This window comes from Mycolicibacterium komossense, assembly GCF_025822605.1.
GTDB classification, from domain to species: Bacteria; Actinomycetota; Actinomycetes; order Mycobacteriales; family Mycobacteriaceae; genus Mycobacterium; species Mycobacterium komossense.
This window is the reverse complement of the sequence record NZ_JACKTY010000033.1, coordinates 226,417-283,556: the sequence shown is the minus strand read 5'-3', so window position 1 is coordinate 283,556 and position 57,140 is coordinate 226,417. Positions and strand designations below refer to the sequence as shown.

At 65.6% G+C, this 57,140-nt stretch carries 56 protein-coding genes, 2 tRNA genes and 1 pseudogene (2 of these 59 only partly in view); 32 read left to right on the top strand and 27 right to left on the bottom strand.

All coding sequences use genetic code 11. From position 1 onward, the window contains the following. Positions 1-369, bottom strand: the 5' portion of a protein-coding gene (locus tag H7J73_RS21925) for a TetR/AcrR family transcriptional regulator (protein WP_264069781.1). It extends 240 nt beyond the left edge of the window; only the first 369 of its 609 coding nucleotides appear in the window; it begins with the start codon at positions 367-369; the stop codon falls past the left edge of the window. A 192-nt stretch (positions 370-561) separates the two neighbouring features. On the opposite strand from H7J73_RS21925, the gene H7J73_RS21920 reads away from it, so the two are divergent. From H7J73_RS21920 to mutT1, 5 genes are all read left to right on the top strand, one after another. Further along, positions 562-1,518 carry an alpha/beta fold hydrolase gene (locus H7J73_RS21920; RefSeq protein WP_264069780.1) on the top strand — a complete coding sequence of 319 codons (957 nt, stop codon included), beginning with the start codon at positions 562-564 and terminating at the stop codon, positions 1,516-1,518. A gap of 70 nt (positions 1,519-1,588) precedes the next feature. Next, positions 1,589-2,749 (top strand): serine hydrolase domain-containing protein, encoded by a 1,161-nt coding sequence (locus tag H7J73_RS21915; protein ID WP_264069779.1) that lies wholly within the window; start codon positions 1,589-1,591, stop codon positions 2,747-2,749. A 54-nt stretch (positions 2,750-2,803) separates the two neighbouring features. Continuing rightward, positions 2,804-3,298, top strand: a complete 495-nt coding sequence (locus tag H7J73_RS21910) for a GNAT family N-acetyltransferase (RefSeq protein ID WP_264069778.1) — start codon at positions 2,804-2,806, stop codon at positions 3,296-3,298. A gap of 129 nt (positions 3,299-3,427) precedes the next feature. Beyond that, a complete protein-coding gene (locus H7J73_RS21905) occupies positions 3,428-5,626 on the top strand; it encodes an RNA degradosome polyphosphate kinase (RefSeq protein ID WP_264069777.1) in 2,199 nt (732 codons plus the stop codon). A 53-nt stretch (positions 5,627-5,679) separates the two neighbouring features. After that, positions 5,680-6,597, top strand: coding sequence for an 8-oxo-(d)GTP phosphatase MutT1 (mutT1, locus tag H7J73_RS21900; RefSeq protein WP_264069776.1), 918 nt, complete (start codon positions 5,680-5,682; stop codon positions 6,595-6,597). Positions 6,598-6,659: 62 nt separating this feature from the next. On the opposite strand, the gene H7J73_RS21895 is transcribed toward mutT1, so the two are convergent. The 3 genes from H7J73_RS21895 to leuC all read right to left on the bottom strand — a co-directional run bounded on the left by H7J73_RS21895 (position 6,660) and on the right by leuC (position 9,637). Then, entirely contained in the window at positions 6,660-7,397 is a 738-nt protein-coding gene (locus H7J73_RS21895) for an HU family DNA-binding protein (RefSeq protein ID WP_264069774.1), read from the bottom strand. A 210-nt stretch (positions 7,398-7,607) separates the two neighbouring features. After that, positions 7,608-8,204 (bottom strand): 3-isopropylmalate dehydratase small subunit, encoded by a 597-nt coding sequence (leuD, locus tag H7J73_RS21890; RefSeq protein WP_264069773.1) that lies wholly within the window; start codon positions 8,202-8,204, stop codon positions 7,608-7,610. A gap of 11 nt (positions 8,205-8,215) precedes the next feature. Further along, on the bottom strand, positions 8,216-9,637 hold the full coding sequence (leuC, locus tag H7J73_RS21885; RefSeq protein ID WP_264069772.1) for a 3-isopropylmalate dehydratase large subunit: 1,422 nt from the start codon (positions 9,635-9,637) through the stop codon (positions 8,216-8,218). Between the two features lie 92 nt (positions 9,638-9,729). Here leuC and H7J73_RS21880 point away from each other — a divergent pair, with 92 nt between their 5' ends. Both H7J73_RS21880 and H7J73_RS21875 read left to right on the top strand, forming a co-directional pair. Continuing rightward, positions 9,730-10,431, top strand: a complete 702-nt coding sequence (locus H7J73_RS21880) for an IclR family transcriptional regulator (protein WP_264069771.1) — start codon at positions 9,730-9,732, stop codon at positions 10,429-10,431. A gap of 126 nt (positions 10,432-10,557) precedes the next feature. After that, positions 10,558-12,048 (top strand): APC family permease, encoded by a 1,491-nt coding sequence (locus tag H7J73_RS21875; RefSeq protein ID WP_264069770.1) that lies wholly within the window; start codon positions 10,558-10,560, stop codon positions 12,046-12,048. Positions 12,049-12,056: 8 nt separating this feature from the next. On the opposite strand, the gene H7J73_RS21870 is transcribed toward H7J73_RS21875, so the two are convergent. Next, positions 12,057-12,776: a FadR/GntR family transcriptional regulator gene (locus H7J73_RS21870; protein WP_264069769.1), complete on the bottom strand. Its 720-nt coding sequence runs from the start codon at positions 12,774-12,776 to the stop codon at positions 12,057-12,059. 65 nt (positions 12,777-12,841) lie between these two features. Here H7J73_RS21870 and H7J73_RS21865 point away from each other — a divergent pair, with 65 nt between their 5' ends. The 6 genes from H7J73_RS21865 to H7J73_RS21840 all read left to right on the top strand — a co-directional run bounded on the left by H7J73_RS21865 (position 12,842) and on the right by H7J73_RS21840 (position 18,269). Then, on the top strand, positions 12,842-13,627 hold the full coding sequence (locus H7J73_RS21865; protein ID WP_264069768.1) for a gamma-glutamyl-gamma-aminobutyrate hydrolase family protein: 786 nt from the start codon (positions 12,842-12,844) through the stop codon (positions 13,625-13,627). Further along, the gene (locus tag H7J73_RS21860) at positions 13,611-14,381 is read left to right on the top strand and encodes an SDR family NAD(P)-dependent oxidoreductase (protein ID WP_264069767.1); all 771 of its coding nucleotides are present in this window, start codon (positions 13,611-13,613) and stop codon (positions 14,379-14,381) included. The genes H7J73_RS21865 and H7J73_RS21860 overlap by 17 nt, the downstream gene beginning before the upstream one ends. Beyond that, complete coding sequence (locus H7J73_RS21855) at positions 14,378-15,733, top strand: glutamine synthetase family protein (protein ID WP_435405555.1); 1,356 nt, start codon at positions 14,378-14,380, stop codon at positions 15,731-15,733. The genes H7J73_RS21860 and H7J73_RS21855 overlap by 4 nt, the downstream gene beginning before the upstream one ends. 85 nt (positions 15,734-15,818) lie before the next feature. Then, a complete protein-coding gene (locus H7J73_RS21850; protein WP_264069765.1) occupies positions 15,819-17,300 on the top strand; it encodes an aldehyde dehydrogenase family protein in 1,482 nt (493 codons plus the stop codon). Positions 17,301-17,308: 8 nt separating this feature from the next. Then, complete coding sequence (locus H7J73_RS21845; protein WP_264069763.1) at positions 17,309-17,707, top strand: ACT domain-containing protein; 399 nt, start codon at positions 17,309-17,311, stop codon at positions 17,705-17,707. Between the two features lie 64 nt (positions 17,708-17,771). Continuing rightward, a complete protein-coding gene (locus H7J73_RS21840) occupies positions 17,772-18,269 on the top strand; it encodes a PPOX class F420-dependent oxidoreductase (protein WP_264069761.1) in 498 nt (165 codons plus the stop codon). A 69-nt stretch (positions 18,270-18,338) separates the two neighbouring features. Here the strand turns inward: H7J73_RS21840 and H7J73_RS21835 are convergent. The 4 genes from H7J73_RS21835 to H7J73_RS21820 form a co-directional block, all read right to left on the bottom strand. Then, positions 18,339-18,414 (bottom strand) — tRNA-Glu (locus H7J73_RS21835). A 97-nt stretch (positions 18,415-18,511) separates the two neighbouring features. Further along, positions 18,512-18,583: transfer RNA gene (locus H7J73_RS21830), tRNA-Gln, on the bottom strand. Between the two features lie 117 nt (positions 18,584-18,700). Continuing rightward, on the bottom strand, positions 18,701-20,173 hold the full coding sequence (gene gltX / locus H7J73_RS21825) for a glutamate--tRNA ligase (RefSeq protein WP_264069760.1): 1,473 nt from the start codon (positions 20,171-20,173) through the stop codon (positions 18,701-18,703). Beyond that, on the bottom strand, positions 20,173-20,961 hold the full coding sequence (locus H7J73_RS21820) for a fumarylacetoacetate hydrolase family protein (RefSeq protein ID WP_264069759.1): 789 nt from the start codon (positions 20,959-20,961) through the stop codon (positions 20,173-20,175). The genes gltX and H7J73_RS21820 overlap by 1 nt, the downstream gene beginning before the upstream one ends. Positions 20,962-21,051: 90 nt before the next feature. Between H7J73_RS21820 and H7J73_RS33875 the strand changes: the two genes are divergently transcribed. From H7J73_RS33875 to H7J73_RS21790, 7 genes and pseudogenes are all read left to right on the top strand, one after another. Continuing rightward, the gene (locus tag H7J73_RS33875) at positions 21,052-21,213 is read left to right on the top strand and encodes an FmdB family zinc ribbon protein (protein ID WP_353962006.1); all 162 of its coding nucleotides are present in this window, start codon (positions 21,052-21,054) and stop codon (positions 21,211-21,213) included. Beyond that, positions 21,210-21,791: an acetamidase/formamidase family protein gene (locus tag H7J73_RS21815; RefSeq protein ID WP_264069758.1), complete on the top strand. Its 582-nt coding sequence runs from the start codon at positions 21,210-21,212 to the stop codon at positions 21,789-21,791. The genes H7J73_RS33875 and H7J73_RS21815 overlap by 4 nt, the downstream gene beginning before the upstream one ends. 114 nt (positions 21,792-21,905) lie before the next feature. Then, complete coding sequence (locus H7J73_RS21810; RefSeq protein WP_264069757.1) at positions 21,906-23,120, top strand: MFS transporter; 1,215 nt, start codon at positions 21,906-21,908, stop codon at positions 23,118-23,120. 364 nt (positions 23,121-23,484) lie between these two features. Further along, positions 23,485-24,921: a hypothetical protein gene (locus H7J73_RS21805; RefSeq protein WP_264069756.1), complete on the top strand. Its 1,437-nt coding sequence runs from the start codon at positions 23,485-23,487 to the stop codon at positions 24,919-24,921. 157 nt (positions 24,922-25,078) lie between these two features. Then, a complete protein-coding gene (locus H7J73_RS21800; protein ID WP_264069755.1) occupies positions 25,079-27,280 on the top strand; it encodes a sensor histidine kinase in 2,202 nt (733 codons plus the stop codon). 2 nt (positions 27,281-27,282) lie between these two features. Then, entirely contained in the window at positions 27,283-27,900 is a 618-nt protein-coding gene (locus H7J73_RS21795) for a response regulator (protein ID WP_264069754.1), read from the top strand. Positions 27,901-28,055: 155 nt separating this feature from the next. Continuing rightward, positions 28,056-28,282 (top strand): annotated as a pseudogene (locus H7J73_RS21790) (hypothetical protein); the annotation flags it as partial. 210 nt (positions 28,283-28,492) lie between these two features. On the opposite strand, the gene H7J73_RS21785 reads toward H7J73_RS21790, so the two are convergent. The 3 genes from H7J73_RS21785 to serA are packed head-to-tail and all read right to left on the bottom strand — an operon-like array spanning position 28,493 to position 31,709. Beyond that, complete coding sequence (locus H7J73_RS21785) at positions 28,493-29,056, bottom strand: hypothetical protein (protein WP_264069752.1); 564 nt, start codon at positions 29,054-29,056, stop codon at positions 28,493-28,495. Positions 29,057-29,115: 59 nt separating this feature from the next. Continuing rightward, a complete protein-coding gene (locus tag H7J73_RS21780) occupies positions 29,116-30,126 on the bottom strand; it encodes a 3-isopropylmalate dehydrogenase (protein WP_264069751.1) in 1,011 nt (336 codons plus the stop codon). After that, entirely contained in the window at positions 30,123-31,709 is a 1,587-nt protein-coding gene (serA, locus tag H7J73_RS21775; RefSeq protein ID WP_264069749.1) for a phosphoglycerate dehydrogenase, read from the bottom strand. The genes H7J73_RS21780 and serA overlap by 4 nt, the downstream gene beginning before the upstream one ends. Positions 31,710-31,739: 30 nt before the next feature. Here serA and H7J73_RS21770 point away from each other — a divergent pair, with 30 nt between their 5' ends. Then, positions 31,740-33,176, top strand: coding sequence for a phytoene desaturase family protein (locus tag H7J73_RS21770; RefSeq protein WP_264069748.1), 1,437 nt, complete (start codon positions 31,740-31,742; stop codon positions 33,174-33,176). A gap of 59 nt (positions 33,177-33,235) precedes the next feature. Here H7J73_RS21770 and ilvC read toward each other — a convergent pair whose 3' ends face one another. Genes ilvC through H7J73_RS21755 form a run of 3 tightly spaced genes read right to left on the bottom strand, consistent with a single transcriptional unit; the run spans position 33,236 to position 36,670 of the window. Next, complete coding sequence (ilvC, locus tag H7J73_RS21765; RefSeq protein WP_264069921.1) at positions 33,236-34,237, bottom strand: ketol-acid reductoisomerase; 1,002 nt, start codon at positions 34,235-34,237, stop codon at positions 33,236-33,238. Between the two features lie 52 nt (positions 34,238-34,289). Then, entirely contained in the window at positions 34,290-34,796 is a 507-nt protein-coding gene (gene ilvN / locus H7J73_RS21760) for an acetolactate synthase small subunit (RefSeq protein ID WP_264069747.1), read from the bottom strand. Then, a complete protein-coding gene (locus tag H7J73_RS21755) occupies positions 34,796-36,670 on the bottom strand; it encodes an acetolactate synthase large subunit (RefSeq protein WP_264069920.1) in 1,875 nt (624 codons plus the stop codon). Before H7J73_RS21755 ends, ilvN begins: the two co-directional genes overlap by 1 nt. A gap of 313 nt (positions 36,671-36,983) precedes the next feature. Between H7J73_RS21755 and H7J73_RS21750 the strand changes: the two genes are divergently transcribed. Further along, the gene (locus H7J73_RS21750) at positions 36,984-37,322 is read left to right on the top strand and encodes a PH domain-containing protein (RefSeq protein ID WP_264069919.1); all 339 of its coding nucleotides are present in this window, start codon (positions 36,984-36,986) and stop codon (positions 37,320-37,322) included. Here H7J73_RS21750 and H7J73_RS21745 read toward each other — a convergent pair. After that, the gene (locus tag H7J73_RS21745; RefSeq protein ID WP_264069746.1) at positions 37,319-38,167 is read right to left on the bottom strand and encodes a DoxX family protein; all 849 of its coding nucleotides are present in this window, start codon (positions 38,165-38,167) and stop codon (positions 37,319-37,321) included. The genes H7J73_RS21750 and H7J73_RS21745 overlap by 4 nt on opposite strands. A 179-nt stretch (positions 38,168-38,346) precedes the next feature. On the opposite strand from H7J73_RS21745, the gene H7J73_RS21740 reads away from it, so the two are divergent. After that, entirely contained in the window at positions 38,347-39,477 is a 1,131-nt protein-coding gene (locus H7J73_RS21740; protein WP_264069745.1) for a PQQ-dependent sugar dehydrogenase, read from the top strand. Positions 39,478-39,679: 202 nt separating this feature from the next. Next, on the top strand, positions 39,680-40,489 hold the full coding sequence (locus tag H7J73_RS21735) for a hypothetical protein (RefSeq protein WP_264069744.1): 810 nt from the start codon (positions 39,680-39,682) through the stop codon (positions 40,487-40,489). 1 nt (position 40,490) lies between these two features. On the opposite strand, the gene gatB is transcribed toward H7J73_RS21735, so the two are convergent. After that, complete coding sequence (gene gatB / locus H7J73_RS21730) at positions 40,491-42,008, bottom strand: Asp-tRNA(Asn)/Glu-tRNA(Gln) amidotransferase subunit GatB (protein ID WP_264069743.1); 1,518 nt, start codon at positions 42,006-42,008, stop codon at positions 40,491-40,493. 79 nt (positions 42,009-42,087) lie between these two features. Here gatB and dhaK point away from each other — a divergent pair, with 79 nt between their 5' ends. Genes dhaK through H7J73_RS21705 form a run of 5 tightly spaced genes read left to right on the top strand, consistent with a single transcriptional unit; the run spans position 42,088 to position 45,190 of the window. Beyond that, a complete protein-coding gene (gene dhaK, locus H7J73_RS21725; protein WP_264069918.1) occupies positions 42,088-43,092 on the top strand; it encodes a dihydroxyacetone kinase subunit DhaK in 1,005 nt (334 codons plus the stop codon). Position 43,093: 1 nt separating this feature from the next. Continuing rightward, the gene (gene dhaL, locus H7J73_RS21720) at positions 43,094-43,714 is read left to right on the top strand and encodes a dihydroxyacetone kinase subunit DhaL (RefSeq protein ID WP_264069742.1); all 621 of its coding nucleotides are present in this window, start codon (positions 43,094-43,096) and stop codon (positions 43,712-43,714) included. 13 nt (positions 43,715-43,727) lie between these two features. Further along, a complete protein-coding gene (gene dhaM, locus H7J73_RS21715) occupies positions 43,728-44,456 on the top strand; it encodes a dihydroxyacetone kinase phosphoryl donor subunit DhaM (protein ID WP_264069741.1) in 729 nt (242 codons plus the stop codon). A 51-nt stretch (positions 44,457-44,507) separates the two neighbouring features. Further along, complete coding sequence (locus tag H7J73_RS21710; protein ID WP_264069739.1) at positions 44,508-44,642, top strand: hypothetical protein; 135 nt, start codon at positions 44,508-44,510, stop codon at positions 44,640-44,642. Continuing rightward, the gene (locus H7J73_RS21705) at positions 44,639-45,190 is read left to right on the top strand and encodes a TetR/AcrR family transcriptional regulator (RefSeq protein WP_264069738.1); all 552 of its coding nucleotides are present in this window, start codon (positions 44,639-44,641) and stop codon (positions 45,188-45,190) included. Before H7J73_RS21710 ends, H7J73_RS21705 begins: the two co-directional genes overlap by 4 nt. Here H7J73_RS21705 and H7J73_RS21700 read toward each other — a convergent pair. From H7J73_RS21700 to gatC, 5 genes are all read right to left on the bottom strand, one after another. Then, positions 45,177-46,103 (bottom strand): LLM class flavin-dependent oxidoreductase, encoded by a 927-nt coding sequence (locus tag H7J73_RS21700; protein ID WP_264069737.1) that lies wholly within the window; start codon positions 46,101-46,103, stop codon positions 45,177-45,179. The genes H7J73_RS21705 and H7J73_RS21700 overlap by 14 nt on opposite strands. Positions 46,104-46,243: 140 nt before the next feature. Then, complete coding sequence (locus tag H7J73_RS21695; RefSeq protein WP_264069736.1) at positions 46,244-46,480, bottom strand: AAA family ATPase; 237 nt, start codon at positions 46,478-46,480, stop codon at positions 46,244-46,246. 62 nt (positions 46,481-46,542) lie between these two features. Continuing rightward, positions 46,543-47,574: an ATP-dependent 6-phosphofructokinase gene (locus H7J73_RS21690; RefSeq protein WP_264069735.1), complete on the bottom strand. Its 1,032-nt coding sequence runs from the start codon at positions 47,572-47,574 to the stop codon at positions 46,543-46,545. A gap of 17 nt (positions 47,575-47,591) precedes the next feature. Further along, positions 47,592-49,076 carry an Asp-tRNA(Asn)/Glu-tRNA(Gln) amidotransferase subunit GatA gene (gene gatA, locus H7J73_RS21685; protein ID WP_264069734.1) on the bottom strand — a complete coding sequence of 495 codons (1,485 nt, stop codon included), beginning with the start codon at positions 49,074-49,076 and terminating at the stop codon, positions 47,592-47,594. Next, the gene (gene gatC / locus H7J73_RS21680; protein WP_264069733.1) at positions 49,073-49,372 is read right to left on the bottom strand and encodes an Asp-tRNA(Asn)/Glu-tRNA(Gln) amidotransferase subunit GatC; all 300 of its coding nucleotides are present in this window, start codon (positions 49,370-49,372) and stop codon (positions 49,073-49,075) included. The genes gatA and gatC overlap by 4 nt, the downstream gene beginning before the upstream one ends. A gap of 79 nt (positions 49,373-49,451) precedes the next feature. Here gatC and H7J73_RS21675 point away from each other — a divergent pair, with 79 nt between their 5' ends. Beyond that, entirely contained in the window at positions 49,452-50,111 is a 660-nt protein-coding gene (locus H7J73_RS21675; RefSeq protein WP_264069732.1) for an ACT domain-containing protein, read from the top strand. 3 nt (positions 50,112-50,114) lie between these two features. On the opposite strand, the gene H7J73_RS21670 is transcribed toward H7J73_RS21675, so the two are convergent. Further along, positions 50,115-51,182 carry an Rv0361 family membrane protein gene (locus tag H7J73_RS21670; RefSeq protein WP_264069730.1) on the bottom strand — a complete coding sequence of 356 codons (1,068 nt, stop codon included), beginning with the start codon at positions 51,180-51,182 and terminating at the stop codon, positions 50,115-50,117. 201 nt (positions 51,183-51,383) lie between these two features. Beyond that, positions 51,384-53,465 (bottom strand): NAD-dependent DNA ligase LigA, encoded by a 2,082-nt coding sequence (gene ligA, locus H7J73_RS21665; protein WP_264069729.1) that lies wholly within the window; start codon positions 53,463-53,465, stop codon positions 51,384-51,386. A 75-nt stretch (positions 53,466-53,540) separates the two neighbouring features. On the opposite strand from ligA, the gene H7J73_RS21660 reads away from it, so the two are divergent. Together H7J73_RS21660 and H7J73_RS21655 are read left to right on the top strand one after the other, a co-directional pair. Then, entirely contained in the window at positions 53,541-53,957 is a 417-nt protein-coding gene (locus H7J73_RS21660) for an MmcQ/YjbR family DNA-binding protein (RefSeq protein WP_264069728.1), read from the top strand. Then, entirely contained in the window at positions 53,954-55,558 is a 1,605-nt protein-coding gene (locus H7J73_RS21655; protein WP_264069727.1) for a 4-coumarate--CoA ligase family protein, read from the top strand. Before H7J73_RS21660 ends, H7J73_RS21655 begins: the two co-directional genes overlap by 4 nt. Positions 55,559-55,577: 19 nt before the next feature. Here the strand turns inward: H7J73_RS21655 and H7J73_RS21650 are convergent, their stop codons facing one another. From H7J73_RS21650 to H7J73_RS21640, 3 genes are all read right to left on the bottom strand, one after another. Then, positions 55,578-55,811: a hypothetical protein gene (locus tag H7J73_RS21650; RefSeq protein WP_264069726.1), complete on the bottom strand. Its 234-nt coding sequence runs from the start codon at positions 55,809-55,811 to the stop codon at positions 55,578-55,580. A gap of 48 nt (positions 55,812-55,859) precedes the next feature. Then, positions 55,860-56,873, bottom strand: coding sequence for a uroporphyrinogen decarboxylase/cobalamine-independent methonine synthase family protein (locus tag H7J73_RS21645; protein ID WP_264069725.1), 1,014 nt, complete (start codon positions 56,871-56,873; stop codon positions 55,860-55,862). 261 nt (positions 56,874-57,134) lie between these two features. Continuing rightward, on the bottom strand, positions 57,135-57,140 hold the end of the coding sequence (locus H7J73_RS21640; RefSeq protein WP_264069724.1) for a hypothetical protein. The gene runs 534 nt beyond the window's last position; 6 of the gene's 540 nt are visible here — the last part of the coding sequence; the start codon falls outside the window, past its right edge; its stop codon occupies positions 57,135-57,137.

The following is a 57,140-nucleotide window of genomic DNA, read 5'->3' as shown; positions in this document are numbered from 1 at the left end:
ATAGGGGCCACGAAGTGCGCTGTCGGTCAGTGCCAGGACCCCGATCGCGATGAAGACCTCCATCTCCAACCTGCGATCGTCGTCCAGTGGAAGTAGTTGCAGCAGGCAGGCTTCGACAAAATCCGGGACAGGAAGGTTCTGATCGACAGCATTGATGCGGGCCTGCGTGCGTTCACGAACCAATTCCAGGCAATAGGCGCGTAGCGCGTCCTGGGTCGGAAAAGCTCGACGTAGCGAGGCCGTCGCCAACCCCGCTTCCTCGGCGACGTTACGCACCGAGAGCTGCCCTACACCGTCTCGCGCGACGACTTTCCATGCCGCTTCGGCAACTTCGCGTTCCCGGGCTCGGTGGTCGATACGTCTCGGCACCGTCTCAATGTACACAGTCGTGCTAGCATGTTTTTGTTAACACAGTCGTACTATTTAAGGGTGGTCATGATCTCGGAGCCGTCATCGCATGCGAAATCGGTTCCTGGAGGGCGCCCGCATCCGGTTTCTGTTGAGCGCAGTCGGCGAAAAGTGCTTGGCCGGAAAATATTTCGTGGGATCGCCGCGGTCGGAGTGCTTTTCTTGGCCCTCGGCGTCACCGGTGCCGCAGCCGAATATCTGGTCACAGCGAACAGGAAAGCGCACATCGCGATGCCCGGAGAACTCGTCGATGCCGGCGGCTTCGACCTGCACATGGTCAAGCAGGGCACGGGCGGCTCGGTGGTGGTCATGGAAGCGGGCAGCGGTGAAACGAGTCTGTCGTGGCGCAATATCCCCGCCGCACTCGCCGCGAACGCCACGGTGATCACCTACGACCGCGCCGGCTACGCATGGAGTGCGGTATCCCCGAATCCGCGCACCGGAGCACATATCGTCACCGAGCTGCGCACCGCTCTGCACGCTCGCGGACTGAAGGGGCCATACGTGCTGGTGGGGCATTCTCTCGGCGGAATGTACATGCGCGAATTCGCACAGCTTCATCCCGACGACGTCGCTGGCCTCGTCCTCATCGACGCCCGACCGGAGGACGACGACCGCAGGACACGAAAACTCCTCGAACAAGCCGGATTCGCCGGCAACCCGCCACCTCCGATCTTGACGGCACTCAAGATGTCCGGGGCCCTACGCATGTTCTCGAATGTCCTACTGGACGGACTCGTCGCGCCACCAGACCGGGAAGCCTTCCTCGATGTCATCGCCTCCCCGAGCTACTTCACCACCAAGCAACAGGAAGCTGATCTGGCCCATCTCACCGAGGACGCGATCCGAGGCCAGCACCTTGGCGCCCTTCCCGTTCGCATCATTGCCCGAGGCAGATCCCAGGACTACGCCACTGCCGGCATTCCCCCCGAAATCGGCAAACAGCTCGAGACGATCTGGCAGGACGGGCAACGGAAAATGCTTGAGCTGTCCACCGACAGCACCCTGGTCACCGCAACCGAGAGCGGTCACATGATCATCCACGACGAACCAGATCTCGTCGTCAACACCATCGACTCACTGCTGGAAGTACTTGACGCCAGACAGTAAAGCGCACGAACCCCCGCCGTCGTTGCCGACCGATACCCGGAATGTGGCCGGACACAAGGAAGTTGCCGTTATGTCGATCGGATCCCCGATAGCCAGGCCCCTCCAGATGCTGACGACAGCCGTCGTCGTATCAGCTGCCAGCGTCTTGCCGACCGGCTGCGCCACCAGCTCGGAAAGATCACTCACCCAGCCGGCCACTTTCACCCCCGGCCGCGACGCGGCCGTGCAATCCGAGATCGACAAGATCGTCGACTCCGGCGTGACGGGCATAACAGCCACGCTCACTGCCGACGGACACACCACCACCCTCACCAGCGGAGTGGGAAACCGTGATACCGGAGAACCCATGCCGGAGAACTCACAGGTCCGAATAGGCAGCATCACCAAGTCGTTCACCGCTTCGATACTGATGCAGCTAAACAGTGAAGGGAGACTGTATCTGGACGACCCCATCGACAGATATCTACCTGGACTGATCTCGGGTGAGGGCGTGGACGGTCGCAATATCACTGTGCGCCACATTCTTCAGCACCGAAGTGGTCTCCCCGAATTCTCCGGAGACCCACGCACCGACGAACTGAAAGCGGCCGCCGAACATCGAACGATGACACCCTCCGAGGCGTTGGCCGTCGCGCTCGAGTATCCGGCCCAGTTCCCTCCGGGAGCCCAGTACAAATACACCAACACCAACTATCTCATCGGTGGCATCTTGATCGAGACGATCACCGGCAACAGCTACGCAGACGAGCTGACCACGCGACTGTTGAAACCCCTCGGCCTCAACGACACTTACCTTCCCGCACCGGGGGAACTCGGCATTCGGGGCCCGCACCCCCACGGCTACGAGAACGACAACGGTGTTGTGACCGACGCATCCCGGATCGAACCATCGATTCCCTGGGCGGCGGGTGCCATCGTCTCCACCGGCGCAGATCTCAACACCTTCTACCTCGGCCTGGCGAACGGCAAAGTCGTCGAATCCGCCCAGCTGGTGCAGATGCAACAGTTCACCCCCAACGGAGACCGCCGAACCGGATACGGCATCGGAATCAATGTCACCGACCTCCCCTGCGGCGCCAGACTCATCGGCCACACCGGAGCCATCCCCGGCTACTACACAATTTCTGCTGCAACGACCGAAGGTCGCGCGGTCTCGATCACGTTCACGCAGGCACCCGAAGCGCAACCCGATATCGTGACACTGCTCACCTACGCACTGTGCGACCACTGAGCCGCCACGGGTTGTCAAAAATCATTGCCAAGCAACAGATTTGGGAGGATCACCGTGTCGAGACCGGATCGAACGCCACTGCCGCCGAGCGCCGAGCGCCTGCGTGCGCGGAGGTTCGAACGGTCCGATTGGGCTTGGGTGCAGCGTTGGTTCGAGGACGAAACCGTAAATAGCGCGCTGGGGCCTCTCGACACCGAGTGGCTCGACCATGTCACTTCCGACCACGATGGCGTGCAGTTGGTCATCGAGCAGTCGGACGGCACAGCCGTCGCGCTGGTCGGTGTCGCGTGGGACCGGTCCGGGCACACTCACGGGATCACCGATATCGCAGTCGACCCCGCACGACGACGATGTCGCATCGGCAGCGCCGCACTCAGGGCTGCGATCAACTGGCCGCATCACCCGAAAACGGGGGGATGGATCGCATTTGTCAACCCCGAGAACACGGCGGCGCTCGCGTTTTTCTCGGCTTTGAACTGGACAGCTGACGGCATCGATGACGACATGCACCGGTTTCACCTGACCAGAACAGCCACTACGACACCTTGATCAGCAGGTGCACAAGGGCCGCAACGTCGTTGAGCGATCATTCGCTCTGCTCGATCAATGTCCCGCCGGCCGTGCCAGGGAGAAGACACACGCTAGCGATGGCTTGTGCGATGAGGAATGATCACGGGTGTGACCGACACCGATGCGACCGAGACCGATGCAGCTTCCGGCGAGGACGGTTGGCAGGCCGGTAACCCCGCACCGGAGGCTCCACCTGCGGCGACCAGCCTCCAGGAGCAGGATCCACTGCCCGAGGATCGGTATCTCAATCGCGAGCTGAGTTGGCTGGACTTCAATGCCCGCGTACTCGCCCTGGCCGCAGACACATCGCTGCCGCTGTTGGAGCGCGCCAAGTTCCTCGCGATCTTCTCGTCCAACCTCGACGAGTTCTACATGGTGCGGGTCGCCGGGCTCAAACGCCGCGACGAGATGGGCCTTTCGGTCCGCAGCGCCGACGGGCTGTCTCCGCGCGAACAGCTGCGCCGGATCGGCGAGCGCACTCAGCAGATCGCCAGCAGGCATGCCCGCGTTTTTCTCGACTCGGTCCGACCGGCGCTGGCCGACGAAGGCATCTTGGTGGTCAACTGGGCTGACCTCAACGACGGCGAGCGCAGCAGGCTCTCGACGTATTTCCACGAACAGGTCTTCCCCGTGCTGACCCCATTGGCCGTCGACCCCGCGCACCCGTTCCCGTTCGTGAGTGGCCTGAGCCTCAACCTGGCCATCACCGTGCGCCAGCCTGAAGACGGCACACAGCATTTCGCGAGGATCAAGGTCCCCGACAACGTCGATCGTTTCGTGCAACTCGACGGCCGCCCCAAGGGTGACGGAGCTAACAGCGGCGGCATCGACACACACGATGTCGTCCGGTTCCTGCCGATGGAAGAACTGATCGCGGCGTTCCTCTCCGTGTTGTTCCCGGGTTTGGAGATCGTCGAGCACCATGCCTTCCGGATCACCCGCAACGCCGACTTCGAGGTCGAAGAGGACCGCGACGAAGATCTGCTGAAGGCGCTCGAACGCGAGCTTGCTCGCCGGCGGTTCGGTTCGCCGGTGCGGCTCGAGGTCGCCGACGATATGACCGAGAACATGCTGGAGTTGTTGTTGCGTGAGCTCGACGTCAATCCCGGTGACGTGATCGAGGTTCCGGGCCTGCTGGATCTGTCCTCGCTGTGGCAGATCTACGGCGTCGACCGCCCGAAGCTCAAGGATCCGACCTTCGTACCGGCAACCCCGCCGGCATTCGGTGAGCGGGAGACCCCCAAGAGCATCTTCTCCACGCTGCGCGACGGGGATGTGCTGGTGCACCACCCGTACGACTCGTTCTCGACCACTGTGCAACGGTTCATCGAACAGGCCGCAGCCGATCCGAATGTGCTGGCGATCAAGCAAACTCTGTATCGCACATCCGGCGACTCCCCCATTGTCAACGCCCTCATCGACGCGGCCGAAGCCGGTAAGCAGGTCGTGGCACTGGTCGAGATCAAGGCCCGCTTCGACGAGCAGGCCAACATCAAGTGGGCCAGAGCGCTGGAGCAGGCGGGCGTGCACGTCGTCTACGGATTGATCGGACTCAAGACGCACTGCAAGACCTGTCTGGTCGTGCGGCGCGAGGGTTCGACGATCCGGCGGTACTGCCACATCGGGACGGGCAACTACAACCCGAAGACCGCGCGGCTCTACGAAGATGTCGGCCTGCTGACGGCCTCCCCCGACATCGGTGCCGACCTGACTGACCTGTTCAACTCACTGACGGGCTACTCCCGCAAGGTCACCTACCGGAATCTGCTGGTGGCTCCCCACAGTGTGCGCAAGGGCATCATCGAGCGGATCGAACGTGAGGTGGCGGCGGCCCGTGACGGTGCCGACGCACGGATCCGGTTGAAGGCCAACGCCCTCGTCGACGAGCAGGTCATCGACGCGCTGTATCGGGCCTCGCAGGCCGGGGTCAAGATCGAGGTGGTGGTGCGGGGCATCTGCGCACTACGGCCCGGCGCCGACGGTTACTCCGAGAACATCACGGTCCGCTCAATTCTCGGCCGCTTCCTCGAACACTCGCGAACTATTCACTTCCGCGCCATCGACGAGTTCTGGATCGGCAGCGCCGACATGATGCATCGTAATCTCGACCGGCGCGTCGAGGTGATGGCTCAAGTCAAGGATCCGAGACTGACCGCTGCGTTGGACGACATGTTCGAATCGGCCATGGATCCCGCCACCCGATGCTGGGAGCTGGGACCCGACGGCCGTTGGACAGCGTCTCCGCAGGAGGGGCAGACCGTGCGCGACCACCAGGCCTACCTGATGGACAAGCACCGGAATCACTGACTTGGCCGGGCGTCTCGATTGCGCTTCAACCGAATAGACCTGCAGGAGTTGAGGTGCCAGAACGGACTAAACCTGTACTTGCGGCCGGGGCTGTCTTATGGCGACCCGGCGCAGCCGGCACAGAGGTGGCAGTCATCCATCGCCCGCGCTACGACGACTGGTCCCTGCCCAAGGGCAAGGTCGATCCGGGTGAGATAGAGCCGGTGACAGCGGTACGCGAAATCCAGGAAGAGACCGGGCTGCCGTCGGTGCTGGGGCGACGGCTGATGTCCGTCAGCTATCCGATCGAGGGTGGCACCAAAAAGGTCTGGTACTGGTCCGCACGGGTAGCCGGCCCAACCGCCGAGATCGAGGCCGACTTCACCCCCAACGACGAGGTGGACAAGTTGGTCTGGCTGCCTGTCTCCGAGGCGATGATCCAGGTGGGCTACCCGCACGATCGGAAGGTATTGCGCCGGTTCACCAAACAGCCCGCGGACACCAAGACGCTGCTGATCGTGCGACACGGGACGGCCGGCCGCAAAAGCCGCTACAAGGGTGATGACCGCAAACGACCGCTGGACAAACACGGGCGGGCCCAAGCGGAATCGCTGGTCGGCCTGCTGTTGGCGTTCGGCGCCACCGATCTGCACGCCGCCGCCCGTACCCGTTGCCACCAGACCATCGAGCCGTTGGCCGAGGAACTTGGTGTGACTATTCGCGACGAACCGGTGTTGACCGAGGAGTCGTATGCCAGTAATCACAAGCGCACTCGCCAACGCGTGCTGGACATCGCGGACAAGCCCGGCACCCGCGTCATCTGCACCCAGGGCAGGGTGATTCCCGATCTGATCCAGTGGTGGTGTGACCGCGACGGCGTCCGCCCGGACAAGTCGCGCAATCGCAAAGGCAGCGTGTGGGTGCTATCCCTGTCGGGACGACGCCTGGTGGCAGCCGACCACGTCAGCAGTCCGCTGGCCAGCGAGCGATAACCAGTCCTGACACCGAAATACGCCGCGGGACCGATGGTCCCGCGGCGTATTTGAGTTCAGAGCTACTTGCGGCCCTTCTTGGCCGGCGCCTTCTTGGCGACAGGAGCCTTGACGGCAGCCTTCTTCACCGGAGCCTTGGTCGCGGCCTTCTTGACCGGCGCCTTCTTGGCGACGGGCGCCTTCTTGGCGGGCGCCTTGGTGACAGCCTTCTTCACCGGAGCAGCCTTGGTTGCGGCCTTCTTGGCGACCGGAGCCTTGGTCGCGGGCGCCTTCTTGGCGACCGGAGCCTTCTTGGCGACCGGAGCCTTCTTGGCGACCGGAGCCTTCTTGGCGACCGGAGCCTTCTTGGCAACGGGCGCCTTCTTGGCGACTACGGCCTTCTTGACCGGTGCGGCCTTGACGGCGGCCTTCTTGGCCGGAGCCTTCTTGGCTGCAGCCTTTGTTGCCTTCGCCGCCCCTGCCCTCTTGGCCGGGCCGGCCACGACGCCACGCTTGACGGCAGGACCGTCAGCCGGAAGGCGCTGTGAGCCAGACACAACCGCTTTGAATTGCGCACCGGGGCGGAAAGCGGGCACGGAAGTCGGCTTCACCTTTACGGTCTCGCCGGTCCGCGGATTGCGTGCGACGCGAGCAGCGCGCTTGCGCTGCTCGAAGACACCGAAGCCGGTGATTGTGACGCTGTCGCCCTTGTGAACCGCACGCACGATGGTGTCGACAACGTTCTCGACGGCAGCGGTAGCCTGCCGACGATCCGAGCCCAACTTCTCCGTGAGTACGTCGATGAGCTCTGCTTTGTTCATGCAAAACCTCCGAAGCCAGTGGTCCTACTTGGACCGACTAGAGGACACGTTAAACCCTAATACGGCTGATATCCAAGAGCCACGCGCAATTTCAGCCATTGCTAACGGTGTTTTTCGCAATCAGGTTGCCCCCCTTGGGGGGTCGGAACCGGTCCTGAGTTCCCCTCAGAGTGACGCGAATTCGGGTATCTCAGACGCCCAGGGACCCCGTCAGGGCACCGGAAGAGTCCGCGGCTTCCAGGTCGGACGGGCCGCTTCATATGCCTGGATTGATTCGAGTTTCCGCAGCGTAAGGCCTATATCGTCAAGTCCTTCGGTCAGTCGCCACGCGGTGTAGTCGTCAATCGTGAACGGCACCACCACTGTTCCCGCGGTGATATTCCGATCTTGAAGGTTCACAGTGATTTCCAAGCCCGGGCTCTGCTCGATCAACTTCCAAAGAAGTTCGACGTCATCTTGGGCGACTTCGGCAGCCAACAGCCCCGCCTTTCCGGCGTTGCCGCGAAAAATGTCCGCGAACCTCGACGAGATAACCACCCGGAATCCGTAGTCCATGAGCGCCCACACGGCGTGCTCGCGCGACGAACCCGTGCCGAAGTCGGGTCCGGCGACCAACACCGAGCCTTTGTCGAACGGACTCAGATTCAGAATGAAACTCGGGTCGTTGCGCCACGCGGCGAACAATCCGTCCTCGAAACCCGTTCGGGTAACCCGCTTCAGGTACACCGCAGGAATGATCTGATCGGTGTCCACATTGGATCGCCGCAGGGGGACCCCGATCCCGGTATGGGTATGGAAGGCTTTCATAGGTTTCTCCTCTACCTGCTCAGATCGGCTGGTGACGACAGGGTTCCGCGCACCGCGGTGGCTGCGGCGACCGCAGGCGAAACCAGATGGGTACGCCCACCCTTGCCCTGGCGGCCCTCGAAGTTTCGGTTGGACGTCGATGCGCACCGCTCGCCCGGCGCCAGCTGATCGGGATTCATGCCAAGGCACATCGAGCATCCCGCTTGCCGCCACTCCGCGCCCGCGGCAGTGAAGATCTCAACGAGCCCTTCGGATTCAGCCTGGGCCTTGACCCGCATCGAGCCGGGAACTATGAGCATCCGGACTCCGTCGGCCACTTTCCGGTCGCGCAGCACTTCGGCGACAACCCGCAGGTCCTCGATCCGGCCGTTGGTGCACGAACCGACGAAGACTGCATCCACCGCGATATCGCGCATCGGTTGTCCCGGAGATAAATCCATGTAGGTCAACGCCTTCTCGGCGGACTGCTTGGCACCGTCGTCGGTCATCAGCTCCGGGTCCGGCACTGCCGCCGACAGCGGGACGCCTTGGCCGGGATTGGTTCCCCAGGTGACGAATGGACTCAGCGTCGCGGCGTCGATGTAGATCTCCGTGTCGAACTCCGCGCCCTCGTCGGTGCGTAGCTGATCCCACGCCGCCACCGCGTTGTCCCAGTCCGCACCCGTCGGCGCATGTGGCCGACCTTTGAGGTAGGCGTAGGTCGTCTCGTCAGGCGCCACCAGGCCCGCCCGGGCGCCGGCTTCGATGCTCATGTTGCACACCGTCATCCGGCCTTCCATCGACAACGCCTCGATGGCGCTGCCCCGGTACTCCAGGACGTGGCCCTGGCCGCCGCCGGTGCCGATCTTGGCGATCACGGCCAGGATGATGTCCTTGGCGGTGACTCCGGGCGGCAGTTGACCGTCCACGTTGATCGCCATCGTCTTGAACGGCCGCAGCGGCAGAGTCTGCGTGGCGAGCACATGTTCGACCTCTGAGGTGCCGATCCCCATCGCCAGTGCGCCGAACGCACCATGGGTCGAGGTGTGACTGTCACCGCACACCACCGTCATTCCCGGCTGGGTCAGTCCCAGTTGCGGACCGATGATGTGCACGATGCCCTGCTCGACATCGCCCATCGGGTGCAGCCGGATGCCGAACTCTTCGCAATTGCGCCGCAACGTCTCGACCTGAGTGCGCGAGACCGGGTCTGCGATCGGCTTGTCGATGTCGACCGTCGGCACGTTGTGGTCCTCGGTGGCGATCGTCAGATCCGGGCGGTGCACCGGCCGACCCGCGAGCCGCAGACCGTCGAACGCCTGCGGGCTGGTGACCTCGTGCACAAGGTGTAGGTCGATATAGATCAGGTCGGGTTCGCCGTCGGCTGAGGCGACGACGTGGTCCGCCCAGACCTTTTCGGCCATGGTTCGTGGTTGCTTGTCTTTGTTGGCCATCACATCTCGATTCGAGTAGTTCTCGGTTTCCCGCGGGCTCGCTGAATCGTCGGGGCTGGCGATCTCAGCATTCGGGAAGCTAGTATCTCTCTGTGAGACAGGATAGCGGTATCGGCGTTCTCGACAAAGCGGTGACCGTGCTGCATGTGATTGCCGAGTCGCCCTGCGGCCTGGCCGAACTGTGTCAGCGGACCGGACTGCCCCGGGCCACCGCGCACCGCCTCGCCGCCGGTCTGGAAGTTCATCGACTGCTGGCTCGCGATAGTGAGGGCCGCTGGCGACTGGGCCCCGGGATCACTGAGCTGGCCGGCCAGATCAACGATCCACTGGTCGCCGCCGGCGCCGTGGTGTTACCGAGATTGCGCGAGATCACCGGCGAGAGCGTGCAGATCTACCGTCGCGAGGGCACGTCGCGAATCTGTGTCGCGGCCCTTGAACCGCCTGCGGGGCTTCGCGATACCGTGCCCGTCGGCACCAGGATGCCGATGACAGCCGGTTCCGGCGCCAAAGTGCTTCTGGCATACAGTGATTCGGCCACCCAGCAGGATGTGCTGCCGGGTGCCAAATTCACCGAACGCAGCTTGGCCGAGGTCCGCCGGCGGGGCTGGGCGCAAAGCGCGGCCGAGCGCGAACCGGGTGTGGCCAGTGTCTCGGCGCCGGTGCGCGACCGCAGCGGTGCGGTGATCGCCGCCGTATCGGTATCCGGCCCGATCGACCGGATGGGCCGGCGACCCGGAGCCCGGTGGGCTGCCGACCTATTGGCGGCCGCCGACGCGCTGACCCGCCGGCTGTGAGGGCCCGCCCCACGCCCGCCGGACTGCGGCAGGAAAAGATGTCAATCAATTCCGTTTGACATATTGACAATGGCACTACCTTAGAACCAAACTTCGCTGATCGTCAGCACGAAGATGGAGTTCTTCATGGCAGAGCCACTTGTTTCCGGATCCGGGGCGTCGTCCGGACATCACCTCAAAGCCGGCGCCATGGGCGTGCGCAGCATCGTCTTCATGGTGGTCGCCACCTCCGCGCCGCTGACTGCGATGGCCACCGCGATGCCACTGGCGGTGGGGCTGGGCAATGGAATCGGTGTCCCCGGCGCCTATCTGATCGCCGCCCTGGTGCTCGCACTCTTCGCCATCGGCTATGCCGCGATGAGCCGTCACGTGACGAACGCGGGAGCCTTCTTCGCCTACGTGAGCGTCGGACTGGGAAGACGGATGGGGATGGCTGCCGGACTGGTCGCCGTCTTGGCCTACAACGCCCTCGTGCTCTATGTCGTGGGTCTGGTGGGTTACTTCGCCAACGAGATATTCGCCTCAGAGCTGGGGCTACATATTCCTTGGCAGTTCTTTTCCTTCGGACTGCTAGCCCTGGCACTGGTCATCGGCATCATCGGCGTCGAGATCAATGCCCGCCTGCTCGGCGTGCTGCTTGTCCTGGAGACCGGGCTGCTGCTGCTCGTGGACGTGGCGACGTTCGTGACCAAGGGGCCGGCCGCGTATCCGATGGACGTCTTCTCCCCCACCCAGATCTTCAGTGGCGCGGTGGGAATCGGATTCATGTTCGTCTTCACCTCATTCATCGGATTCGAAGCCACCGCGATCTTCGGCGAAGAAGCCAAAGACCCACGGCGAACGGTGCCGCGTGCCACCAAGCTTGCGATCGCGTTCATCGGCATCGTGTACCTGGTGTCCTCGTGGTCGCTGATCGCCGCTTCCGGAGGGAGCGCGGCACCACAGGCTGCCGCCAGCGACCCCGGGAACTTCGTATTCAACGCGGCTGGAGGCGTTCTCGGCGGCTGGGCAGTGCATGCCATGAGCTGGCTCCTGCTGACCAGCCTGATCGCGGTGCTGTTCGCGCTGCACGGCATGGCAACTCGGTATCTGATGGCGTTCGGCCGCGAGGGCGTCCTGCCGCGCGCACTCGGACGTACGCACCGGCGCTTCCAGACTCCGCACGTCGCGGCCTGCGCCCAGGCCGCGCTGATCGCCGTGGCAGTGGCAGGGTATTCATTGGCAGGGGCCGATCCCTACCTCGATCTCGGCAACCAAACGGCGGGCTTGGGCGCTCTCGGAGTGATCGCACTCATGGGGATGACCTCGATCGCCGTGATCGGCTTCTTCGCCCGGCGCCCAGACCGGCACTGGTGGACCCATTTCGTGGCACCCGGGCTGGCCGCCATCGGCCTGTTCTCCGTCTGCTTCCTGATCATCGACAACTATCCGCTGCTGACCGGAACGGATTCGGCGATCGTCAACAACCTGCCGTGGCTGCTGGCCGTCGTCGCGGTCATCGGTTTCATCATCGGCTCCGTCCGCAAGCAGCGCACCAGCCTGGATATCTTCGGGATCGGCGAGGTCGCCGAATCGGCGGTCGATGCCACCACGACCGCCCCGACCCGCAGCGAGTAACGACGGGCTCAGGCTTGCGACGACGGGCCGGCAGGCCCGTCGTCGCCGATCACCTGACCCAGCTCGCGGCGAGTCTGTTCGAGGTGGTCGTCGACCGCTTGGGTTGCCCTCTTGGGGTCCTGATCCCGGACAGCCTCATAGATCGCGAGATGGCCGACCCTCGTCGACTCCACGGTCTCGGTGAAGACCAATTTGTCGAGCGGCGCGAACATTTCCCCGCGCGCCCGTGCGATCGCGGACTCCAGTCTCGGGTTGGCCGAGGCCTGCGCCAGGGCACCGTGGAATCGGGCGTCGGAGTTACGGAAGGACACCCGCGAGTCGGCGTCGGTCAATTCATCGATCGCCGACCGCATCACCGCCAACTGCTCGTCGGTTCGCCGCACCGCGGCCAGTGCCGCCGCTCGGCCCTCCAGACCGACTCGCAAGTCGAGGATGTCGCTGATGTCGTTGACGCTTGCCCGCATCTGCCGGAGCCAGTCCTGGTAAGGCTCATCTAGTTGGGTGACGAACGTTCCCCCGGTGGCGCCGCGGCGCACCTCCACATAGCCCCGCGCCTGGAGCAGCCGGAGCGCTTCCCGGATACTGACCCGGCCCACCCCCAGCTGCTTGGCCAACTCGCGCTCGGAGGCCAGCCGATCACCCGGGCCGAGATCACCCGCATGTATCAGCGCGCGCAGCCGCGCCGCGATATCACCGCTCACGGTGGGATTTCCCAGGTCTAGCTCCATAGGTATCAAGGTAGAACGTTAGATCCATATTGACGAAACGAATCAATGGTTCTAACGTAGGTCCAATGCTCCAGTATGTCGACGATCACATCGGGCGCCCTCCCATGATTGGGCTCACCGGCCGCCGCCAAACCGCTGGCACGGGCTTCGTACCGGTGGTTCGCGACGCCCTCGTCGAGACGTTCTTCGTCGACTACTCCGCGGCCATCGCCCAGGCCGGTGGGATTCCGCTGCTGCTGAGCATGGAGTGCGATCCCGTCGCGGTCGTCGAACAGTTGGACGGGCTCGTACTCTCGGGCGGAGCGGACGTCGACCCCCGCCGCTATGGCGCCGCACCCGGCCCCCACGCGAGTGAACTGGAACCCTGGCGCGACGAGTTCGAACTAGCGCTGCTCGACGCCGCGTGGGCGCGCGGCATACCAGTCCTCGGCATCTGCCGCGGCACTCAGCTGATCAACGTCAGCAGAGGCGGCACTCTCGTCGCCCACCTGCCGAATGACTCCGGCGAAGCACACAGCTTTCTCGGCTACCCGCGCCAGCATCGTGCGCACCCCGTCGATCTCGTCGAGGGATCCATCCCCTACGAACTGTTCGGTCCACGGATCACGGTCAACAGCCTGCACCACCAGGCAGTAGCCGAATCCGGCACCGGACTCGTCGTCACCGGGCGTGCGCCCGACGGCGTCGTCGAAGCCATCCAGGCAGTCGACGCCCCCGTCGTCGGCGTCCAGTGGCACCCCGAAATGCTCGACGGGACCGACCCGCTGTTCGGCTGGCTCATCGACAACGCCCGGCTTCGAAACACCACGACCACCGCAAGAAAGCAGGAGGAAAATGTCGTTAACGCATGAGGATCGCGTCGCCTTCGTCACGGGCGCAGGCTCCGGAATCGGCCGCGCCATCGCGACCAGGCTGGCCGCCGACGGCGCCAAGGTGGCCTGCGTCGACATCAACCAGGCCCACGCCCAGGAAACCGCCGACACCATTCGCGAGGCCGGCGGCCATGCGCTGGCCCTGGTAGCCGATGTCCGCGACCGCACGGCCGTCGCCGCCGCACTGGAGGCCACCGCCACCGAATGGCAGCGATTCGACTACCTGGTCAACAACGCCGGCCTGATCACGATGTCGTCACTGGAAGACCTGACCGACGAAGAGTGGGACCTGGTGCTCGACGTCAACCTCAAAGGCGTCTACATCACCACTCAACTAGCCATTCCCTACTTCCGCAACGCCAACCGCGGAGCGGTGGTCAATCTGTCCACCGTCGAGGCCGACGTCGTCGTGTCGTCGCAAGGCTTCGCCCAGGTGCACTACAACGCCTCCAAGGGCGGCGTGAAGATGTTGACCAAGGCCCTTGCCGTCGAGTTGTCCCGCTACAACGTGCGAGTCAACGCGATCGCACCCGGCCCCGTGCCCACCAACTTCCTGCCCGGTGTCGACCTGAATTCGCCAGAAGTGATGGCGGTGATGGACTCGCGACTGCTGGTCAAGCGTCTCGGCGCCCCGGCCGACATGGCGGCCGCAGTGTCATTCCTGCTTTCTGACGACGCGTCATATATCAGTGGCGTACAACTGCCCGTCGACGGCGGGTGGCTGACACGATGAACGCTGTGCTCGACATCACTGAATTGCGCCGGTCCGGCATCGACACCGTCGTCGTCGCCGGAATCGACCTGTACGGCCGGCTCTTCGGCAAGCGCATGCCGGTCCGCTCCTTCGACCGGATCATCGAATCCGGCCTGCACGTGTGCAGCTGTGTCTACGCCTGGGATGTGGACCAGGACATGGACACGCTTCAGGTCGACTTCGCGGGGGCACACACCGGTTGGCATGACTTCCGGCTGCTGCCGGATCTGAAGACACTGCGCCGCGCCGCGTGGCTCGAGGGCACGGCGATCTGCCTGGCCGACTCGGTGGACGAACACACCGGTGAACCACTGTCTCTGGCTCCGCGGACCATATTGCGCCGCCAGACCGAACAGCTCGAAGCCCAGCGACTCATCGCCTACACCGCCACCGAACTGGAGTTCCATCTTTACCGCGGGACTCCGGACGAACTGCGGCGCACCGGGTATCGCGACCTGGAACCGACCACCCTGGCGCGGTCCGACTATGCCATCGGGGCCGGCAACGCCATGGAGCCGTTCTTCAGGGCGGTGCGCAACGCATTGGAGGACAGCGGAATACCGGTCGAGGTCGCCCAGGCGGAATACGGCCTGGGGCAATGGGAGATCAACCTCGAGTACGCCGACGCCCTCGAGACCGCCGATCGCCATGTGCTGTTCAAGAGTGCGGTCATCGACCTCGCCCGATCGCACGGGATGACCGCCACATTCATGCCGCGGCCGCTCACCGACGGCATGGGCTCGTCCTGTCACGTGCATGCCTCGATGCAAAGTGCCGACGGCGGCTTTCCGCTCTATGACGCCGAAGATCCACAGACCGTCAGCCCCATGTTGCGTCATGCGGTGGGGGGCGTGCTGGATCACGTCGGTGACCTGATGCTGTTCTACGCACCGACGGTCAACTCGATGCGCCGGATCATCAGCCAGGACTTCGCGGGCAACGGCCTCACCTGGGGGTTCGACAACCGCACGACGACGTGCCGGCTCATCACCGGTGCCCCGTCGGCAAATCGCCTGGAGATGCGGCTGCCTGGAGCCGACGTCAACCCCTACCTCGCCTCGGCCGCGGTCCTAGCCAGCATGCGCGACGGCATCACCCGCAATACCGACCCCGGCGAGCCGTGCCAGGGTAACGGTTATGCCGACCGGCGCGACGAACTTCCGATGACCCTCGGTGACGCTGCCGAGCGACTTGCTCAAAGCTCTTTTGCTGCAAGCAGTTTCGACAAAGAGGTGACCGCGCACTATGCCGCGGTCGCCCGACACGAGTGGCTGCAGTTCCTACGGTCGGTTTCCGACTGGGACCGTGACCGTTATCTGGAGAACATCTAGGACATTCCCACCGCGCGTGTCGGCGGCACCCCTGATCGGTGCCGCCGCGATGACTCGCGCGTTCCGTCGCCGACGAGAGAGGCCCATGGCTGTGACGACGAGCGCAATCGAACTCACCATTCAACGAGATCTGGTCGACGGCCAGTGGTCGGTCGCCGAAGGTGATCTCGGCGCCGACCTGACCGACCCGAACAGTGGGCAGCCGCTGCAACGCCAGCGGCAGACGGCCGCGACCCGCGTCGACCACGCGATCGCCGCCGCCGCGGCACTGCACCGGGCAGGCACGTGGCGCAAGGCACCGGCCGCGACCCGTGCCGCCGTGCTCCGCCGGGCCGCCGAACTACTCACCGAAGGCTCCGCGGACATCGCCCGCTGCGATGCCATCAATACCGGTGTCCTGCTCTCGGTGACCACCATGTTCGCCGCGGGCTTGTCCGATGCGCTGCACTCGGCGGCGACGCACCTCGAACGCGACCCGGGCGAGCTCGACTCGGCCGGAACCGATGCTGCTGTGCGACTGCGGTTCCTACCGTGGGGACCTGCCGCCGTGATTTCACCGTGGAACGCACCCACTTTCGTCACCGCCAAGAAGACTGCCTTCGCACTCGCCGCCGGCGCCCCGGTGATCGCCAAACCGTCGCATTGGGCACCGTCGGGTGCAGTCCTGTTCGCCGAAGCCATGCAACGCGCCATCGACGAAGCCGGATTGCCGTCGGCGACCTTCCAACTGGTGCACGGTGGGGCGGACGTCGGCCAACAGCTGGCGGCGGACCCGCGCATCCGGGCGTTGTCCTTCACCGGCGGACGCGTGGCGGGCCTGGCCGTGGCGCGGGCCGGGGCCGCAGACTGCAAGGCGCTGCAACTAGAACTCGGCAGCAACAACCCCGCGATCGTCCGGGCCGACTGCGATATCGACGCCACGGCCGACGCGTTGGTCAGTGGCTTCACCAAACTCAACGGACAATGGTGTGAGAGCCCCGGAAGCGTCGCCGTGGTAGCCGGCAAGCATGACGCGCTCGTCGACGCTCTTCTCGATCGCTTGCGAGAAATCCGGCTGGGCCACTGCCTGGACAGCACGTCCACAATGGGCCCGCAAGCACATTCGGCGCAGTACCAGCACGTCACGGCCGCCGTCGAGAAACTCGCCGCGGCCGGCGGCACGGTGCACGACGTGACCGCGCGACCCCAATTGCCGGGCTGGTTTGCGCCACCCGTCGTCATCGACAACGCCCCAACCGACCTCACCGTCGACGAGATCTTCGGCCCGGTACTCACCGTGCACCGGGTATCCGGTGACGCAGAAGCATTGGAACTGGCGAATTCCCGCAGCACCGGCCTGGCCGGTTACGTGTTCAGCGCCGACCTCGACGCCGCGCTCGAGCTCGGCGCGGAGCTGGACTGCGGCGAAGTCAAGGTCAATGGCACCAGTGTGCTCGACCTGACCCCCGATTCCACTCAGGGCTTCTGGGGCGGCAGCGGTGTCGGCGCACACGGTGACGCCGAGCTGCTGCGGTTCTTCCGGGGCGCTCGGATCGTCGGCGTCGAACGCGCGGGCCTGCCGATATGAGCCCCCAGATGACCTGTCAGGTCCAGGAAGACCCGCCGGCGAGCGACCTCCGCGGCGGGCGTGGCGTGGCGACGACCTTTGTGTCCGGCTACCCTCGCGCGTCCGGCTACCCTCGCGAAACAGCCGGGACCGAACCTGCCTGGGCGCACACCCTCACCGTGGAGATCGGTTCGCAGGATCACACTCAAGCGCTGCTGCGCTTCGCCTCGGATCTGCACCGGCGCGGGATCACGATCGACTCGCTGAGCTCTGAGCAGCTCTCGCCCGCCACCGTGGGGATCACCACCCGGTTCACCGCGACCCGGCGGGCCGCCGACACAGTTCGGCGCACCGCCGCGGCACGGGTCGAGGTGCTCAGAGCCGACTTGAGCCGGCCCGCCGTCACGGTGTCGGGTCCGATCCCGTAGCCGCGCGGGAGCCGGTAGAACCCCGACCCGGCTTGCTCTGACCCGCACCTGACAAACTGACGCCATGGGAACCAATCAGCGCGATCGGATCGTCATGTCGGACGACGAAATCACCGATTTCGTCAACACCAGTCGCACCGGCACTCTGGCCACGATCGGCGCGACGGGACTGCCGCACCTCGTCGCCATGTGGTACGGCGTCCTGGACGGTGAGATCTGGCTGGAGACAAAGGCCAAATCTCAGAAAGCCGTCAACTTGCTGCGGGATTCGCGGTTTACGTTCCTGATCGAGGACGGCGACACCTACGACACCCTGCGCGGAGTGTCCTTCGAAGGAACCGCCGAGATCGTCGACGACCCCGACACCATCTTCCGGGTCGGGGTGAGCGTCTGGGAGCGCTACACGGGGCCGTACACCGACGAGATGAAACCGGGTGTCGACATGATGATGAACAAGCGGGTCGCAGTGCGACTGGGCACCGCGCGCACCCGCTCCTGGGATCACCGCAAGCTCGGCATGCCCCCGATGCCGCTGGCCGGGTCCACCGCGCCCGAACAGTGAGCTGACCAATCCGGGCGTCCCCGGAGACAAAGCAGCGGCCCCCGGACAGTGTCCGGGGGCCGCTTGCATTGGTAGCCCCGATGGGATTCGAACCCACGCTACCGCCGTGAGAGGGCGGCGTCCTAGGCCGCTAGACGACGGGGCCGGAACCAATATGTAACGGCTCCCCCACAAAATCTCTGGGCGAACCGGGTTGTCAGCATAGCTCAGGCCTCAAGTGCCGACCTAATCGCTTTGCCTCGCTGGGGTACCAGGACTCGAACCTAGAATGAGGGAATCAGAATCCCTAGTGTTGCCAATTACACCATACCCCAAAATCGACCTAAATCAGCTGGTCAGATACGGTTTCCGCACTCTTCGAGCGGCACTTCGCAATCTGGGCCAGCGACTTACGGCCGACGAGTAGACTACCAAAGATCTGGACCGCGATTTCACACCGGTGTCAGCTGAGCCCCGCCGCCGGGGCTCCGTAGCCGGGTGAGACTGCGTTGGCGCCCCAAGAGCTGCAGTGACTCGAACAGCGGGGGGCTGACCGAGGACCCCGTCGCCGCCACCCTGATCGGGCCGAAGGCTTTGCGCGGTTTGAGTTCGAGCGTCTCGATCAGCGCCGACTTCAGCGCCGCCTCGATGTTCTCCGTCGTCCAGTCCGCGACCGCGTCGAGCGCGGCCACAGCGGCCTCCAGCACCGGGGCGGCATCGGGTCCGAGCTCCTTGGCTGCCGCCTTCGGGTCGAGTGTGTACTCGGCGTCGTTGAGGAAGCTCAACAACGTCCACGCGTCGCTGAGCACCACGATGCGGGTCTGCACGAGATCGGCCGCCTCCGCGAACTGGGCGTCGTCGAGGCCGGTGTCATGGCCGTGCACGGTGAAGAAGTCCCGCAGCCGAGCCGCGAAATCATCGGGGGCCAACAACCGGATGTGTTCGGCGTTGATCGCATCGGCCTTCTTCTGGTCGAAGCGGGCCGGGTTCGAATTCACGTTCTTGACGTCGAAGGCCGCAACCATCTCGTCGAGGCTGAACACGTCGTGATCGTCGGCGATCCCCCAGCCCAGCAATGCCAAGTAGTTCAGCAGGCCCTCGGGGATGAAGCCACGATCGCGGTGCAGGAACAGATTGGACTGCGGATCGCGTTTGGACAGCTTCTTGTTTCCATCGCCGAGAACGCTTGGCAGATGCGCGAATTGGGGTATCGCCTCGGCCACCCCGATACGGATCAGTGCCTGGTAGAGCGCGATCTGCCGCGGTGTGGACGGCAGGATGTCCTCACCGCGCAGCACGTGGGTGATCTTCATCAGCGCATCGTCGACCGGGTTGACCAACGTGTACAGCGGGTCTCCGCTGGCGCGGGTGATCGCGAAATCGGGCACCGTGCCTGCCGCGAAAGTAGTAGTCCCCCGCACCAGATCGTCCCAGCTGAGATCTTCGTCGGGCATCCGCAGCCGCAGCACCGGCTTGCGCCCCTCGGCCTCGAACGCGGCTTTAGCCTCCGCGGTCAGGGTGCGGTCGTGATTGTCGTAGCCCAGTTTGGGATTTCGGCCCGCTGCCAGATGACGCGCCTCGACCTCTTCGGCCGTCGAGTAGGCCTCGTAGACCTCGCCGGCCTCGAGCAACTTCGCCACCACGTCGCGGTAGATCTCGCCGCGCTGCGACTGCCGGTAGGGCTGATGGGGGCCGCCGATATCGGGGCCTTCGTCCCAGTTCAGCCCCAGCCAACGCAGCGCGTCGAGAATCGCGGCGTAGCTCTCGGCGCTGTCGCGCGCCGCGTCGGTGTCCTCGATGCGGAACACGAACGTTCCGCCGGTGTGGCGCGCGTAGGCCCAGTTGAACAGGGCGGTGCGGACCAGCCCGACGTGTGGGGTGCCCGTCGGCGATGGACAGAATCGGACCCGTACTGAGGAGCTCATCACTTTCCTTTACGCACAACAGGATTGGTCAAGGTACCGATCCCTTCGATGGTGATGCTGACGGTGTCGCCATCCTCGATCGGCCCGACGCCCTCCGGCGTCCCGGTCAGGATGAGATCACCGGGCAGCAATGTCATCACCGACGAGACCCACTCGATGATGGCGCCGATGTCGTGAATCATCAGCGCGGTCCGGCTGTGCTGGCGCACCTCGGCCACGCCGTCGTGCACGACCTCGGTGCGCAGATCCAGATCGGACGGGTCGAGGTCGGTGACGATCCACGGACCCACCGGGCAGAACGTGTCATGTCCCTTTGCGCGCATCCACTGGCCGTCTTTTTTCTGTTGATCGCGCGCGGACACATCGTTGGCGATGGTGTATCCCAGGATGTTCTCGTACGCCTTCGCCGCAGGCACGTCCTTACACGGCCGGCCGATCACCACCGCTAGTTCACCCTCGTGATGGACGGGGAACGCGTCGGCGGGCAGTTGGATCGGCACGTTGGGTCCGACGATCGCGGTGTTGGGCTTGAGGAAGATCACCGGATCCTCCGGCGCGACACCGCCCATCTCGGCGGCGTGGGCGGCGTAGTTCTTGCCCATGCACACCACCTTGCTGGCCAGGATCGGCGCCAGCAATCTCACATCGACCAGGGGCCACGCGCGTCCGGTGAACGTCGGCGTCCCAAAGGGATGCTCGGCGATCTCCCGGGCAGTTTCCTGACCGGTATCCCCCTCGATGCTGACAAAGGCGACCCCATCAGGGCTGGCGACTCGTCCCAAACGCATCCGTCCAGCCTAGTGAGGCGGGCGGCGCCGAAATAATCGCGTCCTGCCAGCGCGGTTACCGTCGTCGCAATACGAACGACGTTTCGGTGTATGCACGCTGTGCCGCAACGACTTTCGATGCCGACCTACCCATACCGCTGCGATTCCTGCGGCCCCTTCGATCTCACGCGACCGATGGCCGCCGTTGCCGCCTCGGAACCCTGCCCAGCCTTCGGCGAAGCGGATGGCGGGTGTTCGGACTGCCTGGTGTGAGGTCCGTCCACCCTGGTATCCGTGCCGCACTCGACGCCAGCGCCGATTTACCTGCGGTCGTCACCTCGGTCGCCGGCCGGTCACGCCGCGTGGAGTGCCGGGAGTGGACCGACGCCCAGATCGGCAACAACGACTCCGCCAATGGCGTCCGCGACGTCGACCTGTCCGGAACGCACATGTGGCCCGGCCCGATCCACGTCGAAGGTGCTGAACCCGGTGACCTGCTCATCGTCGACATTCTCTATCTCGGCCCGGCCCCTCAGGAAGTCGGCGACGCACCGAGTCAGGGCTGGGGATACACCGGCATCTTCGCCAAGGACAACGGGGGCGGGTTCATCGACTTCCACGTCGACCTAATCAAAGGCGGGATGGAGATCTATGGCGTCACCACCAACCCGATCCCGATGCCGGGCAACGTCGAACTCCGATACTCGGAATTCGTCACTTTCATCGACATCGGCGTGGAGCACGACACGGACACCCAGCTGGACAACGACGCCACCGTCGCTCATCGCAACGCCTGCCTGAACGCTGTGACTTACCTGGAGAAGTTCAGCAACTCCGGTCCGCAGGCCTAGCTAATGCTCGGGGCGGCGCCGTTCGCGAATCATGTGTCATCCCGTCCAGACCGTCATCTCACATAATGGAATCATGATTCAGCATCGTGAGACGGGCATGCGAGCATGGATTCCATGGCCGCTCCATCCACCTACTCGATAAGCACGTGGCGCCGATGGTCGATGCTGGCCATGGCGCTCTGTTCGACCCTGTTTGCGAATGTGTTCATCAACGGTGTCGCGTTTCTCATCCCGACCCTGCAGTCCCAACGGGGTCTGCACCTCGCGTCAGCCGGACTGGTGGCGGCGTTGCCCAGCTTCGGCATGGTCGTGACGCTGATCGCGTGGGGCTACATCGTCGACCGCTTCGGGGAGCGGATCGTGCTGGCCGTCGGTTCCGCACTGATCGCCGCTGCCACGTTCGGTGCGGCATCGGCGCACTCCCTTCCTGCGATCGGCGCGCTGCTGTTTCTCGGCGGAATGGCGGCTGCCAGCAGTAACTCGGCCAGCGGCCGACTGGTCGTCGGCTGGTTCCCACCAGAGCAGCGGGGGCTGGTGATGGGTATCCGGCAGACTGCAACGCCACTCGGAGTTGGCCTGGGCGCCTTGGTGATTCCCCAGTTGGCGCAGGCATACGGAGTGTCCGTGGCGCTGCTGTTCCCCGCCGTGCTGTGCGCACTGGCCGCGGTATTCAGTGCTGTCGGCGTGCTGGATCCGCCACGGTCGAATCGAGCCGAAGCGCCGGCCGCAGAGCTGGCCAATCCTTACCGGAACTCGTCGGTGCTGTGGCGTATCCATGCGGTGTCAGTCCTCTTAGTCGTACCGCAGGCCCTGGTCTGGACTTTCACCCTGGTGTGGCTGATGACCGACCGCGGCTGGTCTGCGGCCTCGGCAGGTGCGATGGTGACCTTCGCCCAAGTACTCGGCGCCGGGGGCCGGATTGCCGCCGGCCGATGGTCCGACAAGACCGGATCCCGGCTTCGGCCGATCCGCACGATCGCGATCGGCGCCGCCATCGCGATGGGCTTGCTGGCGCTGACCGATCATCTGCACTCACCGCTGAGCGTCGCGGTCATAGTTATCGCATCGGTGATCACGGTGTCCGACAACGGGTTGGCGTTCACGGCAATCGCCGAAATCGCGGGTCCGTTCTGGAGTGGGCGCGCATTGGGCACTCAGAACACCTCGCAGCTGCTGACAGGAGGGATCGTGCCACCCCTGTTCGGCGGCCTGATCGCGGCGGCCGGGTTCCCGTTGGCGTTCGCGGTGTGTGCGGTGTTCCCGTTGCTCGCGCTGCCGTTGGTACCGGTGCACGCCGACCCGATGAAGAAGTCGCAGCGCGCGCCCTAGGCCTTGCCCAGTAGAAATCGAACGCCTCTGCACCAACGGACAACCCGGCTGGTTTGTCCCCTTTTCTGGGGACAAAGATAACTCTTGCACTATCGCGATCGATTTTCGGAGCACAGCAGTGGCTAGGCTCAAGATGTCGACAGCTGCACCGCCACAATGGCTTCCATTGGCGAGTGGCAATGGGCGGAAAACCCGACCGATGCTGACTGAGTTCTGAAACCAAAGGGGTACATACGTGAGACGGCGTGTTTTCATCACAAGCGGTGCAGGTGCCGTCGCAGGGATCACCGCTCTGGCGGGGTGCGCGAACTCCTCGCCCCCCTCCGCTCCCAGCCCTGCTCCAGCGACGGCAGCCGATGACCAGATGGCTTCTGCAATAGCGAAGCTGCGCGCCCAGTACCTTGCCGAATTCGACGCCGACTATGTCGAGCATGCGGTCCTGCCGTGGTACTTGAACACGCTTTCCGATGGAGAGCGTCCCGTCCTTCCCATGATCGACGTTGCCTTGACCAAAGAGAACGCCCTCCCCTACGACCTGTGGGGTCTGCTCAGCGATACGTGGCAGCCAGATCCGGAACAAGGTGTCACCGTGTTCCTCCAGGGCCTGGAGAAACGCGGACCCGACAACCGGCGCAAGCGTATCTATATGTCCGCGGTGACACCTGACCTCTACCAAGGGATGTATCAGGAGAAGGTCGTCGGTTTCTTCGACGAACTGTTCGCCGCGAGGAACGCCGGGAAACCCTTGATGCGGATCTACCTGGATACCTTTTGGGACCTCTACTGGGACCTGCATTTGGGCGTCAAGGGCAAGGATCTTCCGGCCGAGGTGCGCCAGATCGGCGCCAGCTTCAATACCGTGCTGGCTTACCGCGATCCCACCCAGAAGATCGTCTACGACAATTACATGACTGTCCGGAAGAACCTTTCCTTCCTGAAATCGTGGATCGACGACCGCCTCAAAGATATCCAGTCAGGAAAGACGCCGGCGCCCGAGAAGACCTTTGCGTGGTACTGGCTTAAGAACGGCGAAGAAAGCGAGTACTTCAACCACAAGGACGTGGTGTTCGAGTGCTTCCACAACTTCGTGGCATTCAGCCAGTGGGGTAACAGCCTGTACAACGTCATGGCGAAGCTGAGCAAAGAAGGTGGAGACGGACAGGCCAAGGCCGAATACCAGAAGACCATGTCTGGTGCGTTCGACACCCCGGACGGCAGTGCCTTTCCTCCCCTCGAGCGGTTTGTCATGGAACTCTTTCGCGTTATTTCGCCCAACGGCGGAAGCATCTCCGCACTCGAGGAAACCAGGCCACCCGCATTCGAACGGCACAACTACATCGTCAGCCCGCATACCTCGACCAGCCTCGACCCGGTCCAGTGGGCGAATCCCGATGTTTTCGACCCGTCGCGCTACGTGAAAGCGCCCACCAGCCAACAGATCGACGAAACACGCATCCTCCAAATGGGTCTGGCGCAGTGTCCGTTCGATCCGAAGTCGACGTTCGACGTCAAGGACGGTCGAAAGGCGTCACTGCACAACAGCGCGTTCGGCACGGTCTTCGGTGTAGCCGACGATCGACCGATGCCCGTGTGCGACTACGCCGGGTTCGCACCATTTGGCTTCGGCTACCGCCGCTGCCCCGGGGAGCAGCTCACCACAATGGCCTTCGAGGACCTGATCCGCAAGGTCTGGAAGGACAAGCTCGAATTCGTGAAAGTCGCCGGAGCAGATGCCGAGAAGCTGCCGATTGGTCCGGCCACAGTGATCGGCGACGATATCGGATTCACCCGCTCGGCCTGACCTTCGGCCCGGCTCGGGTCCGTCATCCTCACACGCAGATATCGTGGCGGCGATGGGTGGATTGATAGTGCGGCGTTCGGTAGCCAGCTGGGAACGGGCTGCTCGCGCGGTTCAAACCGACCGCAGTTCGTCTCCGAGTACAGACGCTGCTCACCGGATGGGCGTCGACCGGGCGCTGACGAACGCGGCGCTGTTCTGGGCAGCGGTGGCGCCCTCGATCCAGTTTCTCCTGGTCGGCGCCAACTCACACGACCTGACCCGGCCGCTGGCGGCAGGCGTGGCCTTCGCCATTCACGCAGCTGTCTGGGCGCTCGCCGCACTGCGGCGGGTGTCGCCGCCCGCGCTTCTTGCGACATGGACGCTCATCGGTGTGGCGATCGCGGCACACGCAACCGGATCCACCATTGAGATTCTGCGGGCTGCGCTGAACGTCGGCATCTCGGTATCGATACTGGCCGGCCTACTGCTTCGACTGCAGGCGGCCGTCGCCAGCAGCCTCGCCATCAGCCTTGCCATCGCGACGTCACTGTATGTCGCCGTGGATGACCTGACCCCGTACGCCTGGAGCTACCTCGTCCTGTTACCGGTGAACTGCCTCGGTACCGCACTCGCAGCCGGGGTGGCGGTCCGCGAGTTGCGTGCCGTCGCTGCCGAAGCCGACCACCGGGCGCATGCCAGGTTGACGGCCGACCGAACACTGGCCCGCCGGCAGCTGGAGGCGGAAGCGGGACGGCGGAGAGCACGTTTACTGCACGACACCATCGTCAACACCTTGGGCGCAATAGCCACGGGACGGATTGTCAGCGCTGACTCAGTGGTCGCGCGGCGATGCGCCGACGACATCCGTGCAGTGGACGAATCGCGGGCGAACCAGCACGTTGCCTCGGCGTCGGTGGATGACATTTTCGCCCATGCGCGCGCAATCGGTGTCGATCTCACTATCGGTAATGTCGCCGGATTCCGCCGGTGCCTTGCCGACCTGCCCGGGTGGCAGCGTCGGGAGATTCTCTCGACGATTCGGGAGTCGGTGACAAATGTCGCCAAGCACGCACAGGTAGCGGAGGCGGCCATCGAATATTGCTCGGCGACAAGGCACGTCACCGTAACCGATGCCGGAGAGGGTATGTCCGACATCGCCCCACTGCAGTCCGCGATGGCGGTTCGGGCCGAGGATGCAGGAACACGTACAACCGTCGCCAGCACTCCCGGTGGAGGGACGGCCACCACCATCGAGATTCCGATACCACGACCCACCACGCGCTCGGATGTGTTCCAGCGAGCGTCATTTCGGATGGCAGCGGGGATCGCAGCGGTGATGCTCACCGAATTCGGCGTGGTGATGCTTGTTACGACGACCCTGCGGACCGGGTGGTCGGTCGCGGCATTCGCACCGCCACTGACCGTCTGGCTCATCGTCGCGATCGCCTTGGCGGTGGTCTTGCGTTATGCCGGTGACGCAGCCGGCCTACCGATCGGCGCGGTGGGGGGCACCTACGTGGCGCTGATGGGCGGGATGGTGATCTTCGGATTCTCCCACCCCGCGCAGGCCGGGTGCGGCGTTCATCCCAATCTCGGCTGGGGCGGAGACGCCGCGGCGACCATTTGCGCCGTCCTCGTCCTGCTCGACGGTCGAGCACGGGTCGTGGCGCCCGCTCTCGCGGTCATCGGACTCGGCTCGTTCATCGTCCTGTACCACGACGCCGCGCATTGTGGCGGATCAACTGTGGCTCTTCTGATCGCCGACGCGTTGGTGGTCGCCGCGTTCCTGGTGTTACGTCGACAGGTATCGAGGTTGTCCGATGCGGTCGCGACTCAGCTTGACGACGAGTTGCACGGACGTGCTCAACAAGATCGACTACTAGCCGAAATCGCAATCCGAAGTGGCAGTTTCGATAGCCTGATCGACGAAGCACGCGCCCTGTTGCTCAGGGTCTGCACGCAGCCAGAACTCGTACACGATCCTGAGATCCGCGCAACGGCGGCGCTGGAGGAGTGTTACCTGCGAGCACTCATCGGATTGCCCTACGAGTCCGGCGAGATCACCGAAGCGTTCGTCGAGATCATCAACGCGGCCAAACGCGCACGAGTCAGCGTCGAGGTCAACCTCGAGGAAGGCGTCCTCGATGCAGCGCTCGCACAGTCCGTCTCCATGGCGGTCGTCGGCATCATCGCCGCCTGCGCTCCCGATGACAGGGTCTGCCTTGGGTTGTTCCGATCCAGTGGCCGTGGCGAATTGATTCTGGTTGCTCCACCGAACGCTATCGCGGCGGGACAAAGCGTCATCGCCGCATCGCCGATGGCCGGAGAGGCTGATGTTAGGTTGACGAATTCCGATGGCCTCGTCGAAATCAGGTGGTGACCGTGGCGCACATCGCGGTGGTCGACGACCACGTGCTGGTTCGAGAAGCACTCGCCGGTGTGGTGCGCGATCTCGGCCACGAGGTGAGCACCGCCAGCACCGTGGAGGCTGTTCTGCACCATCATCTGGACCTCCTCCTGCTCGATCTCGACCTCGACGCCGGGGGGCTGGCCGATGAGCAGATCGTCGCCACCCTGACAGAACGGGGTGTCGCGGTGCTCATCGTGTCGGCGCTCAGCAGCCCGCGGCACGTCCGCCGAATGCTGGCCGCCGGGGTTGCGGGAGTGGTGGCCAAAAGCGACAGTATGAAAGAGCTCTGTGCCGCGGTGGACGCCGCCCTCAATGGTCAGCAGTGGATGAGTCCTGTTCTGGCCAAGGCACTGGTGATCGACCATGACGCCGATCGGCCAAAGCTCTCTGATAACGAGTTGGAGGCACTACGGCTGTACGCATGCGGCCTGAAGCTCGACAGCGTCGCCCGACGGATGGGAGTCGCACCCAGCACGGCCAAGCAGTACATCGACCGAGTGCGCGACAAGTACGCCCGGGTAGGGCACCCCGCCCGCACCAAAGCGGAGTTGTACGCAGCCGGAGTCGATGACGGGTTCATCACGAAGTAGGTGTCCGTCCGACGTCGATCGTGACCCATCTTCGGGGGTCAAAATTCGCCAATATCCGCTCATGGTCACTGTCAGACCGCCCGTCCTGACTACACTCCACGGCGACATCACAGATTCTGGGGGCACAAGGCGCGCCGCCGATTACGCGCGAAGGGCTGCCTTATCTGACTGCCTTGGTCTATCTGATCGCGCGCGGAAAAGGCATGGCCGAGCGCGCACAGGATTCGACAGCCCAGGCCAAACAGGAAACCGACGCTTACGCCAAGGCCGCGGCGGGCCACTCCCCCGCGTAGGCATCGTCAACGCCAAAGCGCTTCTCGAGGAAGGCACCATCACCGAGCAGGAGTGTGACGCTCTCAAGGCAAAAGTGCTCGCACAGTAGGAAAGCCGCACGCGGATATCTTCTGCGGCGATCGCCGATACACCGTTGAGTCGGGGACCTGGTGTTGCTGCCGGGCCGTCATGTTCTGGGCACGCTGACCAGCACGAGCGGTCTGTTTCCGCGGTCGGGTTGGCGCCCTTCACGGTCGCCAGCACAGCGGCGCTACTAACTGTCGGCGTGTGGGGCACGAGGCGATGCGATAAAGCGCCGCTACCTGGTGTTCGCAGCCGATCGCGAGCGGCGCGGCAGGATCAGCAGCGCGGCCGCCAGAAAGCAGAGCGCACCGACGAAGGTGCCAAGGTTCGCCAGCGTGGGGTCCACGGTGGCGCCGTCGATCCTGACGAACGCCGCCACGGCGGACACCCCGAAAGCCACGCACCCGATCAGGTTGATCCACTCCGCCTGCCAGTCACGGGACTTCAGCGCCAACCGGCCGATGCCCACCGAGACCGCGACGACACCGAGCACACCGCTGACCAAGAATGCGACCGAACCCGTCACATCGGGCGCCCAGACAAGTCGACGCTCGGTCATTACCGCATGCGCCACCACCGCCGACCCCGTACTGACGTTGAACAAGATGGTTCCGAGGAATTGTATTGCCGCGGAAAGCCATTCGGTGGTCCATTCCTGCCCGCAGAGCCGCAGTTGCATCCACCCTGCGGTGGTGAAGAACCACGACCCGATGAAACACAGCAAGTTCGCCGTGCCGGCGCCGATGAATCCGGTCAGTCCCGGTGCGGTCGCCGCCGCGAAGAACGCAGAACCGATCACGAACAGCCAGCACTGTCGGTTCAGTGTGGCGAGCAATGTCAACCGCGTCTGGGGCTTGGCTAGAGCTTGCCGATGATCCGGTCACCCACGGCTGTCGTCGACAGCTGCTCGTCGCCGCGGGTCGCGAGGTGCTCTTCGACCGCTTTGTCGACCCGTGCCGCGGCCTCGGTCTCACCGAGATGGGCCAGCAGCAGCGCAACAGACATGACGGCGGCGGTCGGATCGGCGATGCCCTTACCCGCGATATCGGGCGCACTGCCGTGCACCGGCTCGAACATCGAGGGATTGGTGCGCGTGGCATCGATGTTGCCGCTCGCGGCCAACCCGATTCCACCCGCGACCGCCGCGGCGAGATCGGTGATGATGTCGCCGAACAGGTTGTCGGTGACGATGACGTCGAATCGTCCCGGGTCGGTGACCAGGTGGATGGTCGCTGCGTCGATGTGCTGGTAGCCGACCTCGACGTCGGGAAACTCCGTGCCCACCTCGGCCACGATGCGTGACCACAGCTTGCCGGCGAAGCTCAGCACATTGGTCTTGTGCACCAGCGTGAGGTGCTTGCGGCGGGTCATGGCGCGGGCGAATGCGTCACGGACCACCCGCTCGACGCCGAAGGCGGTGTTCAGGCTCACCTCGGTGGCGACCTCGTGTGGCGTGCCGATGCGGATCACGCCGCCGTTGCCCGTGTACGGCCCCTCGGTCCCTTCCCGCACCACGACGAAATCGATCGCGGGATCGCCGGCCAGCGGACTCTTCACGCCCGGGTACAGCTTCGACGGCCGCAGATTCACGTGGTGGTCCAACGCGAAGCGCAGCGTGAGCAACAGCCCGCGTTCGAGTACACCGCTGGGCACCGACGGGTCACCGATCGCGCCGAGCAGGATCGCGTCATACCCCTTGAGCTCGTCGACCATGCCGTCGGGCAGCGTCTCACCCGTCGCGTGGTAGCGCCGGGCACCGAGGTCGTACTCGGTGCGCTGTACCCCGGGCAGCACGACGTCGAGCACCCGCAGGCCCTGCGCGACCACCTCGGGTCCGATACCGTCGCCGCCGATCACCGCAAGCTTCATGACAGGTCCACCAGTTCCAAGGTCACTGCCTCGACCGCTGCGGCCAGGCTCTCGAGCACGTCAGCGGGCACCTCGCGATCGACACGCAACATCACCGTCGCGCCTTCACCGCTGGAGTCCTGACTCATCTGGGCGGCGAAGATGTCGACACCGGACCCGCCGAGCAGGGTGCCGATCTTGCCGAGCGCACCCGGCTGGTCGGCGTAGTTGATGATCAGGTTGTAGCCCTCGGCACGCAGATCGAAGTTGCGGCCGTTGATCTGGACGATCTTCTGCACCTGCTGCGGCCCGGACAGCGTGCCCGCGACGTTGGTGGCCGAGCCGTCGGAGTAGACCGCCCGCACGTCGACGACGCTGCGGTGGTTGGGGCTTTCGGTGGCCGTGGTGATCTCGGCGTTGACGCCACGCTCAGCTGCCAGCGCGGGCGCGTTGACGAACGTCACCTGATCCTCGATCACCGCGGAGAACAGGCCGCGCAGCGCCGAGAGCTTGAGCACCTCGACGTCCTCTGCCGCCAGCTCACCGCGGACCTGCACCGTCAGCGACACCGGCAGCTCAGACTTGAGGGCGCCGATGAGGACGCCGACCTTCCGGACGATCTCCAGCCATGGCGCCACTTCCTCGCCGACGGTGCCGCCACCGACGTTGACGGCATCGGGCACGAATTCGCCGGCCAGTGCGAGCTTCACGCTGGCGGCGACGTCGGTGCCTGCGCGATCCTGCGCTTCGGCCGTCGAGGCACCGAGGTGCGGGGTGACGATGACCTGCGGCAGTTCGAACAGCGGGCTGTCGGTGCACGGCTCGGTGCTGAACACGTCGATACCGGCGCCGCGGACATGGCCGCTGGTGATGGCGTCGGCCAAGGCCGCCTCGTCGATCAGGCCGCCGCGGGCGGCGTTGACGATGATCACACCCGGCTTGGTCTTGGCCAGCGCCTCCTTGCCGATCAGCCCCGCGGTCTCCTTCGTCTTCGGCAGGTGGACCGAGATGAAGTCGGCGCGGCCGAGCAACTCGTCGAGCGAGAGTAGCTCGATACCGAGCTGGGCGGCGCGGGCCTGCGACACGTAGGGGTCGTAGGCGACGATGTGGGTGCCGAAGGCGGCCAGCCGCGCCGCGACGAGCTGGCCGATGCGACCGAGGCCGACTACGCCGACGGTCTTGCCGAAGATCTCGGTGCCGTTGAACGACGACCGCTTCCAGGTGTGTTCGCGCAGCGACGCATCGGCCGGAGCGATCTGGCGGGCGGCGGCGAGCATCAGCGCCAGCGCATGCTCGGCGGCGCTGTGGATATTCGAGGTCGGGGCGTTGACCACCAGCACACCGCGGGCGGTCGCGGCGTCGACGTCGACGTTGTCCAGGCCGACACCGGCGCGGGCGACGATCTTCAGCTTGGTGCCGGCGGCGAGTACCTCGGCGTCGACGGTGGTGGCCGAACGCACCAGCAGTGCGTCGGCTTCGGGTACCGCGGCCAGTAGCTTTTCCCGATCCGGGCCGTCGACCCAGCGCACCTCCACCTGGTCTCCCAGGGCGGCAACGGTTGACTCGGCAAGTTTGTCGGCAATCAAAACAACGGGCAGGCTCACGCGAACAGAGTAATGGGCTGTAATTGTGCGATGGACACAGACGTCACCGTCGTCGGTAGCGGGCCCAACGGGCTGGCGGCTGCCGTGATCTGTGCCAGGGCCGGGCTGTCGGTGCGCGTCATCGAGGCGCAGCCGACGCCGGGCGGTGGCGCCCGCAGCGCGGCCGACCCCGAATTCCCGGGAGTGCTGCACGACGTCTGCTCGGCGGTGCACCCCCTGGGGGTGGCCTCACCGTTTTTCGCCGCGTTCGATCTGGCGGCCCGCGGGGTCGACCTGGTGGCGCCGGAGGTGTCGTACGCGAACCCGTTGCCCGGCCGGGCCGCGGCAGTGGCGTACCACTCGTTGCAACACACCTGCGACGAGCTCGACGACGGTGCTTCCTGGCGTAGGCTGTTCGGCCCGCTGACCGAACACGTCGACGGCGTGCTCGGGTTCTTCCTCGGGGACAAGCGGTCACTGCCGCCCGATCTGGTCACCACCGTGCGCACCGGCCTGCGGGTGTTGGCGCTGGGCAGCCCGGCCTGGGGCCTGCTGCGCGGCGACGACGCACAGGCACTCTTCGCCGGCGTTGGGGCACATGCCATCTCCACCATGCCGTCACCGGTCGTCAGCGGGGCCGGGCTGATGCTCGGCACCGTTGCGCACACCGCCGGCTGGGCGGTGCCCGTCGGCGGCACGCAGGTGATCTCCGACGCACTGATCGCCGACCTGTTGGCCCACGGCGGCGAACTGGAGCTCGGTCAGCCGGTCACATCACCGCCCGCCGGGGTGGTCCTCTACGACACCGCCCCGACCGCACTGCTGGACATCTACGGCGACGCGGTGCCGCACCGCTACGCAAAGGCGTTGCGCCGCTACCGATTCGGTCCAGGTGTCTGCAAGATCGACTTCGTGCTTTCCGATGAGATCCCCTGGCGCGACCAGCGACTCGCCCACGCATCGACGGTCCACATGGGCGGCAGCCGAGCGCAGATGGCGCTGGCCGAGCGGGAGGTGGCAGCGGGCCGCCACGCCGAATGGCCGATGACTCTGGCGTCGCTCCCCCATCTGTCGGATCCGTCGCGTATCGACGATCAGGGCCGCCGGCCACTGTGGACCTACGCGCATGTGCCGTCGGGCTCGACGGCCGACCTGAGTGAGACCGTGATCGACCTGTTCGAGCGGGAGGCACCCGGCTTCCGGGACCTGATTCTCGCGACCCGCTGCGTGCCCGCGGCCCAGATGTCGCAGCACAACGCCAATTACGTCGGCGGCGACATCATCGTCGGGGGCGCAACACTGTTCGCGGCGATGGTCGGCCCGACGCTGCGGGCCGATCCGTGGACCACGCCGATCCCCAAGGCGTATCTGTGCTCATCGGCGACCCCGCCCGGAACGGGCGTACACGGGATGGCCGGTTACTACGCGGCGCGCACCGCATTGCGGCGCGAGTTCGGCATCACGACGATGCCGGCATTGTCCCCCTAGCTGCGACTTCGGCGTGCTCCCGACCGCTGACCGGTCGAGAGCACGCCGAAATCAGACTGCTAGGCGGTCTCCGTGATGGGTCGGTCGACCCAGCTCATCAGGTCGCGCAGCTTCTTGCCGGTGACCTCGATGGGGTGCTCGGCGTTCTCCTTGCGCAGCTTCTCCAGGCGCTTGTTGCCGCCCTCGACATTGGCGACGAGCTCCTTGACGAAAGTGCCGTCCTGGATGTCCTTGAGGATGCCGCGCATGCGCTCCTTGGTGTCGGCGTCGATGACCCGCGGGCCCGACAGGTAGCCACCGAACTCCGCGGTGTCGGACACCGAGTAGTTCATCCGCGCGATGCCACCCTCGTACATCAGGTCGACGATCAGCTTGAGCTCGTGCAGCACCTCGAAGTAGGCCATCTCCGGCGCGTAGCCCGCCTCGACCATGACCTCGAAGCCGACCTTCACCAATTCCTCGGTGCCACCGCACAACACGGCCTGCTCACCGAAGAGGTCGGTCTCGGTCTCTTCCTTGAAGGTCGTCTTGATGACGCCGGCGCGGGCACCACCGATGGCCTTGGCGTAGGACAGCGCCAGCGCCTGCCCCTCGCCGTTGGGGTCCTGATCGATGGCGATCAGGCAGGGCACGCCCTTGCCGTCGACGAACTGGCGGCGCACCAGGTGGCCGGGGCCCTTGGGCGCGACCATGCCGACGGTGATGTTCTCGGCCGGCTCGATCAGGTCGAAGTGGATGTTCAGACCGTGGCCGAAGAACAGCGCGTTGCCGGCCTCCAGGTTCGGCTCGATGTCGTTCTTGAAGATCTCGGCCTGCGCGGTATCGGGCGCAAGCAACATGATCACGTCGGCCCACTTGGCGACCTCGGCGGGCGTATCGACCTCGAGGCCCTGCTCGGTGACCTTCTCCCGGGACTTGGAGCCCTCTTTGAGGCCGACCTTGACCTCGACGCCGGAGTCGCGCAGGCTCAGCGAGTGCGCGTGGCCCTGGCTGCCGTAGCCGATGACGCCGACCTTGCGCCCTTGGATGATCGACAGGTCTGCGTCGTCGTCGTAGAACATCTCAACTGCCACTTGATTTTTTCCTTTTCTGTGCTTTTACCGAAGAGATTGATTATTTGCCGGCGCCGATACCGCGTGGCCCGCGGGCCAGCGTCACCATGCCGGACTGCGCGATCTCCCTGATGCCGTAGGGCTCCAGGAGATTCAGCAGCGCCGTCAGCTTGCCGGGGGTGCCGGTGGCCTCGACGACCAACGACTCTGCCGACACGTCAACGACTTTGGCGCGGAACAGGTTCACCGCTTCGATGATCTGCCCACGGGTGGTCGCATCGGCACGCACCTTGATCAGTGCGAGCTCCCGCGAGACCGAGTTGTCCTCGTCCTGTTCGACGATCTTGATCACGTTGATCAGCTTGTTCAGCTGCTTGGTGACCTGCTCCAGCGGGAAGTCCTCGACCGAGACGACGATCGTCATCCGGGACAGGTTCTTCTGCTCGGTGGCACCCACGGCGAGCGACTGGATGTTGAAGCCGCGCCGGGAGAACAGGGAGGCGACGCGCGCCAGCACGCCGGGTTTGTCCTCGACGAGGACCGACAAGGTGTGTGTCTGAATGCCCATCACGCATGCCCCTCATTGCCCTGGTCGTCGAACAGCGGCCGGATTCCACGAGCCGCCTGGATCTCGTCATTGCTCATACCTGCGGCGACCATCGGCCAGACCTGCGCGTCGGCGCCGACGATGAAGTCGATCACCACGGGCCGGTCGTTGATCGCCCTGGCCTGGTTGATCACGTCTTCGACGTCTTCGGCACGCTCACAACGCAATCCGACGCAACCGAGCGCCTCGGCCAGCTTGACGAAATCCGGGATGCGATGGGAGTGGGTCGAGAGGTTGGTCTGGCTGTAACGCTCTTCGTAGAACAGCGTCTGCCACTGCCGCACCATGCCGAGGTTGCCGTTGTTGATCAACGCCACTTTGATCGGTGCGCCCTCCACGGCGCAGGTCGCCAGTTCCTGATTGGTCATCTGGAAGCAGCCGTCGCCATCGATCGCCCACACCTCGGCGTCGGGCCGGGCAAATTTGGCGCCCATCGCCGCCGGGACGGCGTAGCCCATGGTGCCAAGACCGCCCGAGTTCAGCCAGGTCCGGGGGTTCTCGTACTTGATGAACTGCGCGGCCCACATCTGATGCTGCCCAACGCCTGCCACATAGACCGCGTCGGGTCCGGCGATCCGGCCCAGCGTCTCGATGACGTATTCCGGACTCATGCTGCCGTCGCTCTGCGGGCCGTAGCTCAGCGGATACGTCGCCCGCACCGAGGACAGGTATTCCCACCAGTTGCCGATGTTGAGTCGAGTGCCGACAGCGTTCTCGCTGCGCAGCGCCTCGATCAGATCGGAGATGACGGCCTTGACGTCACCGACGATCGGCACATCGGCATGGCGGTTCTTGCCGATCTCGGCCGGATCGATATCGGCGTGGATCACCTTGGCTTCGGGCGCGAACGAGTCCAGCTTGCCCGTCACCCGGTCGTCGAAGCGGGTGCCGAGCGCGATCAGCAGATCACTCTTCTGCAGCGCACCCACCGCGGCGACGGTGCCGTGCATACCGGGCATGCCCAGGTTCTGCGGGTGGCTGTCGGGGAACGCACCGCGCGCCATCAGCGTGGTGACGACGGGGATGCCGGTCAGCTCGGCGAGGTCGAGCAGCTGGTCGGTGGCTTCACCACGGATCACGCCACCGCCGACATAGAGCACCGGCTTGCGGGCGGCGGCGATCAGCTTGGCCGCCTCGCGGATCTGGCGGTTGTGCGGTTTGGTGTTCGGCTTGTAGCCGGGCAGGTCGATCCGCGGCGGCCAGCTGAAGGTGCACTGCCCCTGCAGGATGTCCTTGGGGATGTCCACCAGAACAGCCCCTGGACGTCCGCTGGAGGCGATGTGGAAGGCCTCGGCCATCACCTCGGGGATCTCGTCGCCGTTACGCACCAGGAAGTTGTGCTTGGTGATCGGCATGGTGATGCCGGAGATATCGGCTTCCTGGAAGGCGTCGGTACCGATCAGCGCGCGACCGACCTGCCCGGTGATCGCCACGACAGGGATGGAGTCCATCTGCGCGTCGGCCAGCGGGGTGACCAGGTTGGTGGCACCGGGTCCGGAAGTGGCCATCATCACGCCGACCTTGCCGGTGGCGTGGGCGTAGCCGCTGGCGGCGTGGCCCGCGCCCTGCTCATGCCGAACCAGCACATGGCGTAGCTTCACCGAATCGAAAAGCGGGTCGTAGACCGGCAACACCGCACCGCCGGGAATGCCGAAGATCACCTCGACATCGAGCTCCTCCAGTGACCGGATTACCGACTGGGCACCCGTAAGCTGCTGCGGCGCAACCCTTCTCGGCGCGCTGCCGGTGGACTTGGCGGCGGGCTTGCCAGCCGGAACGGGGGTGCCGTTCGCGGGCGTGGCCGGCTCCGGTGGTCGCGTGGTGGGTGCGCTCACGGTGTCCTCATCTTCGATCAGTGGGTGGTGCATGCTCTGTTGGTGGGCAACAAAAATAGATGGGCAACAAAAAACCCCCGTCAGCTGCTGCTGCACGAGGGTTGCGCGTTGGTGTTGGTAGGGGTTAGCCCGACTGGGCTAGACGGCACCAACGCGCCGACAAATTACTACGAGGGTGCGCATAAGGGCCTGCATAATGCTCGACGGTAGCCGCCGTACTGGTCAAAGGTCAAATTTCTCACCTATCGAAAGATGGAATGATGGCGGAGTGCCTACTCCTGTCGTCGAACCCGTGGTGATCAAGATTTCGCCGATGGCCCTGCTCGCGGTCGGGTTCACCACGCTGGGGTTGCTGATCCCGGTGCTGGCCTGGCCGTGGGCGCTGCCGCTGCTGCTGATTCCGGTGGTGCTGGCGGCGATGATCGTGCGGCTGCGGACCGTGGCCGACCACGACACAGTGACGGCCCGATCGCTGCTGAGCAGCAGGACGGTGAGCTGGGAGGAGATCGACGGACTCAAGTTCGTGAAGTCCTCATGGGCCAGGGCCCGCCTCAAGGACGGCAGTGAACTCCGATTGCCCGCGGTGACGTTCGCGACGCTTCCGCTGCTCACCGAGGTCAGCGACGGCCGGGTGCCCAACCCGTACAGCTAGCCGACTAGCGGATTCGCCCCGTTCAGCAGCACCCAGATGGCGATACCGCCGCCGATCCCCACCAGCAGCGCGACGAAGGATCCGATGAAAGGCCTTCGCGCCCAGCCGCGCCCGGCGTCGAAACCCCATCGGCCCGGCCCACACAAGATGATCGCGGCGGCGACCACGATCAAGGTGATCACGAACTCGTGCCCGGCGGGGAGGAAGAACTGCAATTGGGCCGGGTTCTCCTGCAACATAACCCCGGCCAGCAGGGCGTTGATCAGGTAGGCGAGCGCGACGGCGGCGGCCAGCGGGGTGAACAGACCCAGTACCAGCAGCACACCAGCGGCGATCTGGCCACCTGCGGCGGCATAGACGAGAAGATCGGCATGCTGGAAACCGAGCCCTTCGAGCGAATCGCGGAAGCTGCCGAGTCCCTGGCCGCCCCACCAGCCGAAGATCTTCTGCAGTCCGTGGGCGATCAGCAGCGCACCGAAAGCCGCGCGCAGCAGAAAAAGTCCCAGGTCCTGGGTGCCGCGGCGGCCGGCGTTGCGCGCCCGGTCGTAGTCCTCGGGCTCGATCTCGGTGGGGCCGATCATCGGGCGCATCGGCTGCGGCTGCACATAAGGCAACGGCTCGGGATCATTGAGCAGCGCATAGCCGTTGCTCGATGACGGGCTGGCCGTGCCGTAGCTCGAGCCATAGTTCGTGATCGTGGTGGTCTCGAAGTCGCCGCCGTAGGTCGCCGACGGCATATCGTCTTCGGGGTCGACCAGGCTCGCCGAGGCCGGCCGGGAGCTGCCGGCTCCAGACGACGCATCGCCTGGTCGCTGCCAGTGTGGGTCATTCGAAGGACTCGTCACGAGAGTCAGGGTAAGTGCAAGTTCTCGCGAATCGGGGATTTGAGCGGCGCTTTTGCCTGCAATTTTGGACATTTTCGCCAGTTGTGACCGGGTCGTGATCTGCCCGCCGAACAATTCGCCGACGAGCCCTGCCGACGGTCCGTGGCGAGCACTCCCGCGCGATCCGTAACCTGGTGGGCATGCTGACGCGCTGGCCGGTCCAGGGTGTTCGGGCCGCACTGTGCGCCGGACTCGTTCTCGCCCTGCCTATTGCGGGCTGTGCGCGCTTCGACGAGACCCAGTCGCAGCCGTTCACCACCGAACCCGAACGCAAGGCACCGCCGCCGTCGACCCCGCCGCCACCGCCCCCGCTGCCGGCCAAGCCGTTCCCGAAAGAGTGCCCGGCGCCCGGTGTGATGCAGGGCTGCCTGGAGAGCACCAGCGGCCTGATCATGGGCGACGACAGCAAGACCGCCCTGGTGGCCGAGCGCACCACGGGCGCGGTGAAGGAGATCTCGGTCAGCGCGGAGCCCAAGGTGAAGACGGTCATCCCGGTCGACAGCACCGGTGACGGCGGCCTGCTGGACATCAAGCTTTCGCCGACCTATTCGCAGGACCGGCTGATGTACGCCTATATCAGCACTCCAACCGACAATCGGGTGATCCGGATCGCCGATGACGACATCCCGAAGGAAATCCTGACGGGGATCCCCAAGGGTGCGACGGGCAACGCCGGTTCGCTGATCTTCACCAGCCCCACCACACTGGTGGTGCAGACCGGCGATGCGGGCAACCCGGCCCTGGCCGCGGACCCCAATTCACTCGCAGGCAAGGTGCTGCGCATCGAGCAACCGACCACGGTCAACCAAGCACCGACCACCACCGCCCTCAGCGGAATGGGCAGCGCGGGCGGGATGTGCGTCGACCCGTCGGACAACTCCCTCTACATCACCGACCGCACCCCGACCGCGGACCGGCTGCAGCGCATCGCGCCAGACTCGAAGACCTCAACCGTGTGGACGTGGCCCGATAAACCGGGTGTCGCCGGCTGTGCGGCCCTCGACGGCACAGTGCTGGTCAACCTGGTGAACACCAAGCAGACCGTGGCGGTGCGACTGGCGCCGGCGACCGGTGCCGTCACCGGCGACCCGGAAGTCCTGCGGCAGGACACCCATGGGCACGCCTGGGCGCTGCAGCTCTCCCCCGACGGAAATGTCTGGGCCGCGACGGTGAACAAGACAGCCGGCGACGCCGAGAAACTCGACGACGTCGTGTTCCCGCTGTTCCCACAGGGCGGCGGCTTCCCGCGCAGCAACGCCGACAACACTTAGCCGACGACGGCGACGGTCCACACCGCGGCGCCGACCGGGCCGCGACTAATAGCGCTGGGGCGCAATCACTCTCAACGGATCTTCGGTCACCGAAACGACTCGGCGCGGCTACGATTCCATAACTCTCAACATTGCCCCTTGAGCAGCGTCAGTAACACGCTACGTTTCACTACGCCGTCAGGATCAGCGGAACGGGGGCGTGGTGCGCAGGACTGTCAGCCGGCTGGCGTCGACCTCGATGGCGACCGTCGTCCTGCTCGGGACTGCCGCATTCCTCGGGCCGACCGCCAGCGCCGAGCCCAGCCCGGGCGTGCCCTGCGGTGACATCATCGAACAGCTGGCAGCCTCACGGGATGCACTGCCGGAGGCACTCCAGGCCGCCGCCGCCGCGCTGGCGTCCCTGCCCGATGCGGCGGCCGTGCTGCCCACCGTGACCGAGGCAGCGGCGCCGCTGGCCGATAGCGCGGCCGTCGTCGCTGACGCCGCCGCCGCTGTTCCACCCGCGCCTGTTGCCGTGCCCCTCGGTGTTCCGCCCGTCCCCGCGGGCCTGCCGACCGTGCCGGTGCCTGCCGTGCCCACGGCGGTCCCACCCGTTCTGGCGCCGCCTCCGGTTCCGGTGGTGGCCGGTCCGCCCATCGACGCGGTGCCATTCGCAGCGCCGGTGGAAGCAGCCCAGGTGGAAGCAGCGCCCGTCACCGAACTCGCCGCGACGATGCCAGAAGCTGCAGTACCTCCAACACCCGACGCCGCGCCGCCGGCACCTGTAGCCGCGCCCGTCGCCGCGCCATTGCCCGTTGAGGCAGCAACCGTCGATCACGCCGTCGCGGTGGTGGGACCTCCCGGTCCGGCGGCCCTGCCACCGGTACCGGTCGTGGCGCCGGCGGTACCCGCCGAGATTCCGATGCCGCCGGTAGCGGCCATCCCCGGGGTGGCCGACCTACCTGGCGTGCCGGTGCTCCCGACGACCCTGTCAATGCCGCACGACCTGGTCTGCGAGGGCACCGGCTGGTAGGTCAGCTACAGGCAGCAAGCACGAGTTCGCGCACGCGCGCAGCGTCGGCCTGACCCTTCGTCGCCTTCATGACGGCACCGACGATCGCACCGGCCGCGGCCACCTTGCCACCCCGGATCTTCTCTGCGACATCGGGATTGGCGGCCAATGCCTCATCGACAGCGGCTTGGATCAGCGAGTCGTCCCGCACGACGGCCAGCCCGCGGGCGGTCATCACCTGCTCGGGTTCACCCTCACCGGCGAGCACACCTTCGATGACCTGGCGGCCCAGTTTGTTGGAGAGCTTGCCCTCGTCGACCAACGCGATGACGGCAGCGACCTGCTTCGGCGTGATGGCCAGCTCATCGAGCTGCACCCCAGCCTCGTTGGCCTTCTGCACCAGGAAGTTTCCCCACAACGCCCGGGCCGCCTCGACCGAAGCACCCTCGGCGACGGTGGCCGCCACCAGATCCAGCGCACCGTTGTTCACGAGGTCACGGAAAACCTCGTCGGACAGGCCCCAGTCCTGCTGAATCCTGTTGCGCACCAACCACGGAAGCTCCGGGATGGTCTCCCGGAGCCGATCGACCAGTTCCCGGCTCGGGGCGACCGGCTCGAGATCGGGCTCGGGAAAATACCGGTAGTCCGCCGCGGTCTCCTTCGCGCGACCTGCGGTGGTGTAGCCCGCCTCGTTGAAGTGCCTGGTCTCCTGGACGATGCTGCCACCGGCTTCGAGGACCGCGGCCTGACGGCGCATTTCGTAGGTGACGGCCACTTCGACGCTGCGCAGCGAGTTGACGTTCTTGGTCTCGGTGCGGGTGCCGAATTCCTTGACGCCCTTGAGTTTCAGCGAGACATTGGAGTCGCAGCGCATCGAACCCTGGTCCATCCGCACGTCGGAAACACCGAGGCCTTTCAACAGATCACGCAGGGCGGTGACGTACGCCCTGGCGATCTGCCCGGCCCGCTCGCCCGTCTCCTCGATCGGTTTGGTGACGATCTCGATCAGCGGAACCCCGGCGCGGTTGTAGTCCAGCAGCGATTCAGTGGCACCTTCGATACGGCCGGTCTCACCGCCGATGTGCAATGCCTTGCCGGTGTCCTCTTCCATATGGGCGCGTTCGATCTGCACCCGCCAGGTGGTCCCGTCTTCCAGTGGCACGTCGAGATAGCCGTTGATCGCGATCGGCTCGTCGTACTGGGAGATCTGGTAGTTCTTCGGCATGTCGGGATAGAAGTAGTTCTTGCGAGCGAAGCGGCACCACGGCACGATCTCGCAGTTCAGCGCCAGGCCGATCCGGATAGCCGATTCGACGGCCGCCTCGTTGAGCGTCGGCAGCGCGCCAGGCAGGGCCAGACACACCGGGCAGACCTGGGTATTGGGTTCCGCGCCGAACTCGGTGCTGCAACTGCAGAACATCTTGGTGGCCGTCGAGAGCTCGACGTGCACCTCGAGGCCGAGGACGGGATCGTAGCGATCGATGACCTCGTCATAGTCGAGGAGTTCGGCCTCGCCTGAGCGAGTACTTGCAGCGGTCATTCCCCGATTTTAGTGTGGTCGGCTTTTACCTAGTCGAATGGCGGTTGTTCCGGCCGGGCCACCGTGCTCAGATGACACCGTGAAGAAGCTCATCAATGATCCCGCCGACGTAGTCAAGGACGCGCTTCGCGGAATCGAGGCCGCGCACAGCGACCGCCTACGGGTCGATCACGAGAACCGGGTGATCTACCGCAAGGACGCGCCGGTGAGGGGCAAGGTCGGCCTGGTATCGGGCGGCGGCTCGGGTCACGAACCCCTGCACGGCGGGTTCGTCGGCGTCGGTATGCTCGACGCCGCCTGTGCGGGTGAGGTTTTCACCTCCCCCGTGCCGGATCAGATGATGGCGGCCACTGCTGCCGTCGACGGCGGGGCGGGTGTTCTGCACATCGTGAAGAATTACACCGGCGACGTGATGAACTTCGAAATGGCGGCGGAACTGGCCGCCGCCGACAGCGGGACCGAGGTGGTGTCGGTAGTTACCGACGATGACGTCGCGGTCCAGGACAGCACGTGGACCGCGGGCCGGCGTGGTGTCGGCGTCACGGTCCTGCTGGAGAAGATCGTCGGAGCCGCGGCCGAGGAAGGCCGCCCGCTGGGTGAGGTCGCCGACCTGGCCCGCAAGGTCAACGGCCAGGGCCGCAGCATGGGCCTGGCCCTGACGTCGTGCACGGTTCCCGCGGCGGGCAAGCCGACGTTCGAGCTCGGCGAGTCTGAGTTCGAACTCGGTGTCGGCATCCACGGCGAGCCAGGGCGGCAGCGGCTTCCACTGGTGCCGGCGAAGGACCTCGCCGCGCTGCTCGTCGAGCCGATCCTCGGCGATCTGCCCTACGGCAAGGGCGATTCGGTGATCGCATTCGTCAATGGCATGGGCGGCACGCCGCTACTCGAGCTCTACGTGATGTACAACGAGGTCGCCCAGCTGCTGGGCAAGGCCGGGGTCACGGTCGCCCGCTCACTGGTCGGCAACTACATCACCTCACTGGAGATGGCCGGCTGCTCGGTGACGCTACTCAAGGTCGACGACGAACTGGTCCGGCTCTGGGACGCGCCGGTGAACACTCCCGGCCTGCGGTGGGGCGTCTGAGGTGCCCACGGTCGAGAACTTCAGTGCCTGGCTGCGCGACTACGCGGCCGTGGTGCACGACAACGCCGGCCTGCTAACCGATCTCGACTCGGCGATCGGGGACGCCGACCACGGCTCCAACATGGATCGGGGCATGACCGCGATCGTCGCCCTGCTCGACGCGAACACCTTCGACACCGCCGACGCCTTGTTCAAGAAAGTGGGCATGACGCTGGTCAGCACCGTCGGCGGAGCGAGTGGACCGTTGTACGGCACCTTCTTCCTACGCTTCGGTGCAGCCCTGCAGGGTGTCGATCCGATCGGGGCGCCGGCACTCGGCGCGGCATTACGGGCGGGTGTCGACGGCGTCCTGGCGCGCGGCAAGGCCGATCTCGACGACAAGACCATGTACGACGCGCTGGCCCCCGCGCTCGCGGCGTATGACGCTGCCACCGGCGACGGGATCGGTCCCGCGCTCGCGGCGGCCGCATCGGCAGCGGCCGCCGGCCGGGACCGGGTCACGCCGCTGGTGGCCCGCAAAGGCCGGGCGAGTTATCTCGGCGAGCGCAGCGCCGACCATCAGGATCCCGGCGCCACCAGCGTCACGCTGCTGCTGGAATCCGCGGCGGCGACGCTGTCGTGATCGGCTTGGTGTCGTGATCGGACTGGTCGTCGTATCCCACAGCCGCGCGCTCGCCGACGCCGCTGTCGGTCTGGCTGCCGAGATGGTCCACGGTGGCGGCCCGACGGTGACGGTCGCGGCCGGCCTCGATGCCGATACCTTCGGCACCGACGCGACGGCAGTGGCAGCGGCTATCGAGGAGGCGGACAGCCCCGACGGTGTCTTGGTGCTGATGGACCTCGGCAGCGCGGTGATGTCCGCGGAGCTGGCCCTGGAGCTGGTCGACCCGGAGATCGCCGCGCACGTCAGGCTGTGCTCGGCGCCGCTGGTGGAAGGCCTGGTGGCCGCGGTCGTCACCGCCGGGACCGGTGCGTCGCTCGAGGCGGTCACCGCCGAGGCGCTGCGCGGCCTTGCCGCCAAGCAGGACCACCTGGGCGATGTACCCGTCGCCGCGGAGAAGTCCGCGGACAGCGAAGTTTCCACGGCCGCTGAGATTTTCGACGAAGTCGAGATCGTCAACGAGATGGGCATCCATGCCAGGCCGGCCGGCAAGTTGGTCACGATGCTCGGCCAGTACGACGCCGAGGTGAGCATCACCAACCTCACCCGTGATATCGGCCCGGTCGTCGCCGACAGCATGATCATGCTCGTGACCCTGGACACCAAGAAGGGTGATCGGCTGCGGGTCAGCGGGACCGGCCCGGCCGCGGCGGCCGCAGTCGAGACGGCCGTCGCGTTCATCGCGGCGGGCCTGGGTGACTAGAGCCCCAGATGTCGAGCCGCGTAGCGAAGAGCGTGGCATTAGCGTGGAGCCGTGGACTGGGAGTTCGGGGCGGTGGTCACAACGTCATTGATGCCGGAGAACGGCGTGTATCTGGTACCGCTGGACCGGGCGCTGCACCGTTCCCCGATCGCGGTCGAGCCTGCCCGCCGAAAGTGTCCGGCATGACAGCGCCCCGCCCCCTCCGTGCCGATGCTCAGCGCAGCCGTGAACGTGTGATCAGCGCTGCCACGGACGTATTCCTGCGCGACGGTGCCGACGGTTCGCTGGAGGAGATCGCCCGCCAGGCAGGCGTTGGATCGGCAACGCTGCACCGGCATTTTCCGTCACGGTGGGACCTGCTCGACGCGGTATTCACCGATACGGTCCGGGCGCTGTGTGAACAGACCACAGCCGATGCCGCGGACCGGGAGCCTGCGGCGGCACTGACGTCGTGGCTGCACGCGGTAGGTGAGTATTTCGCCGCAGTGCGTGGACTGGCGGCCGCCATGCTGCACACCGGCGGGCACGCGTCGTGCGAGGCGTGTCACCAGATCCTGGTGCACGCCGGCGGTCCGCTCCTGGCGCGGGCTATCGCATCTGGCGCAGTGCGACAGGACGTCACCATCGACGAACTGCTTGCGCTGGTGGGTGGAGTGGCTCTCGCGACCGAACACGACCCGCACGCCGGCCATCGGCTGCGTGCCCTCGCCCTGGAGGGCATCAGACCCCGGTGACATCGGCGGCGATGGACTCGAGCTCGTCCACGCCGGAGCTGAAGTCTGCCGCCACCGGCATCAGGACCACATGATCGGCGCCGGCGTCGAGGTACCGTCTGGCCGCCGCGGCGATGGTCGCGCCGGAGCCGGCGGCGGTGAGGTCGGCGGTCAGACGATCGCTGCCATCGATGCGATCCTGTGCGGTGTAGCCGAAGCTGTCGAGCACCCGTCCGTACGGAACACCTGGCATCGCGAAAATCTGCGAAATGCTCTGCGAGGCAGCCTTTTTGGCTGCATCTTCGTCGTCGTCGGTGAATGTCGTCAATCCGACGATGATCAGCTTGTCTGCTCCGAGCACCGATCTGATCTCCTCGACGTAGCGTGGCGGAACCAGTGTCGGGAACACCCCGTCGGCGATCTCACCGGCTTGCCGTACCGACCGCCGACCATTGGCGCCCAGCACGGTGGGGTAGTCGACAGCGGGTGCATCCAGAATCGGAACAGGTTCCGGCATCCTCGTTACGTACTGCCGCAACTGGGCCAGTGGCTGGCGATACTCCAGGCCCGCCAATGGCGCCATGAAGTCATAGCCTGATCCGATCCCCAGCACGAAGCGATCCGGAAAGGCTTCCACCAATTGATGCGCCGCGGCGTGGGCCACCATCGGCGGCCGAGCCCACATCGGCGTCACCGACGTTCCGAAAGTCAGCCGATCGGTGGCGCCCAGCAGGATGGCGATCTGCACGAAGACGTCCTTGCCGCCCACCCCTTCGTTGGCCCAGGCGTTGCGATAACCCGCGGCTTCCAGCCGTCGTGCGGCCTCGATCTGTTCGTGCACCGGGGGTGCCGCAGACAGGCCGACGCTGGGCAACGCGAATCCGATCGGGCGCAGGGTTCGGCGAACGGCTGTGATGCGTTCCGGGGTGAGCATGTCCGAACTCCTCAGCTCGAATTAAATGGGGTGTCACCCCATTTATCTTTTTCCAGACGCTACGCACCCACAGTCCGAGCGGTCAAGAGCCCTGCCGTTCGGACGATGGGGAGAGAAAGACCGCACCACCGATCGAGCAATCACCACCGCACAGCGTCGGCGATGAGATCGACGATCGCGTCTGGATCCTGCTCAGCCTCGATCGCCGGATTGTCACGATGGTCGTCAACGCCCGGTACCTCGCGTCGCAACACGTCCTGGCTCACCACTGCCAGTCCGTAGCGATCCCGCAGCCTGCGGGCGATCGTCGATTTTCCCGACCCGCTGCTGCCACGCAGAATGACGAGCACCGTGCCCGCCGACCCGACACCGACCACCCGGAAATCAGACCAATAACTCGCCCGCTACCGAGCGCGCGCCACGCCCGATGGGCGACCAACTAGCCGAAGAAAGCCGCCGCATCGTCATAACGACTCTGCGGCACCAACTTCAGCTGTTTGACCGCGTCTGCCAACGGCACGCGGCCGATCTCCTGACCGCGCAGCGACACCATCATTCCGTATTCGCCGGCGTGCGCGGCGTCGGCAGCGTTGACCCCGAATCGGGTGGCGAGCACCCGGTCGTAGGGCGTGGGCGTGCCGCCACGCTGGACGTGGCCGAGCACCGTCGTGCGCACTTCTTTTTTCATGCGCTTCTCGATCTCGATCGCCAGCTGCTGGGCGACCCCGGTGAACTTCTGATGCCCGAACTCGTCAATTCCGCCGTCGCGCAGCATCATTGAACCCTCAGCGGGTTTCGCGCCTTCGGCCACCACACAGATGAAATGCGAGTCACCACGCTGGAAGCGGGCCTTGACCAGCCGACAGACTTCCTCGACGTCGAAGGGCTGCTCGGGAATCAGCGTCATGTGCGCGCCCGACGCCATACCCGCGCTCAGTGCGATCCAGCCGGCGTGGCGGCCCATCACCTCGACGAGCATCACCCGCTGATGTGATTCCGCGGTGCTGTGCAGCCGGTCGATGGCCTCGGTCGCCACCGTCAGAGCGGTATCGAAGCCGAAAGTGACGTCAGTGCAGTCGATGTCGTTGTCGATCGTCTTCGGCACGCCGACGACGGGCACATCCTCCTCCGAGAGCCAGTGCGCCGCGGTCAACGTACCCTCGCCGCCGATCGGGATCAACACGTCGATGCCGTTGTCCTCGAGGGTCTGCTTGATCTGGTCGAGACCGGCCCGCAGTTTGTCCGGGTTGACGCGCGCGGTGCCCAGCATGGTGCCGCCCTTGGCCAGCAGCCGGTCGTTGCGGTCGTCGTTCTTGAGCTGAACGCGCCGGTCTTCCAGCAGCCCACGCCACCCGTCGAGGAAGCCGACGACCGATGAGCCGTACCGCGCGTCACAGGTACGCACCACCGCCCGGATGACGGCATTCAGCCCTGGACAGTCACCGCCACCGGTGAGAACTCCGATCCGCATATGCCTATCTTCCCCTGTCAGAGCGCCGTCGGCAGCGCACCGCGAGCAGCCTCGTAGGCAGCGCCCACCCGGTAGAGCCGGTCATCGGCCAGCGCGGGCGCCATGATTTGCAGTCCCACCGGCAGGTTGTCGTCAGGCGACAATCCCGACGGCACCGACATGCCGCAGTGCCCGGCCAGGTTCAGCGGCAGGGTGCACAGGTCGAACAGGTACATGGCCAGCGGGTCGTCGACCTTCTCCCCTAGGCGGAACGCCGTAGAAGGAGTGGCCGGTGAGACCAGCACGTCCACCGTCCGGTAGGCCGCGTCGAGGTCGCGCCCGATCAGGGTGCGGACCTTCTGCGCCTGGTTGTAGTACGCGTCGTAATACCCTGCCGAGAGAGCATAGGTGCCAATCATGATGCGGCGTTTGACTTCTGGACCGAATCCGGCCGCCCGGGTCAGTGCCATCACTTCTTCGGCGCTGTGCGTGCCGTCGTCGCCGACGCGCAGGCCGTAGCGCATCGCATCGAAGCGGGCCAGGTTCGACGACACTTCCGACGGCAGGATCAGGTAGTACGCAGCCATCGAATAGTCGAAATGCGGGCAGTCGACCTCGCTGATCTCGGCGCCGAGCGCGCGCAGCTGATCTATGGCGGCGTTGAAGGATTCCAGCACGCCCGGCTGGTAACCCTCACCGCTGTGCAGCTGTTTGACCACGCCGACCCGAACGCCCTTGAGATCGCCGGTCGCGCCGGCGCGGGCTGCTCCGACGACATCGGGAACCGCGGCGTCCACCGAGGTCGAATCCCGTGGATCGTGGCCGGCGATGACCTGGTGCAGAAGCGCGGTGTCGAACACCGTCCGCGCACACGGTCCGCCCTGGTCCAGCGACGAGGCGCAAGCGACCAAGCCGTAGCGCGACACGGTGCCGTAGGTCGGTTTGACCCCGACAGTCGCCGTCAGAGCGGCGGGCTGGCGGATCGAGCCGCCGGTGTCGCTGCCGATCGCCAGGGGCGCCTGGAACGCCGCCAGGGCCGCGGCGCTGCCGCCGCCGGAGCCACCGGGAACCCGGTCGGTGTCCCACGGGTTGCGGGTCGGGCCGAACGCCGAGTTCTCGGTCGAGCTGCCCATGGCGAACTCGTCCATATTGGTCTTGCCCAGGATCGGGATCCCGGCCGCACGCAGTTTCACTGTCACCGTCGCGTCGTACGGCGAGGTCCAGCCTTCGAGGATCTTCGATCCACACGTCGTGGGCATATCGGTCGTGGTGAACACGTCCTTGAGCGCCAGCGGCACGCCGGCCAGCGCCGATGGCAGCTTGTCACCGGCGGCCACCGTGGCATCGACGGCGGCCGCGGCTGCCAGCGCCTGCTCGGCTCCGACATGCAGAAACGCGTGGTATGCGCCGTCGGTCGCCTCGATCTGGTTCAGGTGCGCCTTGGTCACCTCGGTCGACGACACCTCTTTGGCGGCAATCCGGGACGCCAGCTCGGCGGCGGACAGCCGGACCAACTCACTCACTGGCTCTCCCCCAGAATCTGCGGTACGGCAAAGCGGCCATCGACGGCGCGCGGCGCCTCTGCCAGGGCTTGCCCCTGAGTCAGGCACACCTCGACCACATCGGGCCGCGTCACATTGACCTCGGACAACGGGTTACCGGTGGGCGCGACGCCGGTGACATCGACTGCCTGCACCTGGCTGACATGCTGGAGGATCGCGTCGAGCTGGCCGGAGAAACTATCCAGCTCGTCATCGGTCAGGGCCAATCGGGCCAATCGGGCCAGATGGGCCACATCGTCTCGGGAGATCTGCGACACGAGCGCCAACTGTAGTCAAGTGGGCCGGAGCCGATCTGCCCGGAGTGCTCTGGGCGACCGGCTGTGCGACAGTGTGCGCGTGCCTTCGTATCTGCTACGGGTCCAGCTGGACGATCGGCCGGGCAGCCTCGGGTCTCTTGCCGTGGCGCTCGGCTCGGTGGGCGCTGACATTCTTTCCCTGGATGTCGTGGAGCGCGTCTCGGGATACGCCATCGACGATCTGGTCGTCGACCTGCCGCACGGTTCGATGCCCGACACGCTGATCACGGCCGCCGAGAACCTCACCGGGGTGCGGGTCGACAGCATCCGGCCGCACACCGGACTACTCGAGGCGCACCGCGAACTCGAACTCATCGACCACATCGCCGCTGCCGAGAACAAGCTGGCCAAACTGCAGGTACTGGCCGACGAGGCGCCACGGGTCCTGCGCGTCGGCTGGTGCACCGTCGTCTGCGTCGGCGACGCGGGCCTTGACCGCATTGTGGGCAGCCGGGGCGCCCCGGAAACCCAGCCGAGTTCGGCGCCCTGGCTGCCGCTGGAGCACGCGGCCGCACTCGACGCGACCGCCGACTGGTTGCCGCAGTTGTGGCGGGACATGGACACCACGCTGGCCGCGGCACCGCTGGGTGACCCGTTGACCGCCGTCATGCTCGGCCGTCCCGGCGGACCGGACTTCCGGCCCTCCGAGGTCGCGCGGCTGGGTTATCTGGCCGGTATCCTGGCGACCATCCTGCGCTGAAACCTAGCTGGGCCCGGCCACGACCGGCGGGTGCGCGGTGAGATCGACAGCCGTCGAGATCGGCTGAACGGAGTTGAAAACCGCAGGACCACCGTCGATTTCATTCGCCGTCACCTGGTACGTGGCGGTGCCCGCGACCACCACCCTTGTCGTCGTCGGCAACAGCGACTGAGTCACCTTGCTGAGGTCGATCGGACCGTTGATCTGCACCGTGCTGGTGTCGAACGGCATCCCGGGATCCCAGGGCGGGCACCTGTAGGAGCTGGGATCACTCGCGAGACAGCCGATTATCCAGGTCTCCAGCGCCTTGTTGACGGCGTCGTGGCCGGCGTTGTTGAGGGTGAAATCGAACGTCAGAACACTGCCGACATCTGCCGCCGTGAGGCTGTCCAACAACAGCGGCGACGACAGCACATCAAGATAGGGAATGGTCGACGTGATGCCGAGATATCCAGGGAATGCATCGAAGTGGTCGTCCTTGCCCAGCGGCTCGCCCAGCACGCTCAACGTTGCGGCGGGCCCGCCCGGGGATATCTGCGCCATGGTGTCGACGCTGACTGTCGCGCTCTTCAGCTTCCAGCGACCGTCCACTTTTTGGACCGGGATAGCAGCCTGAGAGTGCTTGTCTCCGAAGTCGGCCGACGCGTGCACCAGCGCGGTATTCGCTGATTCCAGCGTTTTGTCCTGCGTGACAACGATATTCGTTATGGGCCAGTTCTTGAGCTGCTTCTCGAGCATGTCGGCCGTCACGTACTTGCGCGAGGCAGGTTGGGCGATGCCAAGATTCAGCGCGGCATCGGCATCACCGTTGGCCAACGCGTCGAGGTAGTCCTTGACGACCTCCTGAGCACTGCCGGTGCCCGCCTTGGTCTGAGCGTCCCCGTTGTTCAGCACCATCGCCACCACGATGCCCACGATGGCGATGACGGCGATGCCCGACAGGGCGATGACAAGTGGTCGACGGCTCCGGCGCGAGGGCGGATAACTCTGGTATCCAGGCGGATACAACTGCCAACCAGACGGCGGAGATTGCCACTCAGGCGGCGTGCGGGCCCCGTTACCCGGTGTCATCGGCCGCGGGCCACCGAGCGAACCAGGAGCGTCGCAACTACCGACACCATCCCGTCACCGCACCACAGCAACTCTCTGTCGTGGGACCTGGCACGCACCCCAACCTCCGTCCCGTTACCGAAACCGACTGCTTGGTCGATGAACTAGACGCATTCTATCCACGTTCGGCCGAGCTACACCGCTACAGAATTGGGCGCCGCCCTACTCTGGTGAGCTAACCTCTGGCCCGTCTGCCAGCAACCTACGGAAGCCGTCTTCGTCGAGAATCGGCACACCGAGTTCGACCGCTTTGTCGTACTTCGATCCCGGCGCATCGCCTGCCACCACGTAAGCCGTCTTCTTCGACACCGAGCCCGCGGCCTTTCCACCGCGCACGAGGATTGCCTCCTTGGCCTCGTCCCGGGAGAAGCCGGGCAGCGACCCCGTCACCACGATCGACAACCCCTCCAGCGTGCGTTCGATGCTGCTGTCTCGCTCGTCGGCCATCCGCACACCGGCGGCCTGCCACTTCTCGACGATCGATCGGTGCCAGTCGACGGTGAACCATTCGACCACCGCCGCGGCGATGGTGGGCCCGACGCCCTCAACGGCGGCAAGTTCCTGCTCCGACGCCTCGGTGATGGCTTCCAGACTGCCGAATTCGCCGGCCAGCGCCCTGGCGGCGGTCGGCCCGACATGGCGAATCGACAACGCCACCAGCACCCGCCACAGGGCCTGCGACTTCGCCTTGCCCAAATTGGCAAGCAGCCGTTTGCCATTCGCCGAGAGCTCACCCTTCTGCGTGGTGAACAGGTCGGTGCGCAGCAAGTCGTCCTCGGTGAGCTCGAACAGGTCGCCCTCGTCGGTGATCACCCCGGCCTGCAGCAGCGCGATACCCGCCTCGTAACCGAGGCCTTCGATATCGAATGCGCCGCGGCCGGCCACGTGGAACACCCGCTCGCGCAGCTGTGCCGGACAGGTTCGCGAATTGGGGCACCGGATATCGGCGTCCCCCTCCTTCGCCGGCGCCAGGGTGGTGCCGCATTCGGGACAGTGGGTGGGCATGACGAATTCGCGCTCGGAGCCGTCGCGGAGATCGACCACCGGGCCGAGTACTTCCGGGATGACATCACCCGCCTTACGGATGACCACGGTGTCGCCGATCAGCACACCTTTGCGCTTGACCTCTGAGGCGTTGTGCAGCGTCGCCAGCCCGACCGTAGAGCCGGCCACCTTGACCGGCTCCATGTACGCAAACGGTGTGACCCGTCCGGTGCGCCCGACGTTGACCCGAATGTCGAGCAGCTTGGTGGTGGCCTCCTCGGGCGGATATTTGTAGGCGATGGCCCAGCGCGGCGCGCGTGACGTCGCCCCGAGCCGACGCTGCAGTGAGACCTCGTCGACTTTCACCACGACACCGTCGATTTCGTGCTCGACGTCGTGACGGTGTTCGCCCCAGTAGACGATCCGCTCCTGCACCGCGTCGATACCCTGCACCCGGGTGGTGTGGTCGGACACCGGTAGCCCCCACGCCTTGAGGGCCAGATAGGCGTCGTGCAGCGTCGGCGGGCTGAAACCCTCGGCGTGCCCAAGACCATGGCAGATCATCCGCAGCCTGCGGCGCGCGGTGACCGCAGGGTTCTTCTGCCGCAGCGACCCAGCGGCACTGTTGCGCGGATTGGCGAACGGTGGCTTGCCCTCCTCTACGAGTCCGGCGTTGAGTTCTTCGAAATCGGCCACCCGGAAGAAGACCTCACCGCGCACCTCCAGGACGGCCGGCATCGGGTAGTCGGCACTGGCCGTCAAGCGTTCCGGGATGTCCTCGATGGTGCGGGCGTTGAGAGTGACGTCCTCACCGGTGCGGCCGTCGCCCCGCGTGGCGGCCCGCTCGAGGCGCCCGTCGCGGTACACCAGCGCCAGCGCGACGCCGTCGATCTTGAGTTCACACAGGTAATGGACGTCGTCACCGATCTCGGTGCGCAACCGGACGGCCCACGCGGCCAGCTCCTCGGCGTTGAAGACGTTGTCCAGCGACAGCATCCGCTCGAGGTGATCGGCTGAGGTGAAATCGGTGGCGAAACCGGCACCGCCGACCAGCTGCGTCGGAGAGTCCGGAGTGCGCAGCTCAGGGTGCTTTTCCTCGAGCTCGGTCAGCGTGCCGAGCAGCGTGTCGAATTCGCCGTCGGAGATGACCGGTGCATCACGCACGTAGTAACGGAACTGGTGCCCACGCACCTCATCGGCCAATTCCTGCCACTGCCGGCGCACGTCTGGATCGAGTGGATCCGCTTCGACTGGGCTCACTGCTGAAGGTTATCGAAGTGCACCGACAGCCGAGCAGGCATCGTCTGGGTGGGTTCCCGTCGCTAGGGTGGTTGCGTGCCACACCCGATCATGTTCAGCGACGACGACCTCGGGTTGGCAGAGCTGCGCCAGATCGCGCTGCGGTTCCCCGACGCCTTCGAAAAGATCTCCCACGGCCGTCCGTCGTTCTTCGTCACCAAGATGTTCGCCATGTATGGCGGCAGCTCCAAGACTGCGGTGCCGGGCACGATGGCCCGGTTCTCGCATTCACTGCTGGTCAAGGTCGACGAGGTCGACCGGGCCGCCCTGCAACGGGATGGACGGTTCTTCTTTCCCGCCTATCTGGGGCCCAGCGGCTGGCTCGGCCTCGACTTCACCGCCGCAAAGATCGACTGGGCCGAGGTGACCGAACTGGTCGACGCGTCCTATCGCCTCGTCGCACCGAAGAAACTGATCAGAGAACTCGACGATTCGACCCACGGAGCATTATGAGTTTCGCCAGCCCCTTCCCCGATATCGTCGTTCCCGACGAGACGGTCTACGAGTACCTCTTCGGTGAACTCACCGAGGCCGACGGCGATCGCGTCGCACTGGTCGACGCCGGCTCCGGCGCCGAGACCACCTACCGCGACCTGGTCACCCGGGTGGACGCGTTCGCCGGTGCACTGGCCGATCGCGGTGTCAGGGTCGGTGACGTGGTGGCGCTACTGGCCCCCAACAGTTCGGCGTTCGCCGTGGCCTTCCACGGCATCCTGCGGGCAGGTGCGACGGCTACCACCGTGAACGCGCTGTTCACCGCGAAGGACATCGCCAAGCAGCTCACGGATGCGCACGCCAAGATGCTCATCACCGTCAGCCCACTGCGCGCCCAGGCCCTGGAAGGTGCCGCGCACGCGGGTTTGTCACCAGCGGAGGTGATCATCCTCGACGGGGCCGGCGAGGCCGTCGACGGGCACCCGAACGCCGATGACCTGTTGGCTTCGGGCGCGGATGCCCCGGAGATCACCGTCGACCCGGACACGCATTTGGCCGCACTGCCCTACAGCTCGGGCACCACCGGTAATCCCAAGGGCGTCATGCTGACCCACCGCAATCTGGCGGTGAACGTCGCGCAGATCCGGCCCATCCAGGGCGTCACCAAGGACGACGTGGTCATCGCGGTGCTGCCGTTCTTCCACATCTACGGGATGACCGTGCTGTTGAACGCCGCACTGCACGCCCGCGCGCGGCTGGTGATCATGCCGTCGTTCGACCTCACCAAGTTTCTCGCGACCATCCAGAACCACCGCTGCACAGTGGGTTACATCGCCCCGCCGGTCGCTGTCGCGCTGGCCAAGCACCCGGTGATCGACGAGTACGACCTGTCCTCAATGCGCATCGTGATGTCCGGTGCCGCGCCGCTCGATGAGGAGCTCGGCCACGCCGTCGCCAAGCGGCTCGACTGCCGCGTGGTTCAGGGCTACGGCATGAGCGAGCTCAGCCCGGTCAGCCATTGCATGCCCTTCGACGGTGGTGCGGAATCGGTCGGGATCGCCGCCCCGTTGAACTCCTGCGGCTGGACCATACCCAACGCCGTCAGCAAGATCGTCGACCCGGAAACCGGAGCCGAGATCGGCGTACCGGAATCCGGACTCAGCGCCCCCGGCGAGCTCTGGTACCGCGGGCCCAACGTGATGGCGGGCTACCTCGGCAACGCGGCGGCGACTGCGGAAACCATTGACGCCGAAGGCTTTCTGCACACCGGTGACATGGCCTGCGTGGACTCGTCGGGCTGCGTCTACATCGTCGACCGGCTCAAGGAGCTGATCAAGTACAAGGGCTATCAGGTGCCACCCGCAGAGCTCGAGTCGCTGCTGTTGACCCACCCTGACATCGCCGACGTAGCCGTCATCGGGGTGACCGACGCCGGGTCCGGCGAGGAGATCCCGAAGGCGTTCGTGGTGAAGCAATCCGGCACCGACCTCAGTGCCGAGACCGTGATGGACTTCGTCGCCGAGAACGTCGCGCCGTACAAGAAGGTGCGTCAGGTCGAGTTCATCGACGCCATCCCCAAATCAGCGTCCGGGAAGATCCTGCGCAAAGATCTGCGGTAGCGACCTCTCCGCTTTGTTGTCAGGCGTGCCCGGTGTCGATGTATCGCCGCACCCGGTTGCCGCCCTTGCGGAAGTTCGTGGTTCGCAGCTTGCCGGTTGCGGTGTCATGCCCCTCAAAAGTCCACTGCATAACCCCGTGTGTTTGGGGCCCGTTGATGTCCTCCACCACGAACGGAAGCTGATTTACCCCGGCAGCAGTCCCGATGGTGTCGCCTTTGACGATCAATTCGGGGTCTACATCCTCGTAATCCATTGCTTCCCTCTTCGGTTTGCCCCCAGCTGCTCGGGGTTGTGTTCCTGTCTACACCGCTTCCGGGTCCTCCGCGAAGGCGTCGGCGACCTTGTGCACAAGCCCGATTGCGGTCTTCGCCCAGGCCGTGGTGGCACCGGCGAGTCCGCAGGCGGGTGTGACGCCGATCCGCTCCGCCAGCACCGCGCGGGGAAAGCCGAGCCGGTCGGTGACCTGCGCGGCGACCTTGGCGACCTCTTCGACGTCGGGGCGAACCGCCGGCGCCGTCGTCGGCACCACACCGAGCATGACCACCCGGCCGGCTTCGACGAACTCGCCGATACCGTCCAGGTCGGCGGGTTCGAGTGTCGCCACGTCGACCGAGATCGCGCTGAGCATGCTGCGCTGCAACATCTTCCACGGCAACTCCGACGCACAGCTGTGCAGTGATACCTCGGTGCCGACGGTGGCAATGCAGATGTCGAGGAGTTCGGTGGCCACCGATTCGTCAACCGGGTGCACGGGCGAGAAGCTGGTGACACCGCTCAGCCGGCCGGCCAGCGCCACCTGAAGCAGCGGCTCATCGAACTGCACCACCACCGTGGTGGACAGCCGTCGCGCCAGCTCGGCACGGTGCAGCGCGACGCCTTCGGCCAGCGATACGGTCAGGTCGCGCAGCGCGCCCGGGTCGGTGATGGCCCGGTGCCCGTTCGGCAGTTCGAGCTGGGCGGCAAGCGTGATCGGCCCCGGCGCCTGCACCTTGACCGGACGTCCGGAGGTACCAAGGCCCGCGATCTCCCACGCTTCTTCGAGGGCGTCGACATCCTCGTCGAGCAGGCTCGCCGCCCGCCGGGTGACAGCGCCCGGCCGAGCGACGATCCGGTATCCGCGCGGCACGGTGTCGATGGCGATATCGACCAGCAGCGCGCCGGCCCGCCCGATGATGTCAGCACCCACTCCCCTGGCCGGGAGCTCGACCAGGTGCGGCAGAGCGCCAGCCAATTCGCCGACGACGATCTCCGCGGCCTGGCGCGCGGATGTTCCGGGCCAGGAGCCGATGCCGGTGGCCGTACTGAAGACACTCACGAGGAAACACTCACGTGGCAACCGTACTGTGAAGCGTGGCCGTGGTGCGTCGGAGAGTGGTGCGCTGCCCTGCACCGAGAAGCCAGGGCCGCCCTGTCTGTGCAAAAAGCCCGGCTGGCCCGACTTTCCTCGGCTCCGTCGCCTCCGGCTAAAGCTCGGGCTAAAGAGGTGGCGCCCCTTGGCTTTCGATGTTGTGGGCGCGCTCGGCCGCACGGCGGTATGCCCGCTCTTGGGCGCGGGTGCGTTTTCGTTTCGGTAGCTTCAGCT

Excerpts from the sequence above, each read along its gene's own strand:
- H7J73_RS21845 (WP_264069763.1), top strand. The coding sequence starts at position 17,309 with ATGACCTGTCAGGTCCAGGAAGACCCGCCGGCGAGCGACCTCCGCGGC.
- ilvC (WP_264069921.1), bottom strand. The coding sequence starts at position 34,237 with ATGTTCTACGACGACGACGCAGACCTGTCGATCATCCAAGGGCGCAAG.
- H7J73_RS33875 (WP_353962006.1), top strand. The coding sequence starts at position 21,052 with ATGCACGCTGTGCCGCAACGACTTTCGATGCCGACCTACCCATACCGC.
- H7J73_RS21780 (WP_264069751.1), bottom strand. The coding sequence starts at position 30,126 with ATGAAGCTTGCGGTGATCGGCGGCGACGGTATCGGACCCGAGGTGGTC.
- H7J73_RS21915 (WP_264069779.1), top strand. The coding sequence starts at position 1,589 with ATGTCGATCGGATCCCCGATAGCCAGGCCCCTCCAGATGCTGACGACA.
- gatB (WP_264069743.1), bottom strand. The coding sequence starts at position 42,008 with ATGACCGCTGCAAGTACTCGCTCAGGCGAGGCCGAACTCCTCGACTAT.
- H7J73_RS21855 (WP_435405555.1), top strand. The coding sequence starts at position 14,378 with ATGAACGCTGTGCTCGACATCACTGAATTGCGCCGGTCCGGCATCGAC.
- H7J73_RS21810 (WP_264069757.1), top strand. The coding sequence starts at position 21,906 with ATGGCCGCTCCATCCACCTACTCGATAAGCACGTGGCGCCGATGGTCG.
- ilvN (WP_264069747.1), bottom strand. The coding sequence starts at position 34,796 with ATGGGCATTCAGACACACACCTTGTCGGTCCTCGTCGAGGACAAACCC.
- H7J73_RS21840 (WP_264069761.1), top strand. The coding sequence starts at position 17,772 with ATGGGAACCAATCAGCGCGATCGGATCGTCATGTCGGACGACGAAATC.
- H7J73_RS21740 (WP_264069745.1), top strand. The coding sequence starts at position 38,347 with ATGCTGACGCGCTGGCCGGTCCAGGGTGTTCGGGCCGCACTGTGCGCC.
- H7J73_RS21670 (WP_264069730.1), bottom strand. The coding sequence starts at position 51,182 with ATGACACCGGGTAACGGGGCCCGCACGCCGCCTGAGTGGCAATCTCCG.
- H7J73_RS21860 (WP_264069767.1), top strand. The coding sequence starts at position 13,611 with ATGTCGTTAACGCATGAGGATCGCGTCGCCTTCGTCACGGGCGCAGGC.
- gltX (WP_264069760.1), bottom strand. The coding sequence starts at position 20,173 with ATGAGCTCCTCAGTACGGGTCCGATTCTGTCCATCGCCGACGGGCACC.
- H7J73_RS21690 (WP_264069735.1), bottom strand. The coding sequence starts at position 47,574 with ATGCGGATCGGAGTTCTCACCGGTGGCGGTGACTGTCCAGGGCTGAAT.
- H7J73_RS21865 (WP_264069768.1), top strand. The coding sequence starts at position 12,842 with ATGCTCCAGTATGTCGACGATCACATCGGGCGCCCTCCCATGATTGGG.
- H7J73_RS21875 (WP_264069770.1), top strand. The coding sequence starts at position 10,558 with ATGGCAGAGCCACTTGTTTCCGGATCCGGGGCGTCGTCCGGACATCAC.
- leuC (WP_264069772.1), bottom strand. The coding sequence starts at position 9,637 with ATGGCCAACAAAGACAAGCAACCACGAACCATGGCCGAAAAGGTCTGG.
- H7J73_RS21655 (WP_264069727.1), top strand. The coding sequence starts at position 53,954 with ATGAGTTTCGCCAGCCCCTTCCCCGATATCGTCGTTCCCGACGAGACG.
- H7J73_RS21870 (WP_264069769.1), bottom strand. The coding sequence starts at position 12,776 with ATGGAGCTAGACCTGGGAAATCCCACCGTGAGCGGTGATATCGCGGCG.
- H7J73_RS21850 (WP_264069765.1), top strand. The coding sequence starts at position 15,819 with ATGGCTGTGACGACGAGCGCAATCGAACTCACCATTCAACGAGATCTG.
- H7J73_RS21800 (WP_264069755.1), top strand. The coding sequence starts at position 25,079 with ATGGGCGTCGACCGGGCGCTGACGAACGCGGCGCTGTTCTGGGCAGCG.
- H7J73_RS21895 (WP_264069774.1), bottom strand. The coding sequence starts at position 7,397 with ATGAACAAAGCAGAGCTCATCGACGTACTCACGGAGAAGTTGGGCTCG.
- H7J73_RS21650 (WP_264069726.1), bottom strand. The coding sequence starts at position 55,811 with ATGGATTACGAGGATGTAGACCCCGAATTGATCGTCAAAGGCGACACC.
- leuD (WP_264069773.1), bottom strand. The coding sequence starts at position 8,204 with ATGAAAGCCTTCCATACCCATACCGGGATCGGGGTCCCCCTGCGGCGA.
- H7J73_RS21705 (WP_264069738.1), top strand. The coding sequence starts at position 44,639 with ATGACAGCGCCCCGCCCCCTCCGTGCCGATGCTCAGCGCAGCCGTGAA.
- H7J73_RS21820 (WP_264069759.1), bottom strand. The coding sequence starts at position 20,961 with ATGCGTTTGGGACGAGTCGCCAGCCCTGATGGGGTCGCCTTTGTCAGC.
- H7J73_RS21805 (WP_264069756.1), top strand. The coding sequence starts at position 23,485 with ATGGCTTCTGCAATAGCGAAGCTGCGCGCCCAGTACCTTGCCGAATTC.
- H7J73_RS21750 (WP_264069919.1), top strand. The coding sequence starts at position 36,984 with ATGGCCCTGCTCGCGGTCGGGTTCACCACGCTGGGGTTGCTGATCCCG.
- H7J73_RS21700 (WP_264069737.1), bottom strand. The coding sequence starts at position 46,103 with ATGCTCACCCCGGAACGCATCACAGCCGTTCGCCGAACCCTGCGCCCG.
- H7J73_RS21770 (WP_264069748.1), top strand. The coding sequence starts at position 31,740 with ATGGACACAGACGTCACCGTCGTCGGTAGCGGGCCCAACGGGCTGGCG.